The sequence below is a fragment of the Streptomyces sp. NBRC 110028 genome, assembly GCF_001417735.1.
GTDB lineage: Bacteria > Actinomycetota > Actinomycetes > Streptomycetales > Streptomycetaceae > Streptomyces.
This window is the reverse complement of record NZ_BBUZ01000029.1, coordinates 227,836-284,060: the sequence shown is the minus strand read 5'-3', so window position 1 is coordinate 284,060 and position 56,225 is coordinate 227,836. Positions and strand designations below refer to the sequence as shown.

The window sequence follows — 56,225 nt, the reverse complement described above, 5'->3', positions numbered from 1 at the left end:
GAACGCCGCCAGGCCTTGCGGCCCGCTCCGTGGAATCCGGAGCGGGCGGCCTTCGCCGGAGGCGCCGCGCCTGACGGCTGGCTGGCCGCGGTTCCCGCAGCGCCGTCCATGTCCGGCGTCCGCTGCGGACGCCCCCGGCTGCGCCTTACTGACCGGATCACTGGCTCGCCGGTCGTACTGGCCAGCCCGTCTCGCCGTTACATGCGCCAGGTCGGCGGCCGCGGCGTGCAATCGGCCCGGCCTGCGAGGGGGTGCACGGTTGTTTCTGCTTACCTGCCGCGTCCCTTTGCCTGTGTGGGATCTTGCGCGTGATGCACGCCGTCCACCCCGTGGCAGGACCTGCCCGAGTCGCCTGCTCCCGCCCGGCAGGCGTACGTGCCATCTGGTTAGTGATAGTAAACTCAGGTCGTGCGGGCTGCGGGGCGTATGTGGCCACCGGAACGAGTACCCGGCGTCGATGTGGAGGTGAGTTCTGTGCCGTCAGGAAGGCACGTGTCCGGCCCTATGGATGACGAGCCGGCCTGTTCCATGGAGCGGAGCCTGCAGATACTCGGCGAGCGGTGGACTCTGCTGGTGCTGCGTGAGGTCCTCTACGGCAGGCACCGGTTCGCTGAAATCCGGTCAGCTCTCGGCATCGCGTCGAACCTGCTCAGTGACCGACTCAAGGTTCTCGTCGACGCCGGAGTGCTGCGGACGCTGGCATACCAGGAGGCCGGTAGCAGGCACCGGCAGAGCTACCATCTGACGCCGGCCGGGCTCGAACTGCAGCCCGTCCTGGGTGCGCTGCAGCAGTGGGGGGACCGTCACCGTCCGCGGCCCGCAGGTCCCTCCGCTTCCCAGCGGACCCGCTCCACGGGTCGGGCCGTCCACGTGGGGTTTCTCGATGACGATGGTCGCGAGGTTCCCATGGAGGATGTGTCGCTGATGGCAGCACCTGACCCTCAGAACTCGTCCGGCCTCGGGGAACTACGGAACAGCCGTTAGCGCTAAGCGCTCCCGTGCCCCTGGAGGCGTGTCACCGTACGGGCTGTGACTTGGCCCGTGGCTCCGGACTTCCCCGGCCTGGAGGGCGGAGAAGTCGGCGTGTGCCTGGGCGACGGCTTCGGGGTATGCCTCGCGCTTGGCGTGCTCGGCGAGTGCCCGGTAGATGCTGGCCACCGAGGGGTTCTGGTCCTTGCGCTTGCCGGTGGGGATGATCAGGTCGGGCTGAATCTGCTCGACGGGCTCGCCGGCCGCGCGGCGGCGGAGCACGGTGTGGAGCATGTCGTAGGTTATGACGGGCGGCCGCCGTGCTTGCCCTTGCGGGCCGCGGTGTCGAGCCCTTCGGACGTGGACTCGCGGATGTCCTCCCGCTCGGTCTGCGCCATCGCCGCGAAGAATGCGAACAGCAGCTTTCCCGGGCCTGTGGGGTCGTAGATGCCGGGCAGGGGGCCGGCGAGCATCTCCAAGACTAGCCTCGCGCTTTCACGAGGTGACCTGTCCGAAGCTTGTTCGGATGAGTGAGGTGTGCCGCTGACCTGGGACGATGGGACTTGTCTAGGGTCCTGTTCGTCGTCGGGAAGGCTGCACTCCTCAGGTGTCTCGGCAGGTGGATGAGCCTGGAGTGGACGGTCCGCCATCTGTTTGTATGACCTCTGGACGGCAATCCAGGAGGTGGCGGACTTATGGTGTCCACGGAGAGTATTCTCGCGTTCGCGGCGATGTCGCTGCTGGTGATCGTGATTCCGGGGCCGAGCGTGCTGTTTGTGATCGGCAGAGCCCTCGCGCACGGCCGCCGCACGGCGCTCGCGACGGTCCTGGGCAACCTGGTCGGTTCGTACCTCCTGGTGATCGCTGTGGCGTGGGGCCTCGGCGCGCTGGTGGAGAGTTCGGCGACGGTGTTCATGGGTGTGAAGCTGGCCGGAGCGGCGTATCTCGTCTACCTCGGCGTGCAGGCGTTCCGGCACCGCAAGGAGATGCGCGCGGCGGACATGGAGGCCCCGGCGGATGAGCGGCGCGGTGATCTGCGCACGATCCTGGACGGTATTTTCGTGGGCGTCACCAACCCGAAGGGCGTCGTCTTCTTCGCGGCGGTGCTGCCGCAGTTCGTGGATCACTCGGCGGGCCAAGTCCCCCTCCAGATGATGGTGTTGGGGCTGGTCCCGGTCGCCATCGGCATGATTACGGACACCCTGTGGGGCCTGGGCGCCTCGGCGGCCCGTTCCTGGTTCGCCCGCTCGGATCGCCGCCTTTCGATGGTCGGCGGGGCGGGCGGCTTCGCAATGATCGGCCTGGGCGTGACCGTGGCAGCGACAGGCCGCGCCGACTAGCCTCGGGCCCTCGCAGGGGCGAGCTGTCCGCACCCTGATCGAAAACGTAAGAAATGCTCCTGAGCTGCAACGATGAGACTTACTGAGGGTCTTGTCCGTTGCTGGCTTAGGAGTATTTCTCGGGTGAAGAAGCGTACCGGGTCCTACCCACGTGTTCATGTCGAGGGCGGCGGCCGTGGAGTCGTCAGCCAGGCGGGCGGCGTACTGCTGGTGGAGACCGTCCGGAAAGCCGGACTGGATGGGGCGATATCGGCGGCGCTCTCGCCGTGGCGGCGTCCGCGGCGGTGCACGATCCGGGCAAGATCCTGCTGGATGTGGCGCTCGCCGTCGCGCTGGGCGGGGACTGCCTGGCCAATGTGGCCCTGTTGCGGGCCGAGCCGGCCGTGTTCGGGCCTGTGGCCTCGGACCCCACGGTCTCTCGTCTGGTCGGCAGGCTGGCGTCAGGCTGCAAGCGGGTCTTGGCCGCGCTCCGCATCGCCCGCGCCGAAGTGCGCGAACACGTCTGGCGATTGGCCGGGGATGCGGCGCCGGACGCGTGCGGGCAACTGATCGTGGACATCGACGGCGTCCTGGTCTTGGCGCACTCGGAGAAGCAGGACGCTCGATGCCGTGCTTGTCGGGCGCGTCGACCTGCGACCGGAGTTCCTGGGTGAGCGTCGAGCAGCGGGCGTACCCGATGCGGATGTCCGCGCTCGGCAGGTCCGGGTCGATCGGCGCCGGCGGCGGAGTGCCCGGGCGCCATGGCCGACCCGGCCCCCGGTCCGCCGGGTCGGGATGCGCAGCGCCTTCTTCAGGCGGAGCACCCGGTTTCCCCCGGCCCTCTTGCCGGTGAGTCAGTCCTGGGCGAGGCGGTCGAGGAACTGGCCGACCAGTTCCAGGCCGGTGCACAGGGTCTCGGTGTCGTCGGCGAAGCCGATGCGGACGGTGTGCTCGATGCCGAAGGCGGCGCCGGGGGTGAACATGACGCCGGTCTCCCCGAGGAGGCGGGTGCAGAACTCGTAGGAACCGATCGGGGCGTTGTAGCGCAGGAGCGCGGTGGTGCCCGAGGCCGGTTTGACGTAGGTGATGTCGTCACGGCCGGTGACCCACTCGTCGAGGATGGCGAGGTTGGTGCGGGTGATCTGGTGGGAGCGGGCGAGGACGGCGTCCTTGTTCTCCAGGGCGACGCAGGCCAGGAGGTCGTCGACGCGTCCGACGCTGATGGTGGTGTAGTCCCGGTGGGTGGCTACCTCGGCGAGGAGGCGGGTGGGGCCGACGATCCAGCCCAGGCGCAGTCCGGCCAGGGAGTAGGGCTTGGACATGCTGCCGGTGGAGATGCCGAGCTCGTACAGGTCGGCGATCGAGGCGGTGAAGCCGTCGCCGTATTGGTCGACGCCCCGGTAGACCTCGTCGCACAACACCCATGCCCCGACCCGTTCGGCAATCTTGACGATGCGGGCCAGTCCGGCTTCGTCGATGAGGGCGCCGGTGGGGTTGTTGGGATTGTTGACGGCGATGAGCTTGGTGTCGGCCGAGACCAGGCGGTCGAGTTCGTCGAGGTCGGGCAGCCAGCCGTTCTCCTCGCGCAGCGGCAGTTGGGTGACGCGGGCGCCGTAGCTGTCGGGGATGGAGTAGTGCTGCTGGTAGGTGGGGACGACGGCCACGATGTGGTCGGCGGGTTCAACGAGGGTGGCGTGCACGAGGGCGTTCGCGCCGATCGCGCCGTGGGTGATCAGGACGTTGTCCGGGCCCCGGCTCTCGTAGAGGCCGGCGACGAGGCCACGCAGGCGGGGGCTGCCGGCGATGGGGCCGTAGGTGAGCGGGGTGTCGTCGAGTTCGGCAAGAATCTCCTCCCGCCGTCCGGACATCTGAAGCAATTCGCCGGTGGTCAGGGAGCGGACGCAGGTCTCGGCGAGGTTGTGGCGGCAGGTCTCCTCGTAGTCGTTCATCCACTGCTCGACGGCGAACGGGCGGATCTTCACCGGGACTGTCCCTTCGTCATGGCATTGTCGTTGTACAGGGCGGCCCAGGCGACGGCCGCGTCCTCGATGCCCAGTCCCACGGACCGGAAGTACACCGGCCGCTCGCCGCTCGGGCCCTGGGCGCGGCCGGCCACGAGGCCGGCCAGGTCGCCGCGCACGGCGGCGGGGTCCCAGCCGTCAGCGGCGGCGCGGGTCAGGTCGGCGGCGACCTGCAGGGTGGTGAGCGCGTCGACGTAGACGTCGAGGGCCTCGACGGCGGCGGGCGGGATCTCGCGGGCGCCGGGGGCGTTGGTCGAGATCGAGGTGACGACCGTGCCTGCGGGCAGGGCACGGGGGTCGATCACATCGTCGGCGGCCGAGGTGCACAGCATCACCAGGTCCGCACCCGTCACCGCGTCCTCAAGGTTCGCCGCGGCCTGGACGCCGTCGTCGGCCTCGTCGACGCCCTTCGGTGAGAACGCGCGGACGGTCATGCCGGGGCGCAGGTGGCGCAGGTAGCGGGCGTGCGCACGGCCGACGCGCCCGTAACCGATGACGGCCGCGGTGCGGGCGCCGGGCGGCAGGAGCAGGTCGGTGGCGAGCACGGTGGTGGCCGCGGTGCGCTCGACAGTCAGCTTGGAGGCGTCCAGCAGCGCGAGCGGCTGTCCGGTGGACAGGCTCACGAGCATCGTCCACGCCGTGACCACGGCGGGACCGGCAGGGTCGGGCAGGTACGGGGAGACCTTGACCGAGTAGACGCCGGCATGGGGCAGGACGGCCGGGTAGTGGATGACGTCACCGCCACCGGGCAGGTCGACGACGAACTGGCCCGGAGTCGGTGCCGTACGGAGGGAAGGGGCCCCGAAGGCGTCGCGGAGAGCGGCGAGGACGGCCTGCTCGGAGACGCGGGGAGAGCTGATCACACGCATAATGAGCAATATATTGCCCACTCGATCGGGTGGCAACTTTTTTGAGCACTATAGTGCTCACCATGAGCAGCGAGAGCGCCCCCGACAGTCAGGCAACGCAGGAGTTCGTCACCCGTATCGGCAGGCGCATCCGCACGCTGCGCAAACAGCGAGGCTGGGGCGTCCAGCAGCTCGCCGACGCCGCCAAGCTCAGCCGGCGCATGCTCACCGACATCGAACTCGGCCAGGCCAACCCCAGCCTCGCCACCGTCGACCGCGTCGCCCTCGCCCTCGACACCGACTTCGCCGCCCTCGCCCTGCCTGAGAACGACGCGCCCGGCGCGGAAGCCGAAGGCACGCTCGTATGGGAGGCCCGGGACGGCAGCACCGCCCTCCTGCTGGGCGCCACCGAGAACCCGCGCGCCGAACTATGGCGCTGGACCCTCACCCCAGGCGGCCGTTACGACGCCGAACCCGACCGGCCCGGAGCACAGGAGATCCACCACGTCCTCGCCGGCCGTCTCACCCTCGCCCTGGAAACCGGACCGCAGATGGTGGGGCCGGGGCAGAGCGCCACCATCCCCAGCGACCAGCAGTATGCCTACCTCAACGAGCACACTGAACCGACGGTCTTCATGCGGGTTGTCAGCGGTGCCTGACGCCGCCAGCAGGCCCCGACCCGCCCGGCCCCCGACGCGACGGATCCAGGACGGCCAGGCGGCACTCGGAAGTCACCTGGCCTCCGGTCCAGACAGAGTGTTGCCGCACCGGCAAGGCACCTGCCGTCGGCCTTGGGTCCGGGTCAGCCCTGCCCACCGTCGTCCTCGTCAAGCTCCGGCGCGATGGGGCCGCGCAGCGGGCGCAGGCCGCCGTCGGCCGGGACCGAAGCGCGGATGCTGTAGCGGCCCAGCACGTTGAGGTTGGCGTGCTTGAGCGGGGAGAGCCGGGCCACGTCCTCGTCCAGAACGTCGTGCTCACGCTCCTCGGGCGGCAGCGACCGCAGCTGGGCGAGGCGGCGTCCGGTAGTGGTCGTCCACAGCACGGTCGCGTTCAGGACCAGGCCGAGCGCGCCGAGCTGGTCCTCCTGGCCCTCGCGGTACGCCTCCATGATCTGCCCACGCTTGCCGTGGCAGATGTCCCGGGCCAGCTTGTGGCGGGACTCCTGCACGGCGAGCTGCCGGTTCATCTGCCTGCGGTAGGTGTCGTCCACTGGGTCGACCACCCGCCAGCCAGTCCGGCTGACGGCGTCCCCCGCCAACAAGTTCCTGATCCCGCCCAGCCGACTGCAGCGGTATCCGGGATGCGGCGGAACGGCGAGGGCCGGCGGCCCACAGGACCCGCGCTGGGGCGGTACACAGAGAACCTGCCCGCACTCCAGTGAGTACTCCTGGGTCCATGGATCTCTTGACGGCCCGAGCAGTCACCGAGGCTTTCTCCTGGCACTCCTTGCTGCGGCGTCAGGATGCGCGAGAGCCTTCGGGGGCTGCGCCATGAACAGCAGCAAGAATCCCACCCGCATCACCTCCTCTTCCGGCGGCTCGCGGCGCCATCCGCGCAGCCGGACGACGGACATGCCTGCTCAGCGCCGATGCGGTGACAGTCCGGCGCCCTCGAACTCACCGCTTCCCTCGAAAGTGGGGTCACAGTCACGTCCAGACTGGGTTGCATTTTTAAAGTCAGACTCTCTAGCATCGCCCCCATGAGCAATCACTCGCAATTTCAGGTACATGCGGTGTCGCCGTCCTACTGGAAGGTGACCTTCGAGAACGGCCCGATCAACCTCATCGATCCGGACACCATCGAGCAGCTTGCCGATCTGGTGACCCGTATGGAGGAGGACCCCGATCTGACCGTCGTGGTGTTCCAGAGTGCCAACCCCGACTTCTTCATGGCACACTTCGACCTCTTGTCCGAGATCGAGCGCGTGTACACCACGGCCCCGGGCCCCACCGGACTCCTCCCCTACCCGGACAGCCTTCTGCGCCTCAGCAAGGTCCCGGCTGTCACGATCTCGGCCATCAAGGGCCGTGTCCGAGGAGCGGGAAGTGAGTTCGTCCTGAACACGGACATCCGCTTCGCCGGTACCAACGCCATCCTGGGACAGCCCGAGGTGGGCTTCGGCGCCGTACCCGGTGGCAACCCGATGGGGCGACTGGCCGAGTTGGTGGGCCGGGGCCGCGCGATGGAGATCGTGGTGGGAGGAGACGACTTCCCGGCCCATCTCGCCGCCGAATACGGCTACGTCAACCGCGTTCTTCCCGAGGACGAGCTGGACGACTTCGTCGACACCTTCGCCCGCCGCATCGCCGGCTTCAGCAAGGCCGGGGTCTCCGGCGCGAAGGAGTTCGTCGACGCGGCCACCGCAATCCCAGCGGGGGACTACGCAGCCGCTATGGCCGCCTTCAGGCGCACGTCGATGCGTCCGGAGAACGCGGATCACCTGCGCAGCCTCTTCGAACGCGGCTTGCAGCAGCCTCAGGGAATCGAACTCGATCTCGGCAAGCACGTCGCCGAGAAGTTCTGAGCCTGTGCCGCTCGAAAAGTCATCGCCGCAGGTGAGCCGGGTGCGAGCAGTCCGCTGGGATCACGTCCTCCGTGATCGCGTCCTTGCTGTACAACGTGACCCGGAAACTGCTGAGCGTTCCATCAGTTCTCCTCCGTCGCGGGACGGCGAAGGACGCGGAACTGCTGGTGCTGCGGCACGAGAACGCGGTCCTGCGTCGCCAGCTGACCGGGCCGGTCCGCTACGAGCCCGCCGACCGGTTCTGGTTCGCCGCCCTGTCCGGACTCATACCCCGACGCCACTGGCGCGAGGTCTTCCCTGTCGCCCCCGGCACTCTGCTGGCCTGGCATCGCAGGTTCATCGCCGCGAAGTGGGATTACACCGCGCGCCGACGCACCGGACGCCCACCCACCCGGACAGAGATCAAGAAGCTCGTCCTACGGCTGGCGAGGGAGAATCCCACGTGGGGGCACCGGCGGATCCAAGGAGAGCTGGCCCAACTCGGGTATCGCATCGCCGCCTCGACGGTGTGGGAGATCCTCAACGCGGCCGGTATCGACCCCGCGCCACGTCGCTCAGGCCCCACCTGGCGCGAGTTCCTGACCACGCAAGCCGAGGGCATCATCGCGGCAGACTTCTTCCACATCGACACCGCCCTCGGCAGGCGGTTGTACGCGCTGGTGTTCCTCGAGCACGGCACCCGGCAGCTGCACATCACCGGGGTCACCACCCGCCCGACACGCGACTGGGCGGTGCAGCAGGCGCGGAATCTCACCGCCGACCTGGGCATACGCATCGAGCCCCTGCACTTCTTGTTACGCGACCGCGATGGCAAGTACGGCGAAGCGTTCGACGCCGTCTTTGCAGCCGAGGAGATGGACATCCTCACAAGTGCGCCGCAGGCTCCCCGCATGAACGCACACTGCGAACGCATCATCGGCAGCATCCGACGCGAAGCCCTCGACCAGGTCCTGATCATGAACGAGTCCCACGCCCGCCACGTCCTCGCTGCCTACGAACAGCACTACAACGAACACCGACCCCACCAGGCCCGCAACCAGCTACCACCCGACTCCCACGAACAACCCGCCGCAGCGCATGGCCTCAGCACCGGTGTAGTCCTACGCACCCGGATCCTCGGCGGCCTCATCAACGAGTACAGATACGCGGCATGACATGCAGCGATGACTTTTCGAGCGGCACAGGTTGCGCCGGGAAGACATGATCACCCCGGCAGATTCCACGTAACTTTTAAAACACTCAAGCGGCCATGTATGGCCGGGCCTCGTTCGAACTCCTCCGGACCCGCATCCTCACCCAGCCGTCGACGCCCCCTCAGCGGGCCGCTGGCGATGAGGGAGGTTTAGCCGTTCATGCAGGAGAGCCGCAGCCTGGAGGTCATTGGTGACCATCATCTGAGCCAACCTGCCCGCGACTGCGATCACGTTACTCCAGGCTGGAGCATCCAGATAGATCTCATCCGGGGCACCGCGACCTACTTCTTCCTGCACGGTCGAGTAGACCTCGCCCAGCTCCTTCATGAGCGCGACTTCCTCCTCGGTCCGCAGGCTCTTGCCCAGCCACGACACGGGATCGTCTGCGTTGCAAAAGTCGTTGAACAGCACGGTGACCACGTAGTCCAGGTCCTCGACCTCCTCTGGCCGCAGCCAGACATCGCGCTGCCACGAGGGACTCGCAAGGGCGAGAACCGCTGGCACAACATGAAGTCGGAAGACCGGGAACTCAATGCCGTGATCCGTCACATCCCGAGCCTACTGACAGGGCGAGGACAGCACCCCTTCCCAGTGAACCTGTTCACGGAAGCGCGGCCAGAGCCGTTTTCAGGAATCGCCATCACCAGTGAGACGGTCACACGGACATGCCGCCAGCCGAGACCAAATCCCTGGCGTCACCTGCAGCGACGACTTTTCGAGCCCCACGACATTATTCTCACTCGCTTGGCACACTTTTTCTTCCGGCCAGGCCTCCGCAAACAGTCTCCCTACGGCGCCACGGAGCCGGATACAGCGCTGACGCCCTGGGAGTGCCCTATCTGCCGGCAGACACCAAGGGGCTTTACCACCCCTTGACGCACGCCCCGACGGTAGCCAAAAACCCCACGTACTGGCTGCCTGCGAAAACCTGCCCACAAGGATCACCGACAGCCCCTCTGTGCCTGTCGCATGGGGAGCACGGGACCGTGCTCCCACCCGGAAAGGGGGTCGGGAGCCGACAAGGGGCCCTTATGCCTCTCGATGCAGAGAGCATCCAGATCGATGGGGTGACCTCAGAAGCCTACGATTGACGACGGCACGCAGGGGCCCGGTACGGCGCTGTAGGTCTACCGGATCGGGTGACGGACGAATCGGACACCATTGACACGTCTGCGAGTTGGGAGCACGAGGGCTCCCAGAGGGCTCCCACTTGCTCCCAGCCCGGAAATGGTTAAGGCCGTCTCCGCTACCCGCGGAAACGGCCTCCGACCTGCGAAAACGCTGGTCGGGACGACAGGATTTGAACCTGCGACCCCTTGACCCCCAGCCGCGCGACAATTCTCCTCTTATGCTCTATTTTAATACTCTCTCAGACCTATCGCGTCGTCAAGCTCCATAGGACGCTCTACGCGGAAGCGGTCAAGTGACAACAGGGCGCTCCCCACAAGGGCAGCTGCGGTCGGTCGATCTGCCGACGCAGCACCGCGACCTCGTGGCGGAGAATGAAAATCTCGGCGTTGCACGCGGCGGTCGATTGGCCCAGCAAAAGGAAGCAGCCCAGCAGTCGACAGAAGATCAGGTAGAGCAGTCGCAGGCCCACGATCAGCGATCACGCCCATACCTGGGCGGTCGCAAAGCCCCAGGTCAACCACCGTACGGCAATAAAGACACCCTTCAGGTAGGTCGGGCCATCCGTGTCCTCCTTGAGCCTTCACCGTTGAGCAGCCGTGACTGATGAGGCGCGCCGACCGCGAGGCCCAGACCATCGCACGGGCCGCAGCCGGGCAGTACGACATCGCCGAGCCGGTCGACGCGGTCCACCAGTACACGTTCCGAGAATCACCGGGCGCTTGACCGTGGCGGATACCGGCGCCATGGCCCGTGCCGAGGTGCGTGATGCAGCGGCGTCGAGCACAGCTGCGGAGGCTTCTGAAGGCCATGGGCGACTTTGAGCGGGCCATCGATGCGAGGTACAAGAGGTTCCTCGCCGAGGTCGGCCGCGACGAGGCGGAAGGCCTGCACGCCATCGTACTGACGTCCATGATCACAATTGTGTTGACTCCCCTGTGCGGGTGGCTGCGCAAGCGGCGCGACCCAAAGGCGTTTCGAGGCGTTGTTCCTCACGCCGACGTACTTCGGCCCGATCCAGACTGCCTGACGCTGGAGGCTCTGGGATGCGTGCGCCTGCCAGCCGCCGCACGCTGGATGCATGGCCGTGCACCCGCCCGTCGTCGTGCATCCGCCATCCCTCAGGGGCGGGAAGCGGGTCACGATCCGGGGTGAGATCGCCGGGCTCGCTCGGGGACCCGCCGACGTCTTGGAGTTCCTACGCCGAGCTGGTGCCGAGGACTCGCCCTGGACGACCCGGAGCTGATCGAGTGGCGCGGCGACGGCCCAGACATCTGGTGATCAACTGAGCACGCGTGTGCTCCCGGCCGCGCTTCAGCGGCCGGGACGCACGTGCTGGGCGACTACCGGCGGGTTTCGGCCGGACGGTGGACGCGGACGCAGCGGAGCAAGATGAACGCCACCGCGACCGGAATCACCTCCGGGACCTGCGGAGTCGTGTGGAGGAGGTACCAGGCGATCGCCGCGAGCGTGCCGTCAGCGAGGTCGGGGCGCCGCCACTCGACTCCCGCGTTTCGCCAAGCCTGTGTTTGCATGGGTATGTCTTCCTTCTCTTATCGGCTTGATGAGGTGCGAGGACGCTAGGAGGGCCGCCCCGGCAGGCGGCCCTCTACCTCGCTCAACTGACGTTATGCGCTTCTGGCCTGCCGATACGTTCGCGTGAGTTCTCCGCAGCCATCTGGGCGACCCCACCTTTGAGCAGGGGTTTTTCCTCAACTCTTTGGATCTCCAAGAATGTTTGGAGACAACTTCTGACCTGCGGCGACGCTCAACCTCGTTGTGGATCAACAAGGTTGAGATTGGCTGATTTCCGCCTGTCCGGCACCTTCCGCCGTCCGAAACAGATCGTGTATTCCCGTCAGGCCGCGCTGGTCTCCGGCTCGTGCCAGGTTCGCCTGCACCGGCCGCACCACACCAACGGCCATTCGCCGCCCTCGGCCGTGATGACCAGTTCGCCGGAGCAGTCCGGGCACGGCCGGGTGAGCGCGGCCTTGTGGTCGGCCATGTCGAGTGTGGTCTCAACGCAGTGCGCGGCGCGGGCGGCCACGGTGGCGATCTGGCGCAGCTGGTCGTCGGTGAGCAGCTCGAACGGGCCGGGCATGCTCTCGACGCGGGCGGCGAGCCAGGCCGCAGCGTACCGGGCGGTGAGCTTCCATCGGCGGCCGATGGCGGCGTACGACAGGTGGCAGGTGCCGGGCGAGGGCGGAGAGCACGGCACGATCAGCCTACGAAAACCGAGGCCGCTCGACCTGTCGGCGAAGCACGCCGACCTCATGGCGAAGCGCGAGGATCTCGGCGTTGTTCACGACGGTCGATCGGCTCAACAAGAGGAGGCAGTCCAGTAGTCGGCAGAAGATCAGGGAGGGCAGTCGCAGACTACGATCACTGATCACGCCCATACTCGAGCAATCGCAAAGCCCTAGGTCAACCACCGTACGGCAATAAAGACACCCTTCACGGGTATGTGGTGGAGCTGCGTCTCGATGGCATGGGAGTTGAAGACCGGCAGTACGTCGGGGTCGGAGAAGATGTCCTTGTGATCCACAATCTGGATGCCGGCAGCGTCGGTGTTCAGCCAGGCGGGGGTCTGGCCGTCGGTGACGATGTGGATGTTCCGTATGAAGGGGGCGTACATCTCCAGGGAGCGCAGCACGGCCGGAGGTGTCTGGCTCCGCAGAGCGGCGATACGTTCGGCACCCTGCTCGCCGTCGTCGAGCAGCTGCCTCACTCTTGATCTGCGGTGTCCGGATCGCGCAAGGGCCGCAGGCCCCCGGGCAGCTCCGGCAGCTGGAAGGAGTACCGGCCGAGCATGTTGACGTGGTGGCGCACGAACGGGGAGAACCGGACTACGTCCTGGTCGCGGACATCGAAGCCGTCGGCGCGGAGCTGGGTGACGGCGGCGTCCATGTACCGGGTGTTGAAGAGCACCAGGGCGTTGAGGACCAGGCCGTGCGCGCCGATCTGGTCCTCCATGCCGTCCTGGTAGTTCTGGTAGAGCTGCCCGGCCCGGCCGTGGAAGATCTTCCGGGCGAGCGCACAGCAGCCCTCCTGCGTGGGGGATAATCCGCACCTCGCCGGGTGCGGTCGACATTGGATCGCCGCGGTCGCCTCGCTGAATGACGATCGTCGGCCAGCCCGCCTCACCATTCCGTCGGACCGTCCGTAAGCCCGAGGCCCACAGTTGTGCCCGTTACGTGACGACCGGGGTCGGCTGGGTCAGGGAGCGATGGCGGGGTCGATGCCCTGCGCACGGGCGAGGGCGAACAGGACGCGTTCGACCGCGTCCAGACGCTGGCCGATCGACCGGTCTCCCGGCGCGCCGACGACGTTGGCGAGGGACCGCTCATCATGCGCCGCCGTCTCAATCGCCATGCCCACCATCCTGACAGGCTCCCCCCCCGGTCGACCGCCACCAGCCGCTCGGGCACATCCCCGTCCTGAAGAAGAATGCCGACAGCAATCACGAAGGGGAGCGTCGTGCGGCTGACCATCGACACCGAGACAGACACCTACGAGCAGGCGATAGCCGCCGTGCAGACCTGCATGTGCCAGAAACCTCGTCCGTCCTGGTCAGGGAGCCTGAGCGCTGCAGTGGGGCCCGCCGGTCAACCGTGACGGTAGAGGGCCCATCCCCCGTTGCCGACGCGACCAGACACAGGCAGCACCGATCCCTTGGACAACGGGCGCCGAACCGACTCACCGAGCCCGAACCACTCACCGCCACCGACGACACTCGCATCCGTCGACGTGATCGACTCTGCGGCCTCATCCACCGAATACACGCAGGTCGCATAGGGGTGACGCCTCCTTACCCCCAGCAAATGCGAGCGCCCAATTCCCCTGCTCGTCACTGGCACCTCGACGGGGCGTTGCGCCGTTGGCATCCTTGCGGCCGACACCGCAACGCGAACCGTCGACCAGGGCACGCGGGCACTCCGGGGTCATCATGTCCCGTGAGTCCGCAAGCCGGTCGTTTTTGCGGTCCGGCCTCTACGACGGCTCCGCCGACCGCACGCCGCCGCGGCGGCGTGCGCCGAGCATGCGTTCCATCGCGCGGATGTGTCCGTTGCCGCTGAGTCGTCCGCGGCGGGTCAGGCACGGCACCCGGCCCGCCGCGGGGCTTCGCCGCGACTGGTGGTCAGCACAGGCGCAGGCGCACCGAGGCGGGCAGATCCTCGGCGCTGGAGCCCACCTACAGCGTGAACTTCCCCGATTCGTACGCCCACGCGCACTCGTCCCAGTGGTCGACGGCGCGGGCAGGGACGGTGACCTCCACGGTTTCGGTGGCGCCCGGGGCAAGGCGGATCACCTCGTGGCCGACCAGCCACCGCGCCGGGCGGTCGACGGCCGTGTGCGGGCGCGACGCGTAGACCTGCACGATGTGTTGCCCGCGCGGCCGCCGGTGTTTGTGACCTCGGCGTGGACCTCCACCACGCCGCCGGGGCCGAACTCCGTGGGAGCGGTGGCCCGGTCCACGGCCCAGGTGGTGTAGCCGAGTCCGTACCCGAACGGGTGGGCAGGGGCGGTGCTGGAGCGCAGCCACGCCCGGTAGCCCACCTTGGCGCCTTCGTCGTACCGCATCGTGCCGTTCACCGGCGTGACGTCGAGCACGGGCACGTCGCTCTCGCGCGCCGGCCAGGTGGTGGGCAGTCGGCCGCCGGGCTCGCGCACTCCGGTGAGTACGTCGGCCAGGGCGTTGCCGTACTCCTGGCCGCCGAACCAGGTGAGCAGGACGGCGGCGACGTCGTCGCGCCAGGGCAGGATGCCCGGCGGCCGTCCGCTCGATCAGCCCGTCCGGGTCGGCGTCGTCCGCTTCCGTGCCGAGCGTGTACGCGAGGGCTCCGGCGAGGCCGAGGTCCTCGGCGATCTCGTACTCGACGCGGATCTCCACCGTCTGCCCCGCAGCTGACCGGGAACGGCGCGGAGGTGGCCGGCAGGTGCAGGAACGCGGCACCGGGTTGGTCGTCCGCGAGCGGGACATCGGCGTCTAGGACAAGCTGCCCGTCGGCCCAGATCCGTGAGACTCCCGGGGTGGCGACGCCGAGGCGCAGTGTCTCGGTGCGGGGGAGGCGTAGCGGGTGTGATCGCCAGGGTGTGGGAGCGGTCGACCGGGACGTCTCCGCCGAACCAGACGAGGCGGGTGGCGCAGCGGTCCTCGGCGAAGGGTTCGCGCCCGTCGCTCAGGAAGCGCACGCGCACCCCCGGTTCGCCGGTGGCGGGGTTGGTGAGGTCGTCCAGCGGCAGTTCGGCGATGCCCTCCTGGATGACGGCGCCGAGCGCGTACTCCACGTCGGCGTCGGGGAAGGCGGCGATGACCGAAGGCCGCCAAGCGGTGGTCGGCCTGCCCGGACAAAACCGCCGGTAAGGTCGTCCTTGTGGCAGCGGAGGAAACGACAGCAGGCAAGACGGAACCGTCCGGCAGGCGGCAGCGCCGCAGGCACCCCAATGATCCCGGCCGCCAGCGGGACCCCGTGGGTACCCGGCGCGCCATTCTGGCCGCGGCCGGCGCCGAGTTCGGCACCCACGGTTTCGACGGGGCCCGGGTCGTCCGTATCGCGGAGGCGGCCGGTGTCAGCCATCAGCTGATCACCTACTACTTCGGGAGCAAACGCGGTCTGTACGAGGCGCTGAGCGAACGGTGGCTGGAGACGGCCATGCCTGTCGGTCACGCCCTGCCCTTTGCCGAAGCCGTCCGGCGGTACTGCCACATGGCGTATGAGGATCCTGGCTGGGTCCACACGCTGACACGCGAAGAGCCCGGCACACGCCCTCCGGCCGAGGACGAGCGCGCTGCCGAGCTGTTCAAGAACATCGAAGAGATGCGGGAGCGGCAGGCGCGCGGCGAGATCCGCTCCGACCTCGATGTCGGAGCGGTGTCCCTCGCCTTCTTCGCCGCCTCGATCGCCCCGACGGCCCTACCGTGGATCGCCCGCGAGTTCACCGGACAGGACCCCACCTCGCAGGAGTTCATCAACCACTACGCCGAGCAGGTGGCCCGGATCATCAACGCACTTGCCGAGACGACGGCCGACGAGGCGGCGGTGCCCGGTACACCGGTGGGCGACGCGCCCGAAGAATGACGTAGCTCCCGCCCATCGGGAGCACGGAAATCATCGCGGCGGGAGCCGCCGGGCCAGCTGCATGTGCGCCAGCAGCCAGTCGTGCGATGTGCCCGCCACCCAGACCCGGCTGACGGCGGCCTGGATGACGAACGAGGACAGCTCGGGCACGAAGGCAACGCGCATTTCCTGCAGGCAGCTGACCACGGCCGTGGTGCCGAACCGCTGGACGGTCACGTCGTAGGTGTCCACCTGGCTGGTCCGGCCCAGACGTGCCACGTACCGCAGCCAGTCGTCCACGCCGTGGATGTGGCCGACGGCGCTGTGGACGATCACACAGTCAGGGTGCAGCAGGGCGCGGATCGCCGGCTCCGGGTCGGGGAGCGTCTGGGCCGCGAGCCAGGCGGCCTCGGCCTCCTCGACGGTGGCAGGGGTGGGGTGGGGGGTCACCGCCGTCGGCGAGCTGGTCACAGTTCCAGCTCCAGGATCGGGGACCTCGACCGCGACGAGCACGGGGTGAACAGGCCCTCCGCGCGCTCGTCGTCGGTCAGGACGTCGTCTCGGTGATCGGGCTCGCCGGCGCGCACCCGTACGATGCACTCGCCGCAGATGCCCTGCCCGCACGAGTTGGGGGCGTGGACGCCGTTCGCCAGCAGGACGTCGAGGACGCTCCGGTCCTCGGGGACGGGGTATTCCGCCCCCGTCGAGGAGAGCCGGACCGTGAAGCCGTCCCCTTCTCCGCCGTCGGGCTCGGCGGCGGGCACCGCGGCGCTGAAGCGCTCCTTGTGCAGGGCGGACGCGGGCCATCCGAGTTCGGCCGCCCGCCCGAGCACGTAGTCCATGAACCCGCCGGGACCGCAGAGGTAGACCGCGGTGTCCGGAGCGGGTTTGCCCATGTCGCTTTCCAGGTCGAGGAGTTGGTCCGGGTCCTGGTCGTCGAAGTGGAGGGTGACGCGCGGGTGGTTCTCCAGCTCGGGGACGAAGGCCGCCTCGGCCCGGCTGCGGGCGCAGTAGTGCAGGTGGTAGTCCCCGCCGGTGGCATCGAGGGTCTGGGCCATCGACAACAGCGGGGTGATGCCGATACCTCCCGCGAGGAGCAGGTGCCGGCGCGCGTGCGCCAGACCGAAGCGGTTCCTCGGTGCGGCGATCCGCAGCGTGTCGCCCTCGGCGAGGGCGTGCATCGCCTGGGAGCCGCCGCGTGACGCGGGGTCGTGCAGGACAGCGAGCCGGTACTGCTTGCGGGCTCCGGACGGGCCGCACAGGGAGTACTGCCGGACCAGTCCCGTCTCGCCGACCTGAACGTCGACGTGGGCGCCGGGCTCGTACTCCCACAGTTCGCCGCCGTCGACCCGGGCGAGGTCGAAGACCGCGATTCTCGGCGCGGCGTCGTGCCGATTCACGACGACCACGTCCGTCCAGGTGGTGGTCACGCCTCGATCACGCCCCCGCGGCCGTGGGTGCGGCGATCCCGGCCGCCCCGGCCTGGTCCGCCGCCTCCCGCCGGATGAGGGCCCCGGACTCCACCTGCCGGACCGGCTCGCCGGGCGCGGCGACGCCCAGCGGGGTCCGGCCCGCCTCGACGTCGTCCACCATCGTGCGCAGCATGCGCCGGAGCATGACGACCCCGCGGTCGGACGGGGCCAGGGTCTCCTCCGAGTGCTGGGTGATGTCGCCCTGCGACCGCTGAGCCTCGTAGTCGCCGGGGAAGCGCTGGCGCTCCTCGTCGGTCAGCAGCCAGCCGTCCTTGCCGTTCTGCTTGATGCCGAAGACGAAGTCCTCGAGCCGTTTCGGGTCGGCGGCGCGGATGGTGAAGACCAGACGGTGGTGCGTGTCGTCGACGGGGACGACCCAGATGAGCATGTCGTTCCGGGTGTCGGGGGTCACCCTGTTGAAGTTGGGCAGGCAGATGATGTTCGGCAGGTGGAGCTCCACCGACCAGTCGATGTCCACGAGCTCCCCGTCGGGGCCCTTCTCGTCCTGGTAGCGCTGGACGTACTTCACGCCGTGGTCGGTGCGGTGGTAGGTGACGCGCTCCGCGACGGTGGAGGCGTCGTAGAAGCTCTCGGGGAAGCCGGTGGTGCCGGTCCCCTGGAACTGGAATCCGCTGTGGGTGGAGTGCAGCCAGGACGCGTGCACGGGGTCGACCGCGTTCTCGAAGAGCTGGAGCCAGTTGAAGTCCTGCTCCATACCGAGGACCTCGGCTCCGGGCACCGTCCAGCTGCTGAAGTAGGTCTCGCCCTCTTCGAGGGGCTCCAGGCTGTCGAATCGCGGGAGCGGGGGCTTGAGCTCGGACGGGCCCATGTAGACGAAGACCAGGCCGTACCGCTCCTCCACCGGGTACCACGGCTGGCGTGCCAGGTTGCGGCGGCGACCGCCGTCCACCTCACATGCCTGCTCCACGCACTGGCCCTGCACGTCGAACTTCCAGCCGTGGTAGCAGCAGCGGATGCCGTCCTCCTCGATGCGGCCGAAGTAGAGGCTGCTGCCGCGGTGAGCGCACCGCTCGAAAACCACGCCCGCGCGTCCCCGGCCGTCCCGGAAGACGATCAGGTTCTCGCCCAAGAGGCAGGCGCGGTGCGGAACGTCGCTGGTCAGCGCGGTGGAGCTGGCGATCGGGTGCCAGTAGCGGCGCAGCGCCTCGCCCATCGGGGTGCCGGGGCCGACCTCGGTCAGGCGGGCGTCGTGCGACGAGGGCTTGCGCCCATAGCCGGTTCCCGTGTCGATGACGGTGGTCTCGGTCATGCTCAACCATCTCCTCGGTGTTGAGGCGGGGGCGCGTGGACGAGGCCGTTAGAAGCAAGGCCATCGGAGGTTCGGACGGCTGAGGAGAACCTGTGGCTCAAGGCTCCTTCGTGCTCCCGTCCAGCGGGGACACCGCAGAGGTACGGCGGCCCTGCTTCCACGGCTCGGGCAGACGCGGCAGGCGGTTCGGCCCGCATGGCGCTCCTGCCGTTGTACGACCCTGATGAAAAACTGTCAACTGCTTGACCTGCTTTGATGAATTACTTGCAGACCCTGTCGGATCGCCCAATCGCTCTGTTACGTTGACACGGCGCCGAGACGACGAGCCGCCCACGGCCCGTTTCGACGTCTCGCGATCACCCCTGAGAACGCGCCGCACGAGCGACCACCCCACCGCACTCCCCCGTGCTCCCGCCTCTGCCGCGCGTCCGTCCAAGGCCGAAGGAGTCGATGATGTCCGGACCCGCTTCATGAGCGCCCGGCACGGCGCCGAGTACGACTACGTCGTCATCGGCGCGGGCACCGCCGGCTGCGTCGTCGCCGCACGTCTGTCCGCCGACACCGGTACCAGCGTGCTGCTGATCGAGGCCGGCCCGCCCGCTGACCGCAACCTGCTCGTCCAACTGCCCCTCGGCGTTGGTCTGCTGTCTGACCGCGAGGAGTTCGGCTGGGGGTACGAGTCGGAGCCCGAGCCGGGACTGAACGGCAGACGGATCCCGATCCCGCGTGGCCGACTGGTGGGCGGGACCGGTTCGATCAACGGCTCGACGCACGTCCGCGCCCACCGCCGCGATTACGACGACTGGGCCATATCCGGTGCGACGGGCTGGTGTTGGGAGGACCTGCTGCCGTATTTCCGCCGCGCGGAGAGCAGTTGGCGCGGGGACACCGAGCACCACGGCGGGTACGGGCCCGTCACCGTGTCGTCCTCCGTCCGACGAGGACCTTTCGGCCGGCGCCTGGACCGCGCCGCCCGATCGCTGGGTATCGAGTTCCCTGACGACACGCAGAGCGGCGACCCCACCGGCGCCGGGCAGAACGAGACCGCCATCCGCCGCGGCCGACGCCACAGCACCGCCGCCGCCTACCTGCGCCCCGCGCTGCGGCGACGCCCGAACCTCACCCTGCTCACCGGGGTGCTGGTGGACAGGCTCGTGCTGGAGCACGGACGAGTGGCCAGCGTCCGTGTCATGAAAGGCTCACGCAGCCAGGTGATCTGGGCGGCCCGCGAGGTCGTCGTGTGCGCCGGGGCCTACAACTCGCCGCAGCTGTTGATGCGTTCGGGCATCGGCCCGGCAGATCACCTGCGCGAGGTCGGCATCGACACGGTGATGAACCTTCCCGGAGTCGGCGGCAACCTCCAGGAGCATCCGGCGGCGCCCGTGCTGTTCGACGTCAAGGATCCGGTGACCTTCCACCAGCACCTGCGCGCCGACCGGCTGGTGCTGGGCGCGGCCCGCTGGTTCCTCACCGGGAGCGGGCCACTGGCCCGGATGCCCGAGTTCCTGTCCGCCTACGTTCGCACCCGCGCCGACCTGGACCGCCCCGACGGGTTCCTCGGCATCCTGGCCGGCGGCTTCGACGCCCGGCCCTGGTTCCCCGGCATCCGGCCGCTCAAAGACCGCCACTGCGTGGCCCTCAATGCCGTCGCGACCCCACGCAGCCGCGGCGAGGTCCGGCTGGCCTCCGCCGACCCGACGGCCCCTCCGCGCATCACGTTCAACCTCCTGACCGCCCCGGAGGATGTCGCCGCCCTGCGGGAGACCGTGCGCACCACGCTGGCCATCCTGCGCAGCCCCGACGTCGCCCCGATGATCCGGGCGGAACTCGCTCCGGGCCCCGACGTGCGTACCGACCAGGACTTCGAGCGCTATCTGCGGGAGACCGGCTACTCCGCCAACCACTCCTGCGGCACCTGCGCGATCGGAACTTCCGAGGACGCCGTCGTCGACCCCGACCTGCGGGTGCGGGGCATCGGCGGACTGCGCGTCGCCGACGCCTCAGTACTGCCCAGCGTGCCCGGAGCGAACATCAACGCCACCGTCATCGCCGTCGCCGAGAAGGCATCGGACCTGATCCGCGGGGTGCCGGCCCCCTCCGGCGCCACCGCCGCCACGCCCGATGAGAGGACCGCAGGATGAGGGAACCCCTGACGTACGCCATCGCGCACGGCGCGGCCGGGACAGCGCTGGAAGCGGCCCTGGCCGCAATCATGTCGGCGGGATGACACATCCGGGGCCTGTGCACAATTCGTGGGAGCGCGCGATCAAGCGGCTCGGGCTTCCCGCGTACACGCCACACGATCTTCTCCATGAGTGGGCGACCGTAACCTTGACGAACGCGGTGTCCATCCACGAGGTGGCCCGATAGCTCGGACACCGATTGATCAAGGTCACGTCGACCGCCACGGCCTCCTCAGTCCGGACGGGCGGGAACGCAGCCGTCAGTCGGCCTTCGGCGGCCATCTGCCGCCGGAACCGGATGCGCACCTGGTCACAGGATTCCAACTCCCGCAGAAACCTGTGCTGAGTTGGTGTCCGCTCAGCCGGGAAGTACGCGTCGCGCCGCGCTGGATCGGTACTGATCTCGGGGGCGCTCCGCCGTACCCACTCATGCCGACCGTCAACAGACGACATCATTTCGGGCTACTATGATCACTCGAGGAGTCGAAGGAGGGTTAAGCCGTGTCTGGTCAGGCGCTTTCCAGTCTCACCCGCTCGACAACCCTCCGGGAGCGCGCGCTCGTGGCACTACGGACGGCTATCACCACCGGCCAGTACCAGCCCGGCGACCACCTCGGAGAAGTGGAGATCGCCGAGCACCTGTCGGTGAGCCGCGGCACGGTACGCGAAGCCCTGCGCCACCTCCAGCAGGAAGGCCTCGTCACCGCGGGAGCACGTGGAATGCTGCGCGTGTCCCAGCTGACTCCAACCGAGGTCCGGGAACTCTTCCAGGTCCGGGAAGCGCTGGAAGGACTCGCGGTGGCACAGATCATCGCGTCACCGCGCAGGCAGGACTCGGCCAAGGCCCTGCGCAAGGCCCTGGAAAAGCTCCAGGAGGCCTTCGCGTCAGGCGCGGACCTGGCCGCGAAGGTCGAGGCCGATCTCGGTTTTCACCTCCTCTTGTGCGAGCTGTCCGGTAACTCGGTACTCCTCAAGACCTGGCGACAGCTCGAGGGACCGATGCGCGTGGTGATCATGAGCGCCGCCGCTGAACGCCGCGACGTGGCCATGTCCGCGGCGGCCCACGAGCCCATCGCCGACGCCATCGCCCGCGGAGACGCCGCAGCGGCCCAGGAGATCCTGCACGCGCACATGGCCTCGGCGATCGAGCAGCTGGGCATCGGACGCGACGGCACGCGCGAGACCGCCTGACCGTCGCGACCTGAGGTGCATGTCTCATACCGGGGCCGCGCTCGGCAAGGTCAGATCACCCGACCCGGCAGGCCCGCCCGGTGTTCCGTGGAGGGGCCTGCCGTACGGCAACCCCACGAGGCGGGCGAGCGCCGCCGAATCCTGCTCGACCTCGGAGGCGATGACACCGAGCACGCCCTGGAACTCACGCCGCAGCAGTCGGCGAACAGCACCTCCTACGTCCTCCGGTGCAGGTAGACGGTGCCCTTGTCGATGCGGGCGCGGCGCGCGATCTCATCGACGGTGCCCCGCTGCGGATCCTGCTGCGCAGTGGCCTGGGGCGCGTCCTGTACGAAGCGGTCCACGAGCTGGTGGGGATCCGCTACGGCGTCGGGCGCACCGCCATCGCCCAGGACCGCCGCCAGGTGACCACGGGCCCCGGAGGAGGTCCTGAGTCCGCTCACCTCCGGGCTCGGGTCCCAGAGGTGAGCGAAAGACCCCGACGCCGCCTCAGTGCAGGTGGGATCCGCCGTTGACGTCGTAGGTGACGCCGGTGAGGTAGCCGGATTCGGGCCGGGACAGGAAGGCGATGACGTCGGCCACGTCGTCGACGCTGCCGATACGGCGCACGGGAACGTCCGCGATCATGGCCGCCTTGCGGTCCTCGTCCAGCTTGCCCTGGGTGATGTCGGTGTCGATCAGGCCGGGGGCGACAGAGTTGACGGTGACCCCGGAGGGCCCGAGTTCGCGGGCGAGCGCCTTGGCGAAGCCGAGCAGGGCGGCCTTGGCGGCCGAGTAGGCCACTCCCCCGAAGACGCCGCCGCCGCGCTCGGCCGACACGGAGGAGAGGAAGACGATGCGCCCGAACCCGCGCTCGGCCATCCCCGCGGCCACCCGGTGGGTGACCAGGTAGCTGCCGCGGACGTTCACCTCGAAGATCTTGTCCCACTCGGTGGGCGTGACGTCGAGGAAACGGGTCGGCGAGGTGATGCCCGCGTTGTTGACGAGGGCACCGATCGGCGGGAGTCCCGCCTCGGCCTGCGTGATCGCCGCGTCAACCGCGTCGGCGTCGGTGACGTCCGCCGCCAGGCCCAACGCCTGTACGCCGTGCCGGGCGGCGACCTCCCGGGCGGTGTCCTCGGCGGCCTCCTTGTCCAGGTCGAGGACGGCGATGTGGTAGCCGGCGGCGGCCAGCGCGTGCGCGGTGGCGCGTCCGATGCCGCGACGGGAGCCCGCCCCGGTGACGACGGCGGTGCGGGGGGTGTGCTCGCTGGCCATGCGGTTCTCCTGAGGAGTGGAATGGGGAGTGAGGAAGGGCGTGAGCGCGGACGTCCCGCGCGGGATCAGAGTTCGCGGCGGACGCGTTCCTTGATCGCCGCCACGGAGAGGCCGTAGCGGTCGTGGAGGGTGGGCAGTGCGCCCGCGGCGAGGAACTCGTCGGGCAGGCCGATCGGGACGATGCGGGCCGTCTGCTGGGCGAAGGCCAGGCTGGAAGCCACGGACTCGGCGAGGCCCCCGACGACACTGTGGTTCTCGAGGGTCACCACGAGGCGCCCCTTGCCGGCCTCCCGCAGCACCGTCTCACGGTCGAACGGCTTGATCGTCGGCACGTGCAGGACGGCGACGTCGACGTGGTCGGCTTCGAGTTCCGCCGCCGCGCTCAGGGCCCGTACCGTCATCAGGCCGGTCGAGACGAACAGCACGTCACGGCCGCCACGCAGCTGCGCCGCCTTGCCGAGCTCGAACCGGTAGTCGTACTCGTCCAGGACGGTGGGCACCGCCCCACGCAGCAGTCGCGTGTAGGTGGGCCCGGGGTGGGCGGCCAGTGCCGGGACGGCCTGTTCGATGTCGACGGAGTCCGCGGGGTCCACGATCGTCAGGCCGGGCATGCCGCGCAGGATGGCCAGGTCCTCGGTCGCCTGGTGGCTGGGCCCGTAGCCGGTGGTCAGTCCGGGCAGCGCGCCGACGACGTTGACGTTCAGTTGCGGCTCGGCGATGTCGAGGCACAGGAAGTCGTAGGCGCGGCGGGTGGCGAAGACGGAGTAGGTGGAGGCGAACGGGGTCAGCCCCACCTCGGCCAGCCCCGCCGCCGCGCCCAGCATCACCTGTTCCGCCATGCCCATCTGGAAGAAGCGGTCGGGGTGGGCCTCGCGGAAGACGTGCATGTCGGTGTACTTCGCCAGGTCCGCCGAGAGCCCGACCACATCGGGGCGTTCCTCGGCGAGCCGGGCCAGCGCGTGCCCGAAGGGGGCCCTCGTGGTGCGCTGTCCCTCTTCCGCGATCGAGGCGATCATCGCGGACGTGGTGAGCCTCCGCTTGGGGGCCTGGGCCGGCGTGGGTGCGGCGTGAGTCGGCGCGGAGCTGTTCATCGGACGAGTCCCTCTCCGTGGGTGGTTGTGCGGTCGGAGTCGGTCCCGGCCAGGTGACGCTCAGTCAACTCATCGCGGGCCGCCTGCCATTCGTGTTCCTCCACCCGCATGAAGTGCGCCTTCTCCCGGATCTCCAGCATCGGCACACCGCACCCGATCCTGGTGTCGCAGATGAGCACGGCAGGTGATCCGCGGTGTTCGCGCAGGCTGTCGAAGGCCGCGACGAGCGCGTCGATGTCGTTGCCGTCCACGCGGATCGCATACCAGCCGAACGCCTCCCACTTGGCCGTGACCGGCTCGGTGCGCAGCACGCCCTTGGTCGGGCCGTCCGCCTGGAGGGCGTTGACGTCGACGATGGCGGTGAGGTTGTCCAGCCCGTGATGGGCGCAGGCCAGCGCCGCCTCCCAGGTGGAGCCCTCGTCGAGTTCGCCATCGGAAAGGAGGTTGAACACGCGGGCGTCGCTGCCCTGGTGGCGCAGGCCGAGGGCCATGCCGGTGGCCACGCCCAGACCGTGCCCCAAGGAGCCACCGGAGATCTCCATGCCGGGGGTGTACGAGGCCATGCCCGACATGGGAAGACGCGAGTCGTCACTGCCGTAGGTGGCGAGTTCGCCGGCCTCCAGCACACCCGCCTCGGCGAGCGCCGCGTACAGCGCGATCGCGTAGTGCCCGATCGACAGCAGGAACCTGTCGCGCTGCGGCCATTCCGGCTCGTGGGGACGGTGGTTGAGGACGTCCTGGTAGACGACGGCCAGGACGTCGGCCACACCCAGCGCCTGTCCGATGTAGCCCTGCCCCTGGGTCTCCCCCATGTCCAGCGCGTGCATACGGATGCGGTAGGCGGATTCCTTCAGCGCACGCACCCGCTCGGCGGGCGACACCCCCGCCGCGGGGGTGGCCGGAGTGGTCATCGTAGTCATCCTCATCTCTTTCTCTCGGTGGACGGCCTTGAGGTCTCAGTGGGCGGCCTTGAGCACGGGTCCGGCGGACGCCGTCACGACCCGGTCGGTCTCCCGGCGCTCCGACTCGCCCCATGTCTCGCGCGTCACCAGCGTCGCCACGAAGCCCAGCAGGCCGTAGCAGGTGAACAGCACCGCTGGGCCGATCCAGCCGGTGCCGGAGTACAACGCGGTGGCGATCATGGGCGTGAACCCGGAGACCACCGCGGACAGTTGATAGGCCAGGGACGTTCCGGCGGTACGGGTCTTGGTGGCGAACAGCTCGCAGAACCAGGCCCCCTGCACACCGGCCAGGCAGTTCTGGCAGACGGCGTAGCTGATCAGGAAGGCGACCGTGACCAGTGCCGCGGTCTCGGTGTTGACGAGCAGGAAGAGCGGGATGCCCCAGACGACGCTCACCGCGCAGCCGAACAGGTAGACCGGGCGGCGACCGACCCGGTCCGACAGGCGGCCCCAGAGCGTGGTGGCCGCGATGCCGAGGGCCGCTGCCGTCACCAGCGCGGTGAGGGTGGTGGTGCTCGAGACGTCGGGGGCGTCGCCGTCATCCAGGTAGGACAGGACGAAGGTGACCGAGACGGCGTACCCCGCGGTCTCCGTGGTCCGCAGGCAAAAGGCCCGCAGAACGTTGCGCCAGTCCTCGCGGATCACTGTGAGCAGGGGGTTCTTGACGAGTTCGCCGGACTCCTTGACGTCCTCGAACTGGGGCGATTCGTCGATCTTGAGTCGGATGAAGATGCCCACGGCGATCAGCACGGCACTGAGCAGGAACGGCACGCGCCAGGCCCAGGTGTCGTCCAGGGTGTGCCGGCTGAACAGGAAGGCGAGGTTGGCGAGCAGCAGACCGACCGGGAAGCCCGCCTGTGTGATGCCCGTGTACAGGCCGCGCCGTCGCCACGGCGCATGCTCGAAGGTCATCAGGATGGCACCGCCCCACTCGGCGCCGAAGGCGAGCCCCTGGATCACACGGACGGCCACCAGCAGGACCGGCGCCCAGACCCCGACCATCTGGTAGGTGGGCAGGCAGCCGATCAGCACGGTTGCGATGCCCATCAGCAGCAGGGAGCCGACCAGTACGGGCTTGCGGCCGACGCGGTCCCCGAGGTGACCGGCGACGATACCGCCCAGAGGCCGGGCGGCGAAGCCGATCCCCAGTGTCGCGAAGGACAGCAGGGTCGCCGACAGCGGGTCGGAGTCGGGGAAGAACACGTCGCCGAAATAGAGCGCCGCGGCCGTGCCGAAGCCGATGAAGTCGTACGTCTCGATGGTCGCGCCGACCCCGCACCCGACGGCGACTCTCAGCCGCTCGGGCGACCCGTGCACCGCCTGGTGCGGCGCCCTGGACTCAGCCATGCCGATCCTCCTCGATCGTAGGCGGTCATCTGTCCCGGAAAATGCCGACTGCTGTCTGTTGACAGTCAACAGTCGAGAGCGATGCTGCGGCGATGATGAAGCGCTGTCAACCCATCCGGCGAAGATCCGCGTCATCTACTCGGGTAGCGCGCGGTTCCTTCCCTGGGGGAGGGGCCCGCTACCGGGCCACGGGCAACCAGCCGACCGCCCTGCCCGGTCCGCCGGACGACCTGGAAATCTTCAGCGGGAGGAACTGGAAGTGGGCGCCGGTGGCGGGGAGTTGGTCGAGTTTGGCGAGCCCTTCGATGAACACGGCGCCACCGCCCAGACCCTCGACATGGACCGGACCGCCGTCGTGCGCGGCTCCCATGCTGGGACCGTCCGTACCGACGCAGCGCACTCCGCGGTCGAGCAGGTGACGCATACAGTCGACGTCCGGGGCAGGCCACCCGGGCGACTGTTTCAGCACGGCGACGTCGTAGGCGTACCCGCGCCCGCCGTTACGGCTGGTGTAGTGGCGGTCCCAGCCGCTGCGGAACAGGACGATGTCGCCGGCTCGCAGCGTCCGGTGCTGCTTCTCCCATGCCTCCACGTCGCTCTTGGTGATGAAGGGGCTGGCGCCGGGATCGGCACCGCGCTCCTCGACAGCCGTGACGCCGATGACCGCGGCGGGGCCGCAGAAGACCCGCACATCGACCATGTCACCGGTGATCGGGTCCGATCCCGTGTGGGCGTGCTCCTTGAGGAAGTGGGCCGGGGCGTCGAAGTGGGTCCCTATGTGTTCGTCCAGCAGCAGCACCTCGGTGAAGTACGAGCCGCAGTGGCTGCGCAGCACGTGGGGCCCCTCGTCCACGTCCTCGAACCAGTTCCAGATGTGCCGGAGAAAGGGGACATGGGGCGGCCAGGTGGTGGGCAGTCGTTCGTCGAGGGTGAGGGTGAGGTCGACGAGATCGTGATCGGTGAACATATCGGTCTCCGTGTATTCGGTTTCCGGTGGATCAGTTGTAAGGGCCGGCCGACGACGGATAGGTCCGCCGCAACACCTTCTGCGAATCGGGTGAGTTCAGTGACCGGGTGGTGACCAGAGGTTCGCTGAGGGGTATGTTCCTGGTCGTCGGCTTGCCGAGCATGGCGTTGACGTCCTGGGTCACCGCCTGCGTCCCCTGCCCCACGGCCTCCTGTAGGAACAGTCCCTGGAGGGTGCCCTCCTTGAGCAGGGCGACGGTGGTGGGGCTGCCGTCGGCGGTGGCGAGAGCGATCTTGCCGACCAGCCTGCGGGTCTTGAGCACCTTGGCGGCGCCCGTTCCGGCCGCGTCGTACATGCCGTAGATGCCGGTGATGTCAGGGTGGGCGGTGAGCAGGTCGTTGGTCTGGGAGACCGCCTCGCTGACGGTCAGGGTGCGGGCCTGGAGGATCTGCACCAGCTTGCAGCCCTCGCGGGAGAAGCTCTTCCGCGCTCCCCTCAGGTACTTCTGCGCGTTCTCCCTGTCCTGGGGCAGCGACAGCATGCCGACCTTGTTGCCGCCGCGCTGTTTGGCCTGTTTGCAGACGAAGCTGCCCTCCTCCACGCCGGTACGGTGGTTGTCGGCGGTGATCGCGGAGGTGTAGTCGGTGGCTCCGGGCTGGGGGCCGATGCCGGCGAAGGAGATGGGCACCTTCGCTGCCTTGGCCGCCGCGAGGACCGGCGGGGTGCTGGTGGAGCTGACCGGGCCGATAACGATCATTTTGGCTCCGGCGGCAATCGCGGTCTTGATGTTGGCGAGCTGTGCGCCGGGCGAGTTGTTGGCGTTGTACTGGGTCACTTTTATGCCGTGTTTGCGGGCCTCCTGCCGGACCCCCGAGTAGACCCACTGCCAGTATGAGATGTCGAGTGACGGGGCGAGGTAGGCGAGCTTCAGACCCTTGACGGTCTTGGCCTGCCCTTGGGCGGCCGAGTTGCTGTCCTGACAGCCGGCCGCGACCAGGGCCGTGGCCAGGACGGTTGCCGACAGGGCGAACGATCTACGAGCCCGGCGGGCTCTGCGGGAGCGGGCGGAGCGCATGGGGGCGTCCTTTCTGGAGGACGGGGAGGGGGGACCTGGGGATGGCTTCGGGGAGAGGGAAGCCGCCATGGGGAAACCGTGGACAGGGAGCTGGAGGCATGTGGAGGGCCTTGGTGGGGCCGGTGGCGGGAGCCCCTCGTCGGCGGCCGGATCATCAGGCTCCGCGGGTGCGGCTGCGGCGGGTGACCCGCTCGGCGAGGACGGCGAGGAGGATGACCAGTCCGGTGATGGTGCCCTGGTAGAAGCTGTTCACCCCGAGCAGGTTCACCGCGTTCTGGATCACCGTGACGAGTACCGCGCCGGTGAGGGCGCTGACCGCGGAGCCCACCCCGCCGAACAGGCTGGCGCCGCCGATGACGACGGCGGCGATGGCCTGTAGCTCCAGGCCGTTCCCGGCGGTGGCTTCGGCGTTGGCCAGGTAGGACACCGACAGGACGGCGGCGAAGGCGGCCAGGAGCCCGGACGCGGTGTAGGCGACCAGCTTGATGCCGCGTACCGGAACCCCGATGAGCCTGGCGGCACGCTCGTTGCTGCCCACCGCGTACAGCCAGCGGCCCTGGGTCGTACCGGACAGCACCAGTTGCAGGAGGACGACCAGTACGATCACGCACAGCAGGTAGTTGGGGACCCCCAGGTAGTGACCGGAATTGATGGAGCCGAAACTGGTGGAGCCGACGGGCTGTGAGTTGCCGCTGGTGACCACGAAGGCCAGGCTGGCCGCCACCGAGTAGGTGACCAGGGTGACGATGAACGGGGCCAGTCCGAGCACGGCGACGCACACTCCGTTGACGAGCCCGCACAAGGCGCCCGCGGCGAACGCGCCCAACACCGCGACGCCGGTCGGAACGTGGTGGTTGAGCATGGCGGCGGCGATGATTCCGGTCAGTGAGAACACCGATCCGACGGACAGGTCGATCCCGGCCGTGACGATGACGAGCAGCTGGCCCAGGGCGATGATGACCAGCGGCGCGGCGCTCTGGGCGATGTTGGTGATGTTGCCGCTGCTGATCGCGGCCGACTGGACGGTGCTGAGCAGGAGTTCGACCAGGACGCAAGCGAAGGCGATGACCAGCTCCACCCGGAACCGGGCAGCGGTCCGCAGCAGGCGTGGTCCACCGCGGCGAAGGGGCTGGACCGGATCGGAGGTGATGTCGTTCGGGTCGGTGCGGACAGTGGTCACTGGATTTCTCCTTCCACGGATCCTGCGTGGCCTGCGGGGCGTACGGGGTCTACGGAGCCCGCGAGGAGAGGCGGCGTCCCGGCGGCCGGGGTGCCGCTCGCGTTCAGGGCGTCGACGATCTGCGTCTCGGTGAGCTCGGTGCCGGTGAGGGTCGCGGTGACCTGGGCACCGACGAGCACATGCACGCGATGACAGCGGGCGACCAGCTCCTCGGGATCGGAGGACCACCACAAGGCGCCGCCGCCGTCGGTGGCGATTTCGTCGATGGCCTGGAAGATGTCCACCTTGGCGTGGAGATCGACACCCCGGGTGGGATCGTCGAGCAGCAGCAGCCGTACTCCCAGCGGGGCCCAGCGGGCGAACAGCATCTTCTGCTGGTTGCCGCCGCTGAGCGCCCCGGGCGGGGCGGTCAGATCGGGAAGTTTGATGGCGAACCGGTCGACCAGCCGCCGGGCGGCGGCCACGTCCGGGCGAGCGATCAGGCGTCGCCGGGCGACTCGCTGTGGGCCGACGAGATGTTCCAGCACGCTGAGGTTTCCCCAGACACCGTCGCGGGCGCGGTTGCCCGAGACATAGCCGACGCCCGCGCGCACCGCGCGCCGCGGCGACCAACGGGCAGTGGACCGGCCCAGGACCCGCATCGTCTGACCGGGCGGGTGGGGGCGGTCACCCCAGGCTCGTAGCAGCAGGTCGCTGGCGGCACTGGGATCGAGCGAGGTGATCCCGACGACTTCGCCGGGGCCGACTCGCAGGGGCGCCTCGGTGTCGGGCAATTCAAGCAGAGGCGGCTCGCCGGTCACCGCGTCGGCCACCGGCGTCGGCCGGTCGAGTGCCCGGGCGGCGTCCCCGACCATGGCCGTCAGCAGGGCCTGGTCGTCGATGTCGGTCAACGGCACCCGGTCCGCCACGGTGCGCCCGTCCCGCAGCACGGTGGCCACGTCAGCCACCTCGCGGATCTCCCGGAAGCGGTGGCTGACCAGCACCACACCCACCCCGTCGGCGGTCAGCCCGCGCAGCACGGTGAACAACCGCTCCACCTGCGGCCGGTTCAGCGAGGCGGTGGGTTCGTCCAGGAGCAGCAGCCGGGCGCCCTGCGCGAGCCCGCGGGCGATCTCCACCATCTGCTGGCGGTCCAGCGGAAGGTCGCCGACCCGGGCAGCCAGGTCAATGACGGTGTCCTGGCCCAGGGAAGCCAGTGCCGCGCGGGCGGCTGCACGGGCTCGGCGCCGACGCCCCCGTGCCCGGCCGGCGAGCAGCAGTTCGTGGGTGGCGATGTTCTCCAGCACCGACAGATGCGGCAGCAGAGACAGTTCCTGGTAGACGATGGCCACCGACGGGCGATCGCGGGAGCCCCCGGCTGCGACCTCCAGGTCACCGGTGTCCGCGCTCTCGATACCGGCCACGATGGCGAGCAGAGTCGACTTGCCGGCGCCGTTGGCGCCGAGCAGCGCGTGCACCTCGCCGGCCTTGACGGTCAGGTCGACTCCGTCGAGCGCGCGGGTGGAGCCGAACGCTCTGGTCAGGCCGCGAACGGTCAAGAGAGAAGCATGGAGGGGAGGAGAGGGGGCGGTCATAGCCGTGACCTCGATTCGAGGTGTTTCCATGCCGACGGCGCGTGCTGTCCGTACTCGGGCACCGGGGCCGCGACATTTGACCGAAAAGTGACTTTCGACAAAAGGTGAATCCTTTGTCGCGGTCATAGTGAGCGACTGAAATGCCGACTGTCAACAGACAGCAGAGGATCGTTGCTCGTCATCGTGACCGGGACCGAGGAGGGGCCTCGGCACTCCCCGTTCGACCCGAAGGGTGCGAGCCGGTTCCGGCCGGCGGGGTCGGCGGCTGTGCTGATGGCGTGACCGAGGCGGCGTAGCCCGCCGTGCAGGCGGCGGAGTACCTCGGGTACGGGCTACCCGCCGAGCCGGCCGCCGCCACCTGGGCCGCTCGCGATCATCAATAAGTATGTTGACATAGGTTTCTCCTCATAGGTAACGTGGTGGCGTGTCCGGAATCAGTGAGGCTCGTCCGAGCCGGAGCGTCGACCATGTGGCCGCGGGCCTCGTGGCGTGCCTGCCCGCACTGAACCGGTACATCAAACAGAGCGTCGACCGGCAGCTGCCCTACGCCAAGCTCCCCGAGCGGCAGTTGGCCTTGCTTCAGTACGTCGCCGAGAATGACGGCGCCACCGTCCACAAGGCGGCCGACGCACTGCGGATGATGCCGAACAACGTCAGCGCCCTGGTCACCCGCCTCACCGAAGCGGGCCTGCTCGAACGGCATCAGGGCGACACCGACAAGCGGGTCGCGCGCCTGTGCGTCACCGCAAAGGCGCGTCAGCGCATCCGCGAGGTCGAGAGCTTCGCGGCGGCGCAGCTCGCGTCCGCGCTGCATACCCTCACCGACGGCGACCGTGACGCCCTCGGCTCGGCGCTCGGCGCGCTCGAGGCTCTCACTCAGCGCCTGCGCGACCACTCCGCCTGACCGGCCTTACTCCCCGTACGCCCACTGCCCTTGCCGCTGCTGTAGCGGGGGCTGGGTGTGCTGGCTCCCCTACGCAGCTCCCCCACACGTCCACGCGCCCCAAGCCGCGCGCCACACGTCTCGAGGACATCTCACCCGTGTCTGTCACCGCTGTCTCCACAGCGCCCACTCCCGTATCCGGCCCCCACCTCCGCGGTCCGCGCGCCAACCCGTGGCTGACGCTGGTCGCCGTCGCGTTCGGTCTGTTCATGGTCGGCCTCGACGGCTCGGTCGTCTCGATCGCCAACGCCGAGATCGCCCGCGACCTGAACGCCAGCACCGCCGAACTACAGTGGGTCACCAACTCCTACCTGCTCGCTCTCGCCGCCGCCCTCATCCTCGGTGGCAAGCTCGGCGACCGCTTCGGGCGCCGTACGGTCTACCTCGTCGGCGTCGTCGGATTCACCGCCGCGTCCGTCGCGATCGGCTTCGCCGGCTCGGTGGAGGGCGTCATCGCCTTCCGCGCCGTGCAGGGCCTCTTCGGTGCGATGCTCATGCCCAACACCCTGGCGTTGCTGCGTGCCGTGTTCCCGCCGAAGAAGTTCGGCATGGCGGTCGGCATCTGGGCGATGATCTCGTCCGTCGCCACCGCGCTCGGCCCGATCGTCGGCGGGCTGCTCGTCCAGCACGTCAACTGGGAGTCCGTCTTCTCCATCAACGCCCCCATCGGCGTCATCGCCCTCCTCTTCGGCCTGCTGGTCCTGCCGCAGTCCAGGAACGAGGCGGCCGCGGGCGAGAAGTTCGATGTGCCCGGTGTCGTGCTGCTCGCCGCCGGACTGCTCGCCGTCATCTTCGGCGTCGTCAAGGGCGAGACGTGGGGCTGGGCTTCGGTCGGCACCCTCGGCGCGATCGCCGGGGGCGTCGTCGTCCTGGTCCTCTTCGGCTGGTACGAGACCCGCGTGGCGCACCCCCTGCTCCCCATGCGGCTGTTCCGCAACCCGGCCCTGACCATCGGTACGTTCGTCACCGCCCTGAACTTCTTCGTCCTGCTCGGCGCGATCTTCTTCGTGATGCTGTACCTACAGAACGTGCGCGGCTTCACGCCCGTCGAGTCCGGTGTGCGCACCCTGCCGCTCAGCCTCGCCTCCATGGTGGCCTCGCCGCTCGGCGCGAAGCTCACCGAGAAGTTCGGCCCGCGCCTGACCATGCCGCTCGGGATGGTGCTCCAGGCAGGCGCCGCGTTCACGATGCTCGCGTGGAGCGACGACTCGTCGTACCACGCCCTGTGGCCGCCGTTCGTCGCGCTCGGTCTCGGCGTCGGCATGGTGATGTCCGCGTCCTCCGCCGCGATCGTCGGCAACGCCCCCGTCAAGGACGGTGGCATCGCGGGCGGCCTCCAGGCCACCTCGTTGCAGGTCGGCGGCGCGCTCGGTACGTCGGTGCTCGTCTCCCTCATCAGCGGCCGCGTCGGCTCCACCCTCACCGACTCACTCACCGACGCGGGGGTGCCCCACGCGATCGCCGGTCGCCTCGAGGAGGCGAAGGACGCGGTCGCCATGGGCGTCGCCCCGGTCTCCGACGCGATGCCGGCGCGGCTCAGGGCCGCCGTGACGGAGGGCAGCCACACCGCCTTCATGAACGGCGTCCACACCGCCGTCCTCGTCACCGCCATCCTCGCCCTCGTCGGCGCCGCCCTCGCAGCGGTGGGCCTGCGCGGCCGGAAGGACGGGCACGACGAGAACGACACGAAGGTGCCGAGCCCGGCCGTGCAGGCCACGGGCGCTCAGTCCGTCCCGGCGGCGACCGCGAGCGCCGCGGCCACGGTCCCGTCCTCCGGCGGCATCCCGGTCAGCGGCCACGTCCGCGGTGCCGAGTCGGCACCCGTCCCGCAGGCGGCGGTCACCCTGATCTCGCTGAGCGGGCGGCAGTGGGGCCGCGTGGTGGCCCAACCGGACGGTTCGTACACGGTGGACGCGCCGGACGCGGGCAGTTACGTGCTCATCGCCTCCGCCGAGGGCTGCCGGCCACAGGCCTCCACAGTGGTGGTCGACCACGAGCCGGTCTCCTACGACATCCTGCTCTCCGGCACCAGCGGCCTGGCCGGCACGGTCAGGTCGGCCGACCACAAGGAGCCGGTCGTCGGCGCCACGGTGGTCGCGGCCGACGTGCGCGGCGACGTGCTCGCGACCGGACTGACCGACACGGACGGCACGTTCAGTTTCACCGAGCTCGTGCCCGGCCAGCTGACGCTCGCGGTGACGGCCGCCGGGTACCGGCCGGTCGCCCTGCCCATCGAGATCGCCGCGCAGGGCGTCGCCGAGAGGGAGGTCGAGCTGCCCTCCGGCCTGCGGGTGCGGGGCGTGGTCCAAGCCGCGGGCCGGCCACTGAACGACGCACGGGTCACGCTCATCGACACGGCCGGCGTCGTGGTGGCCACCGCGACCACCGGCGAGGACGGAGGCTACGCCTTCACCGACCTGGACGGCGGCGAGTACACGGTCCTGGCGGCCGGCTACCCGCCGCAGGCCACCGGCCTGACCGTGCACGGCTCCGGCGTGGAGAGCCACGACATCGTGCTCTCCCACCCGAGCGGGTGACAGGGGCCGGGCCGGACACGCCAGGCGTCGCAGCGTGTCCGGCCCGGCGGTGCCCAGGGCACGGAGATGAGCGGCCACCCCCGTGCGCTCGCCCTCTGGCCCGCCCGACCGGCGGGACCGCTTTCCTCAGCTGGACGCCGAGCGCGAGCGGTTCTCGGCGAGCGCGCTCCGGGTGGCCGCCAGGACGGCGAGAACGTCCTGGGCGGCAGCGCGGACGGTGGACTCGTCCGGTTTGGCGGAGGGTTCGAGGGCCGCTTCGATCGTGTGGCCGAGCAGGTCCGCCCGGTGGTCCGGAGGGAAGTCCTCGCTCGGGGGGACGACGATGCCCCCAGTGATGAACCCGGTCAGCACCGCGTCGATCGTGTAGATCTGGTCCGCCGCCGACGCTTCGACGGTCACCAGCCCGTGCGCGCGCCATACGTCGACGAGGCTGGCGAGCAGAGCGTAGAAGCCGAGTTCCTGGATGACGGGAAGGCCGTTCGCGGTGATGGCGAGCGCGCCGAGGACTTCGCCGTCACCGGCATGGACGGCCCGGGTGACGGGGTCGCGGGTCTGCTGCAGGAACACCTGCCGGACCAGCCTGCTGGGCAGGGCGGCGGACGGCTCCTGCTCGATTCCGGCGGAGACCGCGCCGAGCGTCTTGCGGAGTTCGCGCCGCAGCAGTTCGGTGAACAGCGTCTGTTTCGTCTTCCAGTGCAGGTAGACGGTGCCCTTGCCGATACGGGCGCGGCGGGCGATCTCATCGACGGTGACCCGCTTGTAGCCCCACGCCAGCAGCAGTTCGCGCGCGACGGCCAGGATGCGCTCGGCGCGTTCGTTGTCGGTCTGCGGGGAAGCGGCCAGGCGATCCGGGGTCATGTGCACAGCATCCCACCACACGCTTCGCGTGACCAAATTTCAAAACTGGTCATCCAGTATCGATCAGAGGTAGGGTCGAGACATGACCTCTTCGTCGCTCCCCCCACAGGACGCCCGCCGCGCCCTCATCGTCGGGTCCGGTATCTCCGGTCTGGCCGCGGCTCTGAGCCTGCACCGGGCCGGCTGGCAGCCCCTGATCATCGAGCGGGCGCCCCACCGCCGTACCGGCGGCTACTTCGTCCGCTTCAACGGCCCCGGCTACACCGCCTCAGAACGCCTGGGCATCCTGGGCTCCCTCCCGGACCGCCGCGATCCCGAGGGGCGCACGTTCGAAGTGGACTCCCGCGGTCGCCTCCGCCCCGGCCTGCCCTTTCCCGAACAGATCAACGGCACCCCACTGCGGATGCTGCTGCGCAGCGACCTGGAGCGCGTCCTGCACGAGGCGGTCCAGGACCTGGTGGAGATCCGCTACGGCACCGGCCCCGCCGCCATCACGCAGAGCCGTGACGAGGTGACCGTGACTCTCACCGACGGGTCGCGGGAGAGCGCGGACCTCCTCATCGGCGCCGACGGCATCCACTCCACCGTCCGCTCCCTGGTCTTCGGCCCCGAGGACCTCTACCGCAAGGACTTCGACCACGTCGTGGCCGCCTGTGTCATGGACGGCCCGCTGCCCGGCATGCGCGCGGGTGACGGTGCGGTGGCCACCGCATCCGGCCGCTCCGCCTGGATCAACAGCTACCGCGACCACCCCCCGGTTGCCTTCCTGCTCTACCGCACCGACTGGCCCGCCGCAGAGATCCGCAAGAAGCCCTCCGACGCCCTGCGTCAGGCGTTCGCCGGCTTCGGCGGGGACATCGTGCCCGCCATGCTGAAGGCGATGGACCGCTCCGAGTCCGTCCTGTTCGACCAGGTCAGCCAGATCCACCTCAACCGCTGGAGCCAGGGCCGAGTGGTGCTGCTCGGCGACTCCGCCTGGTGCATGACCCTCCACTCCGGCCAGGGCTCCGGCATGGGTATCGCCGGCGCCGAACTGCTGGCCCGACTTCTCACTGAACACGACGACCTGCCCACCGCCCTGGGCAGCTGGGAACAGCAACTGCGCCCGCTCGTCACCCGCTACCAAAAAGAAGCCCTGCGCATGCGGCACTTCTTCATGCCCGCGAACCGCTTCGGCCGCATCGCCCGCAGCACCTTGATCCGCGCCGTCTCCACCCCGGTCGGCGCCAAGCTCGGCAAGGCCCTGATGGGCTGACACCACACGAGAACGAGGAAACGCAATGACCCGGACGACCGGGACGGTAGTCGATCGCTACATCACACTCGTCGACCGTGCGGTACACGAGCCGGAAGCGCTGGAGGAGCTCGGGGCGGTGTTCGCGCCGGAGGCCACCGTGCAGTTCGGCGCGCTGCCACCGGTGACCGGCCTGGCCGACATCACGGAGTTCTACCGACGCTTCTACTCCGACATGGCCGACAGCAAGCACGTATGGACCACCACGGTGCTCGACGAGGAAACGCTCGAAGTCCACTTCATAGCGGCGTGGCGCACCGCCGACGGTCGGCTCGACTCCCATAGCGGTATCGAGAACGTGACCGTCGACGCGAACGGCCTGATCAGGGAGCTGCGGGTGCTCAGCTCGGAGAGCCAGGGCAGCTGAACGGCCCGTGCCGTGCACGTTGCCCAGGGAGCAGCGGCCTCGTGTCATCACAGAAACAGCGTGATGCCGAGTCGCTGCACCAGCTCATCGGCGCCGACGCCGTACGTCTCCCGGATCCGTACGCCGTCGGGGCCGACGTCGAAGACACCGCAGTCCGTGTAGACGCGGCTGACGCAACCGACACCGGTGAGCGGGTAGGCGCACTGCGGCACGAGCTTCGGCTCACCGGAGCGGGTGAAGAGCGTCATCATCACATAGACGTCCTTGGCACCGATGGCGAGGTCCATGGCGCCGCCGACGGCAGGGATGTCGTCGGGCTCACCTGTGTGCCAGTTGGCGAGGTCGCCGTTGAAGGCGGCCTGGTACGCCCCGAGGACGCAGACGTCGAGGTGCCCGCCGCGCATCATCGCGAAGGAGTCGGCGTGATGGAAGTACGCCGCCCCCGGCAGCTCGGTCACCGGAACCTTGCCGGCGTTGGTCAGGTCCGGGTCGACCGCGTCGCCCTCGGCCTTCGGCCCCATGTTGAGCATGCCGTTCTCGGTGTGCAGCACCACCCCGGAGCCGGCCGGCAGGTGGTCGGCGATCCTGGTGGGCTGCCCGATACCGAGGTTGACGAAGGAACCGGCGGGAATATCGCGTGCGATGACGGCGGCCAGCTCGTCCATCGAGAGCCGACGGTCGGCGCTCCTCGGCGCCTCGGCGTATGCCTGGCCACTTGGCATGGTGGTCATCGTGCCCCCTGTACGGTGTAGTGACGGGCGTCCACCTGGACAACTCGGTCGACGTAGATGGACGGGGTGACGATGGCCTCGGGGTCGAGCACCCCGGGCTCGACGACCTCGCCGACCTGAACGATGGTCTTCGTCGCGGCCATGGCCATGACCGGCCCGAAGTTGCGGGCGGTCTTCCGATAGACGAGGTTGCCCATCGCATCCGCGACGTGGGCGCTGATCAGTGCGTAGTCTCCCTTGATCGGGTACTCCAGCAGGTACGTGCGACCGTCGATCTCGCGCTCCTCCTTGCCCTCGGCCAGCGACGTGCCGACCGCGGTCGGGCAGTAGAACGCACCGATGCCGGCGCCGGCCGCGCGCATCCGCTCGGCGAGGTTGCCCTGCGGCACCACCTCGAGCTCGATCTTCCCCTCGCGATAGAGGCCGTCGAAGACCCAGGAGTCGGCCTGGCGCGGAAAGGAACAGAGCACCTTGCGCACCCGGCCGGCGGCCAGCAGCGCGGCCAGCCCCACATCGCCGTTGCCGGCGTTGTTGGACACGATCGTGAGGTCCTTCGCACCCTGCCGGATGAGCGCGTCGATCAGATCGAACGGCATCCCCGCCAGGCCGAAGCCGCCGACGAGGACGGTGGACCCGTCCTCGATCCCGGCGACCGCCGCATCGGCGCTCTCGACGATCTCCGTCCTGCTCACTGGGCCGCCCCCGTAACGTCGCAATTCTCGAGTACGACGGCCAGCCCCTGACCGACCCCGATGCAGATCGCGGCCACGCCGTAGCGCTGCCTCGTCTCGCGCAGCACCTTGGCCAGCGTGGCGAGGATGCGTCCGCCCGAGGCGCCCAGCGGGTGGCCGATCGCGATGGCGCCGCCCTTCTGGTTGACGATGCCAGGGTCGACCTTCCACGCCTCGATACAGGCGAGCGACTGTACGGCGAAGGCCTCGTTGAGCTCGACCGCGCCTACCTGGTCCCAGCCGATCCCGGCCCGGGCCAGCGCACGGTTCGCGGCCTCGACCGGGGCGTAGCCGAATCCCTGCGGCTCCAGTGCCATCACACCGCGCCCGACGATGCGGGCGATCGGGTCGGCGCCGATCGTGGCCGCGGCCTTCTCGCTGCCCAACAACACCGCGGAGGCGCCGTCGTTGAGCGGGCTGGCGTTGCCCGCGGTGATGGTGCCGCCCTGTTCCGGTGTGCGGAAGACCGGCTTGAGACCGGCCAGCGCCTCCGGCGTGGATCCGGCTCGGATGCCCTCGTCGCGGGTCAGGTCGACGCCCTCGACCGGCACCACCAGGTCGTCGCAGAAGCCCGACTCCCATGCCTGGTGGGCGAGTTGGTGGGAACGGGCGGCGAACTCGTCCTGCTCCTCGCGGGATATCCCGAAACGCTCCTGGAGCTGCTCGTTGGCCTCACCCAGGCTGGCGGTCCACTCCTTCGGCATCCGCGGGTTGACCAGCCGCCAGCCGAGCGTGGTGGAGACCGCGGTGATATCGCCGACCGGGAACGCTTTCGCCGGCTTGGGCAGCACCCACGGCGCGCGGGTCATCGACTCCACGCCGCCGGTCAGCACCACGTCGGCATCGCCGGACTCGATCATTCGGCCGGCCATCATCGCCGCATCGAGGCTCGAGCCGCAGAGCCGGTTGACCGTGGTGCCGGGCACGCTCACCGGAAGCCCGGCGAGCAGTGCCGCCATGCGGCCGATGTTGCGGTTCTCCTCGCCGGCTCCGTTGGCGTTGCCCCACACCACGTCGTCGATCGCGGCGTGGTCGAGGCCTGGCGCCCCGGCAAGCGTCGAGGTGATCGCGGCAGCAGCGAGATCGTCAGGGCGGACGCCGGCCAGCGCGCCGTTGAAGCGGCCGAACGGCGTCCGCGTCGCGGCGTAGAGGAAAGCACTCATGGCAGCGACGCTAATCCCCGGTCGCGATATTCTGAAGTACACATATCCATCCCGATTGATATGGAAGACATATGGATCTGCGTCACTTGCGATACTTCGTGGCGGTGGCCGAGGAACGCCACTTCGGTCGCGCCGCCGAGCGGCTCCACATGGCCCAGCCGCCGCTCTCCCAGCAGATCCGCCAGCTGGAGGCCGAGCTGGGCGTCGAGTTGCTCCACCGCACCACCCGCCGCGTCGACCTCACCGACGCCGGCCGGGCCTACCTCGAACGGGCGCGCGCGGTCCTCGCCGACGTCGACGAGGCCACCCACCACGCACGGCGCGTCGCGGCCGGCTCGGTGGGACACCTCGCGATCGGATGCGTGGGCTCGGCGACGTACAGCATCCTCCCCGCGCTCTCGCGGCGACTTTCGGAAGAGCTTCCCGGCGTCGACTTCTCCTTCCGCGGCGAGATGCTCGCGCCCGACCAGGCCGAGGCGCTGCGCACCGGCGCGATCGATGTCGCTCTGCTGCGCCCTCCGGCAGCCGGCCTCTCGCTCACCGTGCACCCCCTGCGACGGGACCGGCTCGTCGTCGCCGTACCCGTCGACCACCCCCTCGCCCGCCGGTCACGGCTGCGCGCCGCGGACCTCGCCGGTGCCGACCTGATCGTGCATTCCGCCGACCGCCGGTCGGTGATGTACGACGTCGTGCTGGGCCTCCTGCGCGACGCCGGCGTCGAGCCACGCATCCGCCACGAGGTCGGCGAGACCTCGACGCTGGTCACGCTGGTGGCCGGCGGCCTCGGCGTCGCCGTCGTGCCCGAGCCCGTTACCGCGTTGGCGCTCAGCGGCGTCGCCTACCTACCGCTGACCGGGGCCGACGCGCGCGTGGAGCTGGCCGTCGCCCACCGCGCCGACCGCTCCGAGCCGCACCTGGAGCGCACCGTGGAAATCATCCAGGCGGCACTCTGAAGACAACGACACCTGAAGTCAGCCCCCCCCATGGCGCAACAACCCTCCTGACACCCGCAGCGTGATGCGCGCGTCGCCCATCCTCTGCCCATTGCGGGCTGCCACCCGCCCGCTACCGTCTCGGCATGCCTCCGCCCCATGCACGCGAGAGGGCCGGCCAGGAGGAAGGTCTACGCAACGATCTTCGCGACGGAATCACGAGCCTGATGCGCGATGCGGTCGTCCGTAGTGTCGTCCGCCCCGCCCACGCCGATGGCGCCGATGACCTCCCCGTCGGCCGTCACGATCGGCACGCCGCCGGCGACCGGCAGAAGGTTGGAGTCGACCAGGTGGGGAGGCGCTACCTGCATCTGGGGCGACGCGGCGAAGGTCGCGAACCGAGCCGTTGGGACACCGCTCACGGCCGAGGTGTAGGCCTTGCGTCGCGCGGTCTCCACGCCGAGAAGGCCGACGCCGTCATCGCTGAGGAGAACCTTGGTGACGCCGCTCCGGTTGACCACGGCAGCGCACACCTTGTGCCCCTCGGACCTTCCTGCCTCCAGAGCGGCAAGTGCCGCGCCGTGCGCGATCTCGTAGCTGAGCGGCTCTCGCATGATGAGCTTCCTTCCTTGACGGCCGAAACGTCGACCGAGCGTCTTCTGCGGTGTCCTCAGGGCACCCCCGCCCAGACGATCACTGATTCCGGGGGCGCCCGGAGCCGCTCAGTATGCCGCCGCGGGGCCCGAATGTGAAGCGCCCCTCACATTCACGTCCGAGGCTGGGAGATTACTCCGCCGGCACACCGAGGAGATACAGGCAGGCAGCGTTTACGAGCTCGTCGGTGAGTTGACGCCACGTCAGCGGCCGGTCGGACTCGAACTGTTCGCCGTGCAGCACGCGGTTCATGCACGCCCCGTACACCAGGCGATAGGCGACATCCAGGCGCAGCTCCGGCTCCGGCGCGTCAATCATCGACTCGATCGGCTCCAGGAACTGCCGGAAGACATGGCCAGCGTCAACGCTGGCCTGGGACCCAACTCGCGCCACTGCCGGATCGGCGGTGCCCGCGGTGATGAAGACGCGCATCAAGCACTGGTGCGCTTCGAACGTCTCGGTGAGTCCGGCGACCGCCGAGGCGACCAGCGCGGTCGGATCCGCGCGCCGCGGAGCGAAGCGGCGGATGATGTCAGCGCGAAACTGATCGATCATGTCGTGCTGGAGAGCGGCGATCAGGCGGTCCTTGTCGCCGAACCGCCGATAGACGCTACCCACCGAGACGCCCGCTCGAGCGGCGACGGCCGCGACAGTGAGCGCCTCGGTGCCGCCCTCTTCGAGGAGGGTCGTACCTGCCTCCAGGATCCGCTGCTGGGTCAGCCGGCTGCGCGCCTGCTGCGCCGGCGGCAGATCAAGTGACTCTTCGGTACTCACCGCCCCAGCGTAAAGGCAGGCGGAGGCCCACAGCGCCGGCATCCGCTCCGGGCAGTCTCCGCGCCTGGCGCCGCCGGGCCGTGAACGGCGGCGCCAGCAGCTCGACGAGCGGGCGGCGCACATGGGCGACGACAAGATCGATCACTCGTGGTCGAGGCTACCCGTCGAGCAACCACTCCCCTCCTCGTCAAGGGCGCCCATGTACGCGGCCCTTGACGCACCGCGCCAAAAAATGCGAATGTGAATTAACAATCCTATTCAAGGGCCGCACATGACGGTGCCCTCGCAGGCGATCCCACAGCCCTGCACGTGTCACCGGCGGTGTGCCCGAGCCGCACGGGAGGCAGGACCATGACCACCACTTCAGAGGCCGACACCGGCACGGGCTACGGTCGCCCGAAGCCCTCGTACAACGCCCGCTTGCGGGAGGTCGGGCCCGGCACGCCCATGGGCGAGGCGCTGCGTCGCTACTGGCACCCGATCGCCAGCTCGGAAACGCTCGTCGCCGGGGCGCTGCCGCAAAAGACCCGCGTGCTGGGCGAGGACCTGGTCGTGTTCCGGGACGGGCAGGGCAAGCCCGGTGTCGTGATCGAGCGCTGCACCCACCGCGGCGCCAGCCTCTACTTCGGCCGTGTCGAGGACGACGGCATCCGCTGCTGTTACCACGGCTGGAAGTTCGACGTGCAGGGCCGCTGCATAGAGCAGGCCTGCGAACCGGGCCTCGGGCGCAGGCGCGACGCCGCCCGTCAGCCGTGGTACCCGGTCGCGGAGCGCTACGGCCTGCTCTTCGTCTACATGGGCCCGCCGGAGCTCAAGCCCGAACTCCCCCGCTACGACGCGCTGGAGAACCCCGCGGAGGACGAGAAGTACTTCGCCAGCTGGCCGGTCCCCCACGCCGCGGTCCTCGGTATGCCGGCGGACTTCAGCTGGCTCAACATCTACGAGAACTCCGCCGACCCGACGCACGTCACCTGGCTCCACTCCACGCACAGCGGGTACCAGATGCTGGGCACCGGCACCTTCGGCTATCCCGAGAACTTCTTCGATCCGGCCACCATCGCCGAGCGCCTGACGTACGAGCGCACCGACCACGGCGTGAAGTACACCCAGCGTTTCGAGGTCGAGGGCGAGGACGGCGAGGTCACCGAGTACGGCTTCGCGGTCGAGCAACAGCTTCCCAACGTCTTCGGCCTGCCGGACTTCGTGAAGGTGACCCCCGACGGACGGCCGGATCAGTTGCTGTGGGTCGTGCCCTCCGACGACACCAGCCACCGGCTCTTCTTCTCCATCCGCTCGAACGATCCCGAGCGCATGGTCCGCTTCGTGACCGGCATCACGCAGAACGGCAAGCAGAACCACGAGCTGACCGACGAGGAACGCCACCGGTTCCCCGGTGACACGGAGGCCCAGGAATCACAGGGAGCGATCACCCTGGACTCCGAGGAGACCCTGGCCACCGGGGACCGCGGCGTCGTCATGCTGCGCCGCATGCTTCTCGCGATGGCCGACGACGTCGAGGCCGGGCGCGATCCGATCAACATCGTCCGCGACGCGTCAGAGGTCCACCACACCCAGTCCGGCCTCTTCACCATCGGCAAGCGCCCGCCGAGCGACAACGCCACCACCGCCACCACCACCGTTGGAAGCTGAGCAGGAAAAAATGAGCAACGAGTGGCTCGACACCATCGTGGTCGGCCGGCGCGACGCGACCGCCCGGATCGTGGTGCTCGACCTGGTCGGTCACGGCGACGCCGAGCTCCCGGAGTTCGCCGCCGGCGCCCATGTCGACGTACTCGTGGACAGTGCCGCCGGGCTGGTCCGCCAGTACTCCCTGTGCGGGCCTCCGCAAGACCGCACCCGATACCGGCTGGCGGTGCTGGCCGAGACGGCGTCGCGCGGCGGCTCGCTGGGGATGCACCAACTCCGCGAGGGCGACAGGCTGCGGATCTCCCATCCGCGGAACAGGTTCGGAGTCTCGGACCGGGCACGTCGCCATCTGCTGGTGGCCGGCGGTATCGGCATCACTCCCCTGCTGGCCATGGCGCACGCGCTCGAAGCCAGGGGCGCGCAGTACGAATTGCACTACTGCGCCCGGAGCCGGGCGGAATCCGCGTTCGTCGACGAACTGGAGCACAACCCCCGCGTTCAGCTCCACTTCGACGACGGCCCGGACGACCAGCGCTTCGGCATCGCCGCCGACATCGGCCCGCCGGACCCCGAGACGGCGATCTACGTCTGCGGCCCCGGCGGCTTCATGGACTTCGTGATCTCCTCGGCACACGGAGCGGGATGGCCTGCCGAAGCGATCCACAAGGAGCGCTTCGCACCCGTGGAGAACGCCGACGCGCACATGGACGACGGGACCTTCACCGTGCGGCTCGCCAGGACCGGCGGCGAGTACGAGGTCAAGGAGGGCGAGAGCGTCCTCGACGCCCTGCTCGCGGGCGGCATCGACGCCCCCTACTCGTGCCAACAGGGGATCTGCGGCGAGTGCATCGTGCGCGTCCTGGCCGGAGAGCCCGACCACCGCGACGACATCCTGACCGACCGTGAACGCGCCGAAGGCATGTTCACCACATGCTCGTCACGAGCACACTCATCGATCCTGGAGCTGGACCTATGACGACCCCCTCGCCCACCACAACCACGTCGACCGTCCAGGCGATCGAGCAGGCAGAGGCCGCATGGCTCGTGGCTCTCACCCAGGGCGAAGACGCGATGACCTCCCTCATGCTCGAGGACAGCCGGGCCGTCCACGGCCCGGTCGGGAAGATCGACGACCGGGAGACCTTCGTCCATTTCACCTGGACCCGCCGCCGCATGGTGTTCGCCAAGGCGGAAGACCTCAGCATCACGGTGCGCGGCAACACCGCGATCACCACGTGCCTCCAGGAGATGCACATCGTCTTCGACGAGAACCTCCCGCCGTTCCCGGTGCAAGAGGCGGTGACACGAGTCTGGGAGGAGACCGCGGAGGGCTGGCGTCTGGCGCACATGCACCAGGCCAAGCGCATGCCGCCGGTCTGACTCCCGGAAACGCCAACCGCTGAAGGCTGCTGTCCGATGAATGAACAAGAGGGTTCAGTGCGCGACACCGGCCACGGAGAGTTCCCCGTACATGGTTCGGGCGGCGATCGCCGCTGTCGTGAAGGTAGGGCAACGCATGTCAACCACTGAGATCGAGGCACCCACGTCCGGCGCGGTCCGGACCAGTGACCTCCTCATCGCGGGCGAGCACGTCGCGGCCAAGGACAGCCGCTACTTCGAGACGGCCGAGGCCCTGACCGGTGAACCGATCGCGCGGGTCGCGGCAGCCTCCGTCGAGGACGTCAACCTCGCGGTGGACGCGGCGGCGGCCGCCCTCCCGGAGTGGTCGAGCCTTCCCCCGGCCGCACGACGGTCGGTTCTGGAGCGTGCGGCCGTCCTGCTCGGCGAACGCACCGACGAGATCGTCGCCACGATGAGCCGCGAGATGGGTGCCACTCTGCCCTGGTGCGGCTTCAACGTGCAGGTCGCCAAGGGCATGCTCGTCGAGGCGGCGGCCCAGGCCTACTCCGCCGTCGGGGAGGTCATCCCGTCGGACGTGCCCGGTCTCACCGCCCTCGGCGTGCGTCAGCCGGTCGGCGTCGTCGTCGGCATCGCGCCCTGGAACGCACCACTGATCCTCGGCGTACGCGCCATCGTGTGGCCGCTGGTGTGGGGCAACACCGTGGTGCTGAAGTCCTCCGAGCAGACACCGCTCACCCAGGCCGCCATCGCCCAGGTCCTCCACGATGCCGGTGTGCCCGCCGGCGCCGTCAACCTCATCAGCAACGCGCCCGCGGACGGTCCGGGCGTCGTCGAGGCTCTGATCGCCCACCCCGCCGTGAGGCGCGTCAACTTCACCGGATCCAGCCGGGTGGGCCGTATCATCGGCGAACTCGGCGGTCGCCACCTGACCCGCGTGGTCCTGGAACTCGGCGGCAAGGCGCCGTTCCTGGTGCTTCCCGACGCGGATCTGGAGGAGGCCGCCGCCGCAGCCGGTTTCGGTGCCTTCATGAACCAGGGCGAGATCTGCATGTCGACCGAGCGCGTCATCGTCGACAGAACTGTCGCCGACGAGCTCTCCTCCCGCCTGACCAAGCGTGCCGCGGGGCTGGTCGTGGGCCCCCCGAGCGACCCCACCTCACAAGTCGGTCCGCTGGTCCACGAAGGCGCCCGCGACCACGTGATCGAGCTGATCGAGGACGCACGTGCCAAGGGGGCACAGGTCCTGACCGGTGGCACGGCCGACGGCCTGTTCGTGGAGCCCACCGTGCTGCGCGGTGTCACTTCGGACATGCGCATCTACCGCGAGGAGTCCTTCGGACCGGTGGTCTCGATCATCGAGGTGGATTCCACCGACGAAGCCGTCACGGTCGCCAATGACACCGAGTACGGGCTCTCCGCAGCGGTCTTCGGCAAGGACGCGGCTGTGGCGCTCGACGTGGCCCGCCGGATCAAGTCCGGCATCTGCCACATCAATGGCGCCACCGTGCACGACGAGCCCCAGATGCCCTTCGGCGGTGTCGGAGCCAGCGGCTGGGGGCGATTCGGCTCCCGCGCCGCGCTGGAGGAGTTCACCGAGTTGCGCTGGATCACCATCCAGTCGGGGTCCCGCCACTACCCCATCTGATGAAACAGGACGAGGGTCGTGAGGCGCGCGTGACACGGCGTGCGCCGTACTCCCGGTCTTGCTCCCCTGACACCGGATCGGAGATCGGACAATGCCTCAGACCGACCGTCACGAGATCCGGCAGCTCGTCGAGAATTGGGCGCTGTGGCGCGATGCCGGGGACTGGAGGCGCTTCGCCACGGTCTGGCATCCGCGCGACGGCTGGATGAGCGCCACGTGGTTCCAGGGAAGTGCCGCCGACTTCATCAAGGCCAGTCGCGAAGGCTTCGAGAGCGGAGTCAGCATTCTCCATTTCCTGGGTGGCCACACCGCGGACATCGTCGGCGACCGAGCCATCGCTCAGACGAAGATGACCATCAACCAGCGATCGAGCATCGACGGCGTCGAGGTCGATGTCGTCTGCACCGGTAGCTTCTACGACTTCCTTTCCCGCCATGAGGGGCGCTGGACCCTCGTGCGCCGACAGCCGATCTACGAGAAGGACCGGCTCGACGTCATCGACCCCGCTGTCTCAATGACCTTGGATCCCGAGCTCCTGAACCGGTTCCCGACCGGCTACCGGCACTTGGCCTACGTACAGACCAAGGCGGGTTTCACGGTGAGGAAAGGGCTTCCCGGCCTCACCGGCACAGCCGTCGAGCAGCTCTACTCCGAAGGCGCGCGATGGCTGACCGGCACCTGATGCAGGCCGATGCCCGGCTGCACTCGACCCGCCGAAAATCTACCGAAAGAGCAGGCGATGAGGTTCACACACGAGACCCTTCCCCAGAGGGTGGTGTTCGCGGCCGGGGAGTCGCCCGTCGCGGTGGCAGCGGAGGTCGAGGCACTCGGCGGTTCCAAGGTCATGCTGATCGCGTCGGACCGCGAGAAGGAACTGGCCGACCCGATCGCCGAGGAGATCCCGGTCGTGGTGCGTCACGAGGAGGTCGTGATGCACGTACCGGTCGAGGTCGCGCGACGAGCCCGTCAGGCGGCGGCCGGCGCGGACATCCTGGTCAGCGTCGGCGGCGGCTCGACCACGGGTCTGGCCAAGGCAGTGGCGATGACCACCGGGCTGCCGATCGTCGCGGTGCCCACCACGTACGCCGGCTCGGAGGCGACCAATGTGTGGGGCCTGACCGAGGGTGAGACCAAGAGAACCGGTGCGGACGACAAGGTGCTGCCCGCGTCGGTCGTGTACGACGCCGGCCTGCTGACCACGTTGCCCGGCGAGATGACCGTGGCCAGCGGACTGAACGCGATGGCGCACTGCGTGGACTCGATGTGGGGACCACGGACCGACCCGATCGACCGGGCACTGGCGCAGGAGGGCATCCGCGGTCTGGCGACCGGCCTGCCGGCGGTGGCCGAAGACTCGACGGGCGTCGAGGGCATCGAGCAGACGCTGTACGGCGCCTACCTCGCCGCTGTCGCGTTCGCCTCGGCCGGCTCCGGGATGCATCACAAGATGTGCCACGTCCTCGGCGGCATGTTCAACCTCCCGCACGCACAGACCCACGCGGTCGTGCTGCCCTACGTGCTGGCCTTCAACGCCCCGCACGCCCCGGAGGCGGAGGCGCGTATCGCCCAGGCGTTCGGCGCGGTCTTCCGCACCCGCGCGGCGAGCGCCGGCCTGGCCGCCCTGCGCCAGGTGCTGGACGCGCCGAGGGCGCTGCGCGACTACGGCATGCCCGAGGAGGGCATCGCCAGGGCGGTGGATCCGATCATGAAGGCGATCCCGGCCAACAATCCCGCCCCCGTCACCGATGAGAGCCTGACCGCGCTGCTGGAAGCGGCGTGGGCCGGCGACCCGATCACCTGAAGGAGGCCGTCATGGCTACCTACGTCAACCCCGGCTCGGCCCGGCCCGGTGACCACGGCACGATTCACCGGGAGGTGTCGCCCGAGCAGCAGGCGGTCGAGCAACGGCTCGTCGACAGCGTCGTGGGCTCCTTCGACGCCTGCGAGGACCCGAGGCTGAAGGAGCTCATGGTGTGTCTGGTCAAGCACCTGCACTCCTTCATCCGCGAGGCCCGGCTGACCGAGGACGAGTGGGGGGCGGCGATCGACTTCCTCACCAGGGCCGGCCACATCACCGACGACGTCCGGCAGGAGTTCATCCTGCTGTCCGACACCCTCGGCGCGAGCATGCAGACGATCAACGTCAACAACCAGGCCTACAAGGGCGCCACCGAGGCGACCGTCTTCGGGCCGTTCTTCGTCGAGGGCTCCCCGGGGATCGAGCTCGGCGAAGACATGGCCTTCGGTGCTCCCGGCGAGCCCTGCTGGGTCGAGGGCACCGTCACCGACACCGACGGCAAACCGCTCGCCGGCGCGCGGATCGAGGTCTGGGAGGCCGACGAGGACGGGTTCTACGACGTGCAGTACGACGCCGGCAAGCGCGCCGGCCGGGCGCACCTCTTCTCCGCGGCCGATGGCGGCTACCGCTTCTGGGGCCTCACCCCCACGCCGTACCCCATCCCCGACGACGGACCCGTCGGCAAGATGCTCGACGCGGTCGGCCGCTCACCGCTGCGCGCCGCCCACCTGCACTTCATGGTCTCCCACCAAGGGGCGCGCACTCTGGTGACCCACATCTTCCCCGAGGGCGACCCGATCGGCCGCCAGGACACCGTCTTCGGCGTGAAGGACTCACTCATCAAACGGTTCGAGCGGCAGCCCGGTGGCACTCCGACACCCGACGGCCGCGTCATCGACGGCACGTGGAGCCGGGTGCGCTTCGACATCGTTCTCGCCCCCGCGGGCGTATGACCGTCCCTGTCGCTCCGACCGAGGAGGCAGTTGCCGCCGCGAACGCGAAGCGGGTCGTTTCACACTCGCCACCGGCGCTTTGCGTCGCCGCGTTCTGCTGGGCCGTCGTGAGAGCGAAGGTCTGACAGGCTCGGACCACCGGGGCACGGGAGATGGCCGCCCAGTAACGCCAGAAGGGCGGACCGCCGGCGGCCATCTCTCTCGCGCCGTCTCAACTCCCCTCCCCCATGCGGCGGGTGGCGCTGAACCTGCCGCAGGAGACGTGCTCCACGATCGTGCCGTCGGGAAAGACGATGCGTGCGGTGGTGGCCGGTGGGACGTCCACCGTGACGGTGAACAGGTCGTCCGTCATGCGCCACTCGACGGCGATCGTCCCCTGTGGGGACTCGTGGGTGCCCCGTGCCCACCCCACGGCCGGGTGCGGGACGGGCGCGACCTCGAAAGACTCCCAGGCGATCGACCCCGGGCGCTGGCGCAGTCCCAGGATATGGGTGTACAGGAAGCGGACCACCGCGCCCTTGCTGTAGTGGTTGAGGGAGTCGTGGGCGGTGCCGGCGTCGTCGACGCCCTCCCAGTCCTCCCAGATGGTGGTCGCACCCCGGTCGAGCATGTACAGCCAGGAGGGCGCGGTGCGCTGGAGGAGCAACTCGTAGGCGACGTCGGCGTGTCCGGTGTCGGCGAGGACGGGAAGCAGATCGCCGGTCGCGAGGAAGCCGGTGGTGAGGTGGGTACCGGCCGCGCGGATCAGCTCGACCAGCCGCGTGGCGGCGGCCTCGCGCAGCTCGTCGGGGACGAGCTCGAGAGACAACGCGCGCACATAACCGGCCTGGGTGTCGCCGGTGGTGCATCCGTCGGGCGAGAGGAACTCGGTGCGCCAGGCATCGCGTATCCGCTCGGCGATCGCGGCGTAGCGAGCCGCGTCCTCACCGCGGCCCAGCACCCGCGCGACGCGGGCCAGGGTCACCGTCGAGCGGTACAGGAACGCCGTGCCGATCTCGCCCTTGTCGGCCATGAACCAGGCGACGGGGTCGGCCTGGACGGGGTCGATACGGGTGCCGTCGGCCGCTTTGGCCTTCGGTTCGGCCCACTCGCCCCAGTGGAAGGAGCCGTCCCAGAGGTACTGTTCGTGCGGCAGCGGCTCCGTCGAGCTTTCGATCCGGGACGGGTGGCGGGCGGTGCGGGCGGTCGTGAGCGCCCACTCCACCCAGCCCACCATCGCCTCCCAGCTCTCGGCGAGTACCTCCCGGTCGCCGTAGGACTGGTACAGCTCCCAGGGGACGGCGACGATCGCGTCGCCCCAGCCGGCGGAGCCGGTCATCATGGCGAACTGGTCGTCGAGGTGGTGTTTGATACGGCGTCCGTCGGGCGAGAAGTTGGCGATCCGGCCGTCGGGCAGCTGGTCGTCGCGGACGGAGCGGAGCCATTTGCGGCTGAAGCCGAGGACGTCGTACAGGCGCGTGGCGGTGGGGGCGAAGACCTGGTAGTCGCCGGTCCAGGCGAGGCGTTCGCGGGTCGGACAGTCGGTGGGCACGTCGACGGCGTTGCCGCGAAAACTCCACTCGGCGATGTCGTGAAGGCGGTCGAGGTCTTGGTGGCCGCAGCTGAAGGTACCGGTGCGGCGCAGGTCGGAGTGGACGACCCGCATGACGAGACTCGCCGGGTCGAGCGGGGCGCCGTCGCGGCGGACACGGGCGTAACGGAAGCCGTGCACGGTGTGGCGCGGCTCGAACGTCTCGCCGTGGCCCGCGGACACGGTCTCGTCGCGCTGGACGAAGGGAATCGGCGCCTGTCCCGGCCGAGTCGCGTCCAGGTGGGTGGTTGTCAGATCACCGTCGGCGCCGACGTGTTCTCCGTAGTCGATGACGGTACGGATGCCGGCCGGGCCGAGGTCGCTCAGGGAGATCCAGCCGGAGGCGTTCTGCCCGAAGTCGGCGATCCAGAGCCCGTCCTCGAGCTGCTGGACCGACTGTGCGGGGCGCGACTCCACGACCCGCACCGGCGGTGCCGACGACCAGGCGATCGGGGGTGCCTCGACCTGGTCCACCAGGACGGGCTGTCCGCTGCCCGGCCCGACGCGGAAGTCGGTGGTCTGCCCGTCCATGAGATCGGCCCGGGTGATGGCCGACTCCGCGCTCGTCCACGTCCCGTCGGTACGGACGACCTGCCGTGTGCCGTCCTCGTGCACGAGGTGCAGCTCAGCCCGCGCGCCGGGAACCGTGCCCCAGCCCGCCGGTTGGCGGAAGGCACCCACCTGGCCCCGGTACCAGCCGTCGGACAGCAAGATCGCGATCCGGTTGTCGCCCGTGACGACGGCGGCCGTGACGTCGTAGGCCTGGGCGTAGAGCGTACGGTCGTAGGAGGTGGACCCCGGCGTGAGTTCGGCGGTACCGGCCCGCTCACCGTTGACGTACGCCTCGTACACCCCGAGTGCCGTCGCGTACAGCCGTGCCGAGCGCACCCCGGCCGGTACCTGGAACCGGGTCGACAGCGCGTACGCGGGCCGCCTGCCGTATTCGCCGTCGCCGGACTCGGCGGGACTGATCCAGCGCGCCCGCCAGTCAGCGGCGGCCAGACCGCTCTCGAACGCGTGCCAACACGACCACGGCGAGCCGCCGCCGGCGCCGAGCGCCCGGACCCGCCAGGCCACCCGGCGACCGCTGTCCAGCGCCGCCCACGGCCAGGCGAGGAACCGGTGCCCGTCGGTGGCAGTGGTCACGGTGGCCCGCGTTTCGCCGTCGACGGTGCACTGCACCTCGTACACCACCGGGTGCGCCGCGTCCGACGGCGGCTTCCAGGACAGCCTGGGCGCGGGCCCCGACACGGGGAAGTCGTCGCCTCCGCTGTCGATGCCCAGGTCGTGTGGTGCGTTGCGCATGCTGTGCCTTCTCTGAAGTCGGTGGAACGGGATGCTTCTCGGGGCGACGGCCGGGAGGCGACCTATCGGACCGACCTGATCTTGAACTTGACGATCAGGCCACCGACCAGGGCCAGAACCGCGCCGAGCAGATAGAGCTGGGTGTAGTTCTTCTCGCCGCCGGGGCCGACCCCCAGGGTGATGACGAGCGGTGCGATCAGCGGGGCGACGGCGCTGGGAATCTTCTGCGCGAAGCCGACAACGGCGAGGTAGCGGCCGGCCTCGGCCCGGTCCGGCAGGACGGCGAACACGATCGCCTGGTCGACCGCGCTGAACACCGCGATGGCGAACTGCATGAGCACCGCTCCGACGACCAGCTGGGGCAGTGAGCGGGCGAACGCCTCGGTGACGGCCCCGGCCACGAACACCGAGGAGCCGATCAGGGCGAACAGCTTGCGACGGCCGAGCTTGTCGGACAGGAAGCCGCCGCCGATGGCGCCGCCCGCCGCGGCCACCACGCCGATGGTCCCGATGACCGCCACGATCCCGGCGACCTCCTTGACCGGCAGGTCGAGCCGCTGCGCGTAGAAGAATGTGCCGAAGGTAGTGTTGAAGTACAGGCCCATGAAGAAGACGAAGCGGCCGAGCCAGTTCCAGCCGAAGTCCGGATACTTGCGCGGGTTGAACCCGTAGCTGGCGACCATGCCCTTCAACGTCACCCCGCTGGTGTGCACCAGCGAGCGGGAGTCGCCCTCGGGCTTGAGCACGGGGAAGAGGACCACCAGGGCGGCACCCAGGACGCCCGGGACCAGGAACACCAGGAAGGTGCTGGAAGCCACCGCGTACGCGAGGCCGATGCCGATCACCGGGGCGATCTGGGTCATGACGCTGGTCAGGGCGGAGATCCGGCCCCGCTGTTCGTCGGGTACCCGGTCCGCTTGGATGTTCTGGATCGCCTGCCCGGCCGTCGACCAGCCGATCATGCCGATCACCCACGCGAGGCCCAGCAGGAGGACCGACGGCGCGAGGGCGACCCCGACGAGCGCGGCGGTGCCGAGCAGGGCACCGCCGAACATGAAGGGTGTGCGGCGGCCGAGCCGGGAACGTGTGCGGTCGCTCCAGAGGCCGATCAGGGGGCTCAGGACGAGGTAGACGACCTGGGCGGATCCGGTGACGTACCCGAGTCGCTCATCGTGCCCGGAGGCGAGGTCGTCGATCCGCACCGCGAGGGAGTAGGAGAGCGGGACCATCAGTGCCAGGGAGCTGCCGAAGCTGGCGATCATCAGCCACAGGAGGTAGCCCTTGCCGACCTTCCGCAGCGGCGGCGCCTCGACCTCGGGCGTGGCGGACGGCTTGTCGAGAGCCTGGGACTGGGCCGGGTCCTGCGGTGCGGCCGTCGGCGGTAAGGCCGTCGGTGGTAAGGCCGTCGATGAAGGAACTGCCGCGCTGACGTCCCGGTCGTCGTGAGGCATGAGGACTCCTTTGTCACATGACTGCAAGGCTCGGCGGACGGTGCCGGGGCCGACCTGCAGTGCGCCATCGGGAGCGACGGGGTGGGAGCACGGGCCGGCCCTTGCCGTCATCACGCCAACGATGAGTCGGCGCCCTTCGGACTGGCGCGGTCGTCAGCCGGCCGCGGCCTGGCCCGGCTTGCGGCCGTCCAGTCCGCGCCAGCGTCGGCGCAGGGCGAACGCGGCGGACTTGGGCTTTCGGTCGCGGGTGAACACTCCCTTCTTGTTGCCGTCGACACGGTGGATGCCGGGCGAGGTCTGGAAGTCGGCGAAGTTCCACACGTGCTCGCCGACGAACTCGGGGATGCGGTCGAAGACACGGTGGTACGTGGCGAGGAAGTCGCCCTGGTACTCCTCGCTCCACGGTGCGTCCCAGACGGAGTGCAGACCGGGCTGGGTGTCGGCGCCGTACTCGGACATCATGACCGGCTTGCCGAAGCGCTGGACCCACCCGCGCAGGTCCTGCTCCAGATACCCTTCGGCGGTCGCGAGGTCGCCCGTGAACAGGTACCAGCCGTAGTAGCGGTTGATGCTCAGGACGTCGAACAGGTCGCCGATCTGGTCGTTCTGCGGGGTCGCGAACATGACGGCGGCGTAAGTGAGGGGGCGGGTCGGGTCGAGCTTGCGAGCCAGTTCGACCAGCGGCTCGAAGTACTCGCGCGCGCCGTCCTCGTTGGAGGCGGGCTCGTTGGCGAGGCACCACATCACCACGCTCGGGTGGTTCTTGTCCCGTTCGATCAGTTCTCTCAGGTGCTGGGCGTGGACGTCCCGCGTGGTCCCGCCGAAGTTCTCCGGCGCGAAGGTCGGGGTCGGGGGCACACCGGTCAGCCCGCCCTGGACGCCCAGGTTGAGGCCGACGGCGGCGGTCTCGTCGATGACAACGATGCCGTGCCGGTCGGCGAAGTCCAGGACCTCTTCGGCGTAGGGGTAGTGGGAGGTGCGGAAGGAGTTGGCGCCGGTCCACTGCATGAGCTGGAAGTCGTGGACGAGGTAGGCGTCGTCGTGGCCCTTGCCCCGGACGGGGGTGTCCTCGTGTTTGCCGAAGCCGGTGAAGTAGAACGGCTCCCCGTTGATGAGGAAGTCGCTGCCGCGCACCTCGACAGTACGGACCCCGAAGGGCTGGGTGTAGCTGTCGAAGGTCTCGCCGTCCACGGCCAGTTCTACGACGAGGTCGTAGAGGTAGGCCGCGCCCGGCTGCCAGAGCGTGACGTCCTCGACGCGCAGGACGCCTTCCGGGCCTTCACCCTCCGCAACGGTCCGGCCGGCCTCGTCCACCGCGCGCACCCGCACGGCGACCGCCTCGGCGTGCGCGCCGGCGGTCCCCACGAGATAGTCGACGGTACCGGCCGCGCCGTCCCGTCCGGTGACGACGGTGACGTCCTCGATGTAGGTCGTCGGCGTGCTGTACAGGCGGACCGGGCGGGCGATGCCCGCGTAGTTGTAGAAGTCGTGCAGATACGACTGACGTTCGCGGCCGTCGGGGCCGGTCGTGACGGTGCCGGGCGGGATGGTCACGTTCGTCAGCCGATTGTCGACGCCGACCGTCAGCCGGAACGCGGCGCCGGGCTCGACGATGCCGGTCAGGTCCGCCTCGAACGGTGTGTAGCCGCCGGTGTGCTCGGCCACGAGCTGATCGTCCACGTAGACCTGCGCGGCATGGGTGACGGAGCCGAAGCGCAGGACCAAGCGCTCACCGGTCCAGCCGCGCGGGACGCGCACGTCGCGCTGGTACCAGACCGTGCCGACGTGGTCACGGATCTCCGGGTCCACGAACAGGTCGTTGTAGCTGGCGGGCACGGGGACTTCGAGCGGCGGGACGAGCCGCGACGCCCACGGGGTGG

52 protein-coding genes and 6 pseudogenes (1 of these 58 running past the window's edge) are annotated in these 56,225 nt (G+C 69.4%); 24 read left to right on the top strand and 34 right to left on the bottom strand.

Going from position 1 to position 56,225, the window contains the following annotated elements:
- Positions 1-504: 504 nt before the first annotated feature.
- On the top strand, positions 505-984 hold the full coding sequence (locus ASC60_RS21935) for a helix-turn-helix domain-containing protein (RefSeq protein WP_055553554.1): 480 nt from the start codon (positions 505-507) through the stop codon (positions 982-984).
- Here the strand turns inward: ASC60_RS21935 and ASC60_RS43035 are convergent.
- Positions 967-1,263, bottom strand: coding sequence for a hypothetical protein (locus ASC60_RS43035; protein ID WP_234357061.1), 297 nt, complete (start codon positions 1,261-1,263; stop codon positions 967-969). The two genes, ASC60_RS21935 and ASC60_RS43035, sit on opposite strands and share 18 nt — an antisense overlap.
- Before the next feature lie 8 nt (positions 1,264-1,271).
- Complete coding sequence (locus ASC60_RS43030) at positions 1,272-1,442, bottom strand: recombinase family protein (RefSeq protein WP_234357060.1); 171 nt, start codon at positions 1,440-1,442, stop codon at positions 1,272-1,274.
- 222 nt (positions 1,443-1,664) lie between these two features.
- Between ASC60_RS43030 and ASC60_RS21925 the strand changes: the two genes are divergently transcribed.
- On the top strand, positions 1,665-2,309 hold the full coding sequence (locus tag ASC60_RS21925; protein WP_055553552.1) for a LysE family translocator: 645 nt from the start codon (positions 1,665-1,667) through the stop codon (positions 2,307-2,309).
- Positions 2,310-2,432: 123 nt separating this feature from the next.
- Positions 2,433-2,911 (top strand): annotated as a pseudogene (locus ASC60_RS21920) (transposase); the annotation flags it as partial.
- A gap of 231 nt (positions 2,912-3,142) precedes the next feature.
- Here ASC60_RS21920 and ASC60_RS21915 read toward each other — a convergent pair.
- The gene (locus tag ASC60_RS21915; protein ID WP_055553550.1) at positions 3,143-4,270 is read right to left on the bottom strand and encodes an aminotransferase; all 1,128 of its coding nucleotides are present in this window, start codon (positions 4,268-4,270) and stop codon (positions 3,143-3,145) included.
- Positions 4,267-5,178 (bottom strand): ornithine cyclodeaminase family protein, encoded by a 912-nt coding sequence (locus ASC60_RS21910; RefSeq protein WP_055553548.1) that lies wholly within the window; start codon positions 5,176-5,178, stop codon positions 4,267-4,269. The genes ASC60_RS21915 and ASC60_RS21910 overlap by 4 nt, the downstream gene beginning before the upstream one ends.
- 62 nt (positions 5,179-5,240) lie before the next feature.
- On the opposite strand from ASC60_RS21910, the gene ASC60_RS21905 reads away from it, so the two are divergent.
- Positions 5,241-5,816 carry a helix-turn-helix domain-containing protein gene (locus ASC60_RS21905; protein ID WP_055553599.1) on the top strand — a complete coding sequence of 192 codons (576 nt, stop codon included), beginning with the start codon at positions 5,241-5,243 and terminating at the stop codon, positions 5,814-5,816.
- A gap of 143 nt (positions 5,817-5,959) precedes the next feature.
- Here the strand turns inward: ASC60_RS21905 and ASC60_RS21900 are convergent.
- Positions 5,960-6,382: pseudogene (locus ASC60_RS21900) on the bottom strand (Tn3 family transposase); the annotation flags it as partial.
- Between the two features lie 474 nt (positions 6,383-6,856).
- On the opposite strand from ASC60_RS21900, the gene ASC60_RS21895 reads away from it, so the two are divergent.
- Both ASC60_RS21895 and ASC60_RS21890 read left to right on the top strand, forming a co-directional pair.
- Positions 6,857-7,681 (top strand): enoyl-CoA hydratase/isomerase family protein, encoded by an 825-nt coding sequence (locus tag ASC60_RS21895; RefSeq protein ID WP_055553546.1) that lies wholly within the window; start codon positions 6,857-6,859, stop codon positions 7,679-7,681.
- Between the two features lie 71 nt (positions 7,682-7,752).
- The gene (locus ASC60_RS21890; RefSeq protein WP_055553544.1) at positions 7,753-8,835 is read left to right on the top strand and encodes an integrase core domain-containing protein; all 1,083 of its coding nucleotides are present in this window, start codon (positions 7,753-7,755) and stop codon (positions 8,833-8,835) included.
- A gap of 138 nt (positions 8,836-8,973) precedes the next feature.
- On the opposite strand, the gene ASC60_RS21885 is transcribed toward ASC60_RS21890, so the two are convergent.
- Positions 8,974-9,423, bottom strand: coding sequence for a hypothetical protein (locus ASC60_RS21885; protein WP_055553542.1), 450 nt, complete (start codon positions 9,421-9,423; stop codon positions 8,974-8,976).
- 1,660 nt (positions 9,424-11,083) lie between these two features.
- On the opposite strand from ASC60_RS21885, the pseudogene ASC60_RS43025 reads away from it, so the two are divergent.
- A pseudogene (locus ASC60_RS43025) lies at positions 11,084-11,283 on the top strand (hypothetical protein).
- Between the two features lie 62 nt (positions 11,284-11,345).
- Here the strand turns inward: ASC60_RS43025 and ASC60_RS21875 are convergent.
- The 7 genes and pseudogenes from ASC60_RS21875 to ASC60_RS39485 form a co-directional block, all read right to left on the bottom strand.
- On the bottom strand, positions 11,346-11,537 hold the full coding sequence (locus ASC60_RS21875; protein WP_055553538.1) for a hypothetical protein: 192 nt from the start codon (positions 11,535-11,537) through the stop codon (positions 11,346-11,348).
- A 323-nt stretch (positions 11,538-11,860) separates the two neighbouring features.
- On the bottom strand, positions 11,861-12,220 hold the full coding sequence (locus ASC60_RS42285; RefSeq protein ID WP_079038534.1) for a hypothetical protein: 360 nt from the start codon (positions 12,218-12,220) through the stop codon (positions 11,861-11,863).
- A 240-nt stretch (positions 12,221-12,460) separates the two neighbouring features.
- Positions 12,461-12,652 (bottom strand): annotated as a pseudogene (locus ASC60_RS40905) (sugar phosphotransferase); the annotation flags it as partial.
- A gap of 74 nt (positions 12,653-12,726) precedes the next feature.
- Positions 12,727-13,053, bottom strand: a pseudogene (locus tag ASC60_RS40900) (Tn3 family transposase); the annotation flags it as partial.
- Positions 13,054-13,218: 165 nt separating this feature from the next.
- A complete protein-coding gene (locus ASC60_RS41735; RefSeq protein ID WP_159043295.1) occupies positions 13,219-13,374 on the bottom strand; it encodes a hypothetical protein in 156 nt (51 codons plus the stop codon).
- 820 nt (positions 13,375-14,194) lie between these two features.
- The gene (locus ASC60_RS42280) at positions 14,195-14,380 is read right to left on the bottom strand and encodes a fibronectin type III-like domain-contianing protein (protein ID WP_199831013.1); all 186 of its coding nucleotides are present in this window, start codon (positions 14,378-14,380) and stop codon (positions 14,195-14,197) included.
- Positions 14,308-14,733, bottom strand: coding sequence for a glycoside hydrolase family 3 C-terminal domain-containing protein (locus ASC60_RS39485; RefSeq protein WP_234357066.1), 426 nt, complete (start codon positions 14,731-14,733; stop codon positions 14,308-14,310). Before ASC60_RS39485 ends, ASC60_RS42280 begins: the two co-directional genes overlap by 73 nt.
- On the opposite strand from ASC60_RS39485, the gene ASC60_RS41730 reads away from it, so the two are divergent.
- The gene (locus ASC60_RS41730) at positions 14,678-14,911 is read left to right on the top strand and encodes a hypothetical protein (RefSeq protein WP_159043294.1); all 234 of its coding nucleotides are present in this window, start codon (positions 14,678-14,680) and stop codon (positions 14,909-14,911) included. The two genes, ASC60_RS39485 and ASC60_RS41730, sit on opposite strands and share 56 nt — an antisense overlap.
- Positions 14,912-15,377: 466 nt before the next feature.
- Positions 15,378-16,082, top strand: a complete 705-nt coding sequence (locus ASC60_RS21840; protein ID WP_055553527.1) for a TetR/AcrR family transcriptional regulator — start codon at positions 15,378-15,380, stop codon at positions 16,080-16,082.
- 30 nt (positions 16,083-16,112) lie between these two features.
- Here the strand turns inward: ASC60_RS21840 and ASC60_RS21835 are convergent, their stop codons facing one another.
- The 3 genes from ASC60_RS21835 to ASC60_RS21825 are packed head-to-tail and all read right to left on the bottom strand — an operon-like array spanning position 16,113 to position 18,803.
- A complete protein-coding gene (locus tag ASC60_RS21835; protein ID WP_055553525.1) occupies positions 16,113-16,532 on the bottom strand; it encodes a nuclear transport factor 2 family protein in 420 nt (139 codons plus the stop codon).
- Positions 16,529-17,491 carry a PDR/VanB family oxidoreductase gene (locus ASC60_RS21830; RefSeq protein WP_055553523.1) on the bottom strand — a complete coding sequence of 321 codons (963 nt, stop codon included), beginning with the start codon at positions 17,489-17,491 and terminating at the stop codon, positions 16,529-16,531. The genes ASC60_RS21835 and ASC60_RS21830 overlap by 4 nt, the downstream gene beginning before the upstream one ends.
- Positions 17,492-17,498: 7 nt before the next feature.
- The gene (locus ASC60_RS21825; protein WP_055553521.1) at positions 17,499-18,803 is read right to left on the bottom strand and encodes an aromatic ring-hydroxylating dioxygenase subunit alpha; all 1,305 of its coding nucleotides are present in this window, start codon (positions 18,801-18,803) and stop codon (positions 17,499-17,501) included.
- A gap of 470 nt (positions 18,804-19,273) precedes the next feature.
- Between ASC60_RS21825 and ASC60_RS21820 the strand changes: the two genes are divergently transcribed.
- Both ASC60_RS21820 and ASC60_RS21815 read left to right on the top strand, forming a co-directional pair.
- Positions 19,274-20,944 (top strand): GMC family oxidoreductase, encoded by a 1,671-nt coding sequence (locus ASC60_RS21820; RefSeq protein ID WP_055553519.1) that lies wholly within the window; start codon positions 19,274-19,276, stop codon positions 20,942-20,944.
- 543 nt (positions 20,945-21,487) lie between these two features.
- A complete protein-coding gene (locus ASC60_RS21815; RefSeq protein WP_055553517.1) occupies positions 21,488-22,177 on the top strand; it encodes a GntR family transcriptional regulator in 690 nt (229 codons plus the stop codon).
- Between the two features lie 215 nt (positions 22,178-22,392).
- On the opposite strand, the gene ASC60_RS21810 is transcribed toward ASC60_RS21815, so the two are convergent.
- From ASC60_RS21810 to ASC60_RS21770, 9 genes are all read right to left on the bottom strand, one after another.
- Entirely contained in the window at positions 22,393-22,620 is a 228-nt protein-coding gene (locus tag ASC60_RS21810) for a TetR family transcriptional regulator (RefSeq protein WP_055553515.1), read from the bottom strand.
- A 46-nt stretch (positions 22,621-22,666) separates the two neighbouring features.
- The gene (locus ASC60_RS21805) at positions 22,667-23,434 is read right to left on the bottom strand and encodes an SDR family NAD(P)-dependent oxidoreductase (protein ID WP_055553513.1); all 768 of its coding nucleotides are present in this window, start codon (positions 23,432-23,434) and stop codon (positions 22,667-22,669) included.
- Between the two features lie 65 nt (positions 23,435-23,499).
- Complete coding sequence (locus tag ASC60_RS21800) at positions 23,500-24,525, bottom strand: transketolase family protein (protein WP_055553511.1); 1,026 nt, start codon at positions 24,523-24,525, stop codon at positions 23,500-23,502.
- Positions 24,522-25,436: a transketolase gene (locus ASC60_RS21795; RefSeq protein WP_199831012.1), complete on the bottom strand. Its 915-nt coding sequence runs from the start codon at positions 25,434-25,436 to the stop codon at positions 24,522-24,524. The genes ASC60_RS21800 and ASC60_RS21795 overlap by 4 nt, the downstream gene beginning before the upstream one ends.
- 45 nt (positions 25,437-25,481) lie before the next feature.
- Positions 25,482-26,834, bottom strand: coding sequence for an MFS transporter (locus tag ASC60_RS21790; RefSeq protein WP_055553507.1), 1,353 nt, complete (start codon positions 26,832-26,834; stop codon positions 25,482-25,484).
- Between the two features lie 178 nt (positions 26,835-27,012).
- Entirely contained in the window at positions 27,013-27,801 is a 789-nt protein-coding gene (locus ASC60_RS21785; protein ID WP_055553505.1) for a cyclase family protein, read from the bottom strand.
- Between the two features lie 31 nt (positions 27,802-27,832).
- Complete coding sequence (locus ASC60_RS21780; protein ID WP_055553503.1) at positions 27,833-28,876, bottom strand: substrate-binding domain-containing protein; 1,044 nt, start codon at positions 28,874-28,876, stop codon at positions 27,833-27,835.
- Between the two features lie 154 nt (positions 28,877-29,030).
- On the bottom strand, positions 29,031-30,056 hold the full coding sequence (locus ASC60_RS21775) for an ABC transporter permease (protein WP_079038532.1): 1,026 nt from the start codon (positions 30,054-30,056) through the stop codon (positions 29,031-29,033).
- Positions 30,053-31,594 (bottom strand): ATP-binding cassette domain-containing protein, encoded by a 1,542-nt coding sequence (locus tag ASC60_RS21770; RefSeq protein ID WP_055553501.1) that lies wholly within the window; start codon positions 31,592-31,594, stop codon positions 30,053-30,055. Before ASC60_RS21770 ends, ASC60_RS21775 begins: the two co-directional genes overlap by 4 nt.
- Positions 31,595-32,099: 505 nt before the next feature.
- On the opposite strand from ASC60_RS21770, the gene ASC60_RS21765 reads away from it, so the two are divergent.
- The 3 genes and pseudogenes from ASC60_RS21765 to ASC60_RS43015 all read left to right on the top strand — a co-directional run bounded on the left by ASC60_RS21765 (position 32,100) and on the right by ASC60_RS43015 (position 35,110).
- Complete coding sequence (locus tag ASC60_RS21765; RefSeq protein WP_107097134.1) at positions 32,100-32,534, top strand: MarR family winged helix-turn-helix transcriptional regulator; 435 nt, start codon at positions 32,100-32,102, stop codon at positions 32,532-32,534.
- Between the two features lie 137 nt (positions 32,535-32,671).
- Positions 32,672-34,228 (top strand): annotated as a pseudogene (locus tag ASC60_RS43020) (MFS transporter); the annotation flags it as partial.
- Positions 34,217-35,110: a collagen binding domain-containing protein gene (locus ASC60_RS43015; RefSeq protein ID WP_234357065.1), complete on the top strand. Its 894-nt coding sequence runs from the start codon at positions 34,217-34,219 to the stop codon at positions 35,108-35,110. The pseudogene ASC60_RS43020 and the gene ASC60_RS43015, both read left to right, overlap by 12 nt.
- 126 nt (positions 35,111-35,236) lie before the next feature.
- On the opposite strand, the gene ASC60_RS21755 is transcribed toward ASC60_RS43015, so the two are convergent.
- The gene (locus ASC60_RS21755; protein WP_055553499.1) at positions 35,237-35,968 is read right to left on the bottom strand and encodes a TetR/AcrR family transcriptional regulator; all 732 of its coding nucleotides are present in this window, start codon (positions 35,966-35,968) and stop codon (positions 35,237-35,239) included.
- Between the two features lie 82 nt (positions 35,969-36,050).
- Between ASC60_RS21755 and ASC60_RS21750 the strand changes: the two genes are divergently transcribed.
- Together ASC60_RS21750 and ASC60_RS21745 are read left to right on the top strand one after the other, a co-directional pair.
- A complete protein-coding gene (locus ASC60_RS21750) occupies positions 36,051-37,223 on the top strand; it encodes an FAD-dependent monooxygenase (RefSeq protein ID WP_055553497.1) in 1,173 nt (390 codons plus the stop codon).
- Positions 37,224-37,248: 25 nt separating this feature from the next.
- Positions 37,249-37,629 (top strand): nuclear transport factor 2 family protein, encoded by a 381-nt coding sequence (locus tag ASC60_RS21745; protein ID WP_055553496.1) that lies wholly within the window; start codon positions 37,249-37,251, stop codon positions 37,627-37,629.
- Between the two features lie 47 nt (positions 37,630-37,676).
- Here ASC60_RS21745 and ASC60_RS21740 read toward each other — a convergent pair whose 3' ends face one another.
- From ASC60_RS21740 to ASC60_RS21730, 3 genes are read right to left on the bottom strand one after another with little or no spacing between them, the layout of a single operon-like run.
- A complete protein-coding gene (locus ASC60_RS21740; RefSeq protein WP_055553494.1) occupies positions 37,677-38,360 on the bottom strand; it encodes a 3-oxoacid CoA-transferase subunit B in 684 nt (227 codons plus the stop codon).
- Complete coding sequence (locus ASC60_RS21735) at positions 38,357-39,052, bottom strand: 3-oxoacid CoA-transferase subunit A (RefSeq protein WP_055553492.1); 696 nt, start codon at positions 39,050-39,052, stop codon at positions 38,357-38,359. The genes ASC60_RS21740 and ASC60_RS21735 overlap by 4 nt, the downstream gene beginning before the upstream one ends.
- Positions 39,049-40,254: a thiolase family protein gene (locus ASC60_RS21730; protein ID WP_055553490.1), complete on the bottom strand. Its 1,206-nt coding sequence runs from the start codon at positions 40,252-40,254 to the stop codon at positions 39,049-39,051. The genes ASC60_RS21735 and ASC60_RS21730 overlap by 4 nt, the downstream gene beginning before the upstream one ends.
- Before the next feature lie 71 nt (positions 40,255-40,325).
- On the opposite strand from ASC60_RS21730, the gene ASC60_RS21725 reads away from it, so the two are divergent.
- Positions 40,326-41,207, top strand: a complete 882-nt coding sequence (locus tag ASC60_RS21725) for a LysR substrate-binding domain-containing protein (RefSeq protein ID WP_055553488.1) — start codon at positions 40,326-40,328, stop codon at positions 41,205-41,207.
- A 170-nt stretch (positions 41,208-41,377) separates the two neighbouring features.
- On the opposite strand, the gene ASC60_RS21720 is transcribed toward ASC60_RS21725, so the two are convergent.
- Positions 41,378-41,800, bottom strand: a complete 423-nt coding sequence (locus tag ASC60_RS21720; protein WP_055553486.1) for a heme-binding protein — start codon at positions 41,798-41,800, stop codon at positions 41,378-41,380.
- A 172-nt stretch (positions 41,801-41,972) separates the two neighbouring features.
- On the bottom strand, positions 41,973-42,614 hold the full coding sequence (locus ASC60_RS21715; protein WP_055553590.1) for a TetR/AcrR family transcriptional regulator: 642 nt from the start codon (positions 42,612-42,614) through the stop codon (positions 41,973-41,975).
- A gap of 351 nt (positions 42,615-42,965) precedes the next feature.
- Here ASC60_RS21715 and ASC60_RS21710 point away from each other — a divergent pair, with 351 nt between their 5' ends.
- The 7 genes from ASC60_RS21710 (at position 42,966) to ASC60_RS21680 (ending at position 50,019) form a co-directional block, all read left to right on the top strand.
- Positions 42,966-44,264 (top strand): Rieske 2Fe-2S domain-containing protein, encoded by a 1,299-nt coding sequence (locus ASC60_RS21710; RefSeq protein ID WP_055553484.1) that lies wholly within the window; start codon positions 42,966-42,968, stop codon positions 44,262-44,264.
- A gap of 10 nt (positions 44,265-44,274) precedes the next feature.
- Positions 44,275-45,237: a PDR/VanB family oxidoreductase gene (locus tag ASC60_RS21705; RefSeq protein WP_055553482.1), complete on the top strand. Its 963-nt coding sequence runs from the start codon at positions 44,275-44,277 to the stop codon at positions 45,235-45,237.
- A complete protein-coding gene (locus tag ASC60_RS21700) occupies positions 45,234-45,641 on the top strand; it encodes a nuclear transport factor 2 family protein (RefSeq protein WP_055553480.1) in 408 nt (135 codons plus the stop codon). Before ASC60_RS21705 ends, ASC60_RS21700 begins: the two co-directional genes overlap by 4 nt.
- Before the next feature lie 136 nt (positions 45,642-45,777).
- Positions 45,778-47,268 carry an aldehyde dehydrogenase gene (locus tag ASC60_RS21695; RefSeq protein WP_055553478.1) on the top strand — a complete coding sequence of 497 codons (1,491 nt, stop codon included), beginning with the start codon at positions 45,778-45,780 and terminating at the stop codon, positions 47,266-47,268.
- A gap of 91 nt (positions 47,269-47,359) precedes the next feature.
- Positions 47,360-47,950, top strand: coding sequence for a nuclear transport factor 2 family protein (locus ASC60_RS21690; protein WP_055553476.1), 591 nt, complete (start codon positions 47,360-47,362; stop codon positions 47,948-47,950).
- Between the two features lie 57 nt (positions 47,951-48,007).
- On the top strand, positions 48,008-49,069 hold the full coding sequence (locus ASC60_RS21685; RefSeq protein ID WP_055553474.1) for a maleylacetate reductase: 1,062 nt from the start codon (positions 48,008-48,010) through the stop codon (positions 49,067-49,069).
- A gap of 11 nt (positions 49,070-49,080) precedes the next feature.
- Positions 49,081-50,019 carry a dioxygenase gene (locus tag ASC60_RS21680; RefSeq protein WP_199831011.1) on the top strand — a complete coding sequence of 313 codons (939 nt, stop codon included), beginning with the start codon at positions 49,081-49,083 and terminating at the stop codon, positions 50,017-50,019.
- Between the two features lie 211 nt (positions 50,020-50,230).
- On the opposite strand, the gene ASC60_RS21675 is transcribed toward ASC60_RS21680, so the two are convergent.
- The 3 genes from ASC60_RS21675 to uidA all read right to left on the bottom strand — a co-directional run.
- Positions 50,231-52,894: a family 78 glycoside hydrolase catalytic domain gene (locus tag ASC60_RS21675; RefSeq protein WP_055553470.1), complete on the bottom strand. Its 2,664-nt coding sequence runs from the start codon at positions 52,892-52,894 to the stop codon at positions 50,231-50,233.
- Positions 52,895-52,956: 62 nt separating this feature from the next.
- Positions 52,957-54,345, bottom strand: a complete 1,389-nt coding sequence (locus ASC60_RS21670) for an MFS transporter (protein ID WP_055553468.1) — start codon at positions 54,343-54,345, stop codon at positions 52,957-52,959.
- A gap of 153 nt (positions 54,346-54,498) precedes the next feature.
- Positions 54,499-56,225 carry the 3' portion of a beta-glucuronidase gene (gene uidA / locus ASC60_RS21665; protein WP_055553466.1) on the bottom strand. Its footprint extends 85 nt past the window's final position, so 1,727 of the gene's 1,812 nt are visible here — the last part of the coding sequence; its start codon lies off the right edge, out of view — the gene reads right to left on this strand; the stop codon is at positions 54,499-54,501.

Excerpts from the sequence above, each read along its gene's own strand:
- ASC60_RS21935 (WP_055553554.1), top strand. The coding sequence starts at position 505 with ATGGATGACGAGCCGGCCTGTTCCATGGAGCGGAGCCTGCAGATACTC.
- ASC60_RS43035 (WP_234357061.1), bottom strand. The coding sequence starts at position 1,263 with ATGCTCCACACCGTGCTCCGCCGCCGCGCGGCCGGCGAGCCCGTCGAG.
- ASC60_RS43030 (WP_234357060.1), bottom strand. The coding sequence starts at position 1,442 with ATGCTCGCCGGCCCCCTGCCCGGCATCTACGACCCCACAGGCCCGGGA.
- ASC60_RS21925 (WP_055553552.1), top strand. The coding sequence starts at position 1,665 with ATGGTGTCCACGGAGAGTATTCTCGCGTTCGCGGCGATGTCGCTGCTG.
- ASC60_RS21910 (WP_055553548.1), bottom strand. The coding sequence starts at position 5,178 with ATGCGTGTGATCAGCTCTCCCCGCGTCTCCGAGCAGGCCGTCCTCGCC.
- ASC60_RS21905 (WP_055553599.1), top strand. The coding sequence starts at position 5,241 with ATGAGCAGCGAGAGCGCCCCCGACAGTCAGGCAACGCAGGAGTTCGTC.
- ASC60_RS21895 (WP_055553546.1), top strand. The coding sequence starts at position 6,857 with ATGAGCAATCACTCGCAATTTCAGGTACATGCGGTGTCGCCGTCCTAC.
- ASC60_RS21875 (WP_055553538.1), bottom strand. The coding sequence starts at position 11,537 with ATGCAAACACAGGCTTGGCGAAACGCGGGAGTCGAGTGGCGGCGCCCC.
- ASC60_RS41735 (WP_159043295.1), bottom strand. The coding sequence starts at position 13,374 with ATGGCGATTGAGACGGCGGCGCATGATGAGCGGTCCCTCGCCAACGTC.
- ASC60_RS21825 (WP_055553521.1), bottom strand. The coding sequence starts at position 18,803 with ATGACCGAGACCACCGTCATCGACACGGGAACCGGCTATGGGCGCAAG.
- ASC60_RS21820 (WP_055553519.1), top strand. The coding sequence starts at position 19,274 with ATGAGCGCCCGGCACGGCGCCGAGTACGACTACGTCGTCATCGGCGCG.
- ASC60_RS21805 (WP_055553513.1), bottom strand. The coding sequence starts at position 23,434 with ATGGCCAGCGAGCACACCCCCCGCACCGCCGTCGTCACCGGGGCGGGC.
- ASC60_RS21800 (WP_055553511.1), bottom strand. The coding sequence starts at position 24,525 with ATGAACAGCTCCGCGCCGACTCACGCCGCACCCACGCCGGCCCAGGCC.
- ASC60_RS21795 (WP_199831012.1), bottom strand. The coding sequence starts at position 25,436 with ATGACCACTCCGGCCACCCCCGCGGCGGGGGTGTCGCCCGCCGAGCGG.
- ASC60_RS21790 (WP_055553507.1), bottom strand. The coding sequence starts at position 26,834 with ATGGCTGAGTCCAGGGCGCCGCACCAGGCGGTGCACGGGTCGCCCGAG.
- ASC60_RS21785 (WP_055553505.1), bottom strand. The coding sequence starts at position 27,801 with ATGTTCACCGATCACGATCTCGTCGACCTCACCCTCACCCTCGACGAA.
- ASC60_RS21780 (WP_055553503.1), bottom strand. The coding sequence starts at position 28,876 with ATGCGCTCCGCCCGCTCCCGCAGAGCCCGCCGGGCTCGTAGATCGTTC.
- ASC60_RS21755 (WP_055553499.1), bottom strand. The coding sequence starts at position 35,968 with ATGACCCCGGATCGCCTGGCCGCTTCCCCGCAGACCGACAACGAACGC.
- ASC60_RS21750 (WP_055553497.1), top strand. The coding sequence starts at position 36,051 with ATGACCTCTTCGTCGCTCCCCCCACAGGACGCCCGCCGCGCCCTCATC.
- ASC60_RS21745 (WP_055553496.1), top strand. The coding sequence starts at position 37,249 with ATGACCCGGACGACCGGGACGGTAGTCGATCGCTACATCACACTCGTC.
- ASC60_RS21740 (WP_055553494.1), bottom strand. The coding sequence starts at position 38,360 with ATGACCACCATGCCAAGTGGCCAGGCATACGCCGAGGCGCCGAGGAGC.
- ASC60_RS21730 (WP_055553490.1), bottom strand. The coding sequence starts at position 40,254 with ATGAGTGCTTTCCTCTACGCCGCGACGCGGACGCCGTTCGGCCGCTTC.
- ASC60_RS21725 (WP_055553488.1), top strand. The coding sequence starts at position 40,326 with ATGGATCTGCGTCACTTGCGATACTTCGTGGCGGTGGCCGAGGAACGC.
- ASC60_RS21720 (WP_055553486.1), bottom strand. The coding sequence starts at position 41,800 with ATGCGAGAGCCGCTCAGCTACGAGATCGCGCACGGCGCGGCACTTGCC.
- ASC60_RS21710 (WP_055553484.1), top strand. The coding sequence starts at position 42,966 with ATGACCACCACTTCAGAGGCCGACACCGGCACGGGCTACGGTCGCCCG.
- ASC60_RS21705 (WP_055553482.1), top strand. The coding sequence starts at position 44,275 with ATGAGCAACGAGTGGCTCGACACCATCGTGGTCGGCCGGCGCGACGCG.
- ASC60_RS21700 (WP_055553480.1), top strand. The coding sequence starts at position 45,234 with ATGACGACCCCCTCGCCCACCACAACCACGTCGACCGTCCAGGCGATC.
- ASC60_RS21695 (WP_055553478.1), top strand. The coding sequence starts at position 45,778 with ATGTCAACCACTGAGATCGAGGCACCCACGTCCGGCGCGGTCCGGACC.
- ASC60_RS21690 (WP_055553476.1), top strand. The coding sequence starts at position 47,360 with ATGCCTCAGACCGACCGTCACGAGATCCGGCAGCTCGTCGAGAATTGG.
- ASC60_RS21685 (WP_055553474.1), top strand. The coding sequence starts at position 48,008 with ATGAGGTTCACACACGAGACCCTTCCCCAGAGGGTGGTGTTCGCGGCC.
- ASC60_RS21680 (WP_199831011.1), top strand. The coding sequence starts at position 49,081 with ATGGCTACCTACGTCAACCCCGGCTCGGCCCGGCCCGGTGACCACGGC.
- ASC60_RS21675 (WP_055553470.1), bottom strand. The coding sequence starts at position 52,894 with ATGCGCAACGCACCACACGACCTGGGCATCGACAGCGGAGGCGACGAC.
- ASC60_RS21670 (WP_055553468.1), bottom strand. The coding sequence starts at position 54,345 with ATGCCTCACGACGACCGGGACGTCAGCGCGGCAGTTCCTTCATCGACG.